Below are 57671 nucleotides of genomic sequence, written 5' to 3'. Positions count from 1 at the left end.
CAGGGCGGGCACCCTGCCGAATCTTGTGGAAGACCGAGTTGAAACCATCGACGAAAAACCGTTCTGCCCCGGCCCTGCCGTCATGGCGGTACGGGTTGGCGACCAGCTCTTCGGCCTTGGGGGTGAGCATGGTACCCACCACCTGCGGGTGAACATCACGCAGGCTACGCCGCAACCAGACATAGAAGAAATCGGACAGGTCCGAATAGCCGATGTTGTCGTAATACGGCGGGTCTGTGGAAATCACCAGATCGCCGTAATCGCGCTCCGATGCGCTGCCCTGATCGGCAGTTCCTTCAGCGCTGGTGGGCGTGCGTTCCAGTACCTTGACAACCCACTCAACCTGGCCCAAAAAATTGCCTGAAGAATCCGAGAACGGATTGACCTCTGCATAGTCCCACACCATGGGGATTGCCTGACGAGAAAATATATTTCGCATTTTCTCGCCCGTATTATGCCAACTGCACATGGCGTTGCTGTAGTCAACAGTTCGACTCACCCCCAAGGCCAAATAGGTGGCCACCGCATCGGCATAGGCTCGGGCACCCGAGCCGCCGTCTTCCAGTCGATCACCTTTGGGCAGGCCAGTGGCCAGGGCATCGGCCAGCACCCGCTCGCGGGCCTCGGTGACCAGATCACTGAGAGTGGTCATAGCGACGAGTTGCCGGTTCGTGAATAGGTTCGAGAACTTGGTCATGCCGTATGCGGGTGGTGAGAACCAGCGGGGATTAGTGGCGATATCCCCGTCTTCATCCACTTCGAGCCTGGGAATCTGCGCCGCGTTGACATGTTCGAGAGAAGGCGACAAATACAGTCTTCCACGTTGGTTCTCCGCTACGATCCCGATGAGATGCGAGCCGGTTCTGCCGTTGATACCCTCTTCCCGAATGTAGTCGTAGTCGAAGGGAGTGCTGTCGCCCACCGCCTTGGCGCCTTTGCCGTGTTTAATGGTCCACTCGTCATCACCTGTTGGCCCGTTCGCGTCATGCACTACCTCGTAGTGCACCTGCCCGCCTTGGATTGTGGTTTTCACCCAGGCCTCCTTGCCCTTCTTCTTGCTCAGCCACCACGAGTTGACCAAGGGCACCTCGATGGGGTTGGCGGGGTTGGGGCTCTTCACCGTGCGAGCCCATTTCCATGCGATGACGGTGTGTTCCGTACCGTCGGGTGCGGTGGCTTTGGGATACAGATGCCCGATGCGACGTTCCGCCTCGTCGCGCAGCCACTGACCGTAGTAGCGAACGTCCTCAGCCAAACCCTCTGCGCGCTGGTAGGTGGCTTGGTCATTACCACCGGGATGCACCGGCGTGCGTCCGGCGAACCTGGGCGGGATCTCGATGAGCGCCTTGTTGATGAGTACTGCCAGCGGGTTGAGGTCACTAGCATGGGCCTCCAACCCCAAGCGCTGGGCCTCCAGCGGGATGGAGCCACCGCCTGCGAAGGGGTCGAGCACTGCTGGCAGCTTGCCGCTGTTGCTCTTGCGGATCTCGTCGCGGGCCTGGCCCAGCAGGTTCTCGTCGAGGCTGTTCTCCCATACGACGAGCTTCCCCATCAACGCATGCAGCCGGGCGCGTTCGGCGTCCTGGGCCTCGACGGTCGGGAACTCGTCGGGCCGGGAGGCCGGGTCGTCGACGAGTTGGGCGAAGAGCACAGCCCGGGCGGTGGCCAATGGTTTGCGCGACCAGTACAGGTGCAGGGTGGACGGGTGCCCGTGCCGGATGGACTTCTCCCGGACGGAGGCGGCATTGATGACCTCGAGCGGCAGGGACGTCTCGATGAGTTTCTTCTTGGTCACTGGGCTGCTTTCATCGATGCGGGTAATGAAGGGATGCTGCTCATCGGGGTGGTACTCCCCGGTTCCAGTAGTCGCCCCAGTCCTCGTTGTAGGAGCGGGTGGTAACCGACGGGTCGAGGTGGGCGAAGGCGTCGCTGACGTAGCGCAGCCGGTCATTGTCAGGCTCGTCGGATGAGACCTCGACCAACGCCAAGCGGTGGCGCATGCCCTGGGTCTGGGCGAAGGTGACCTCGTTCGTCGTGGCGGTGAACGTCTCGGCGCCGGCGATGCGCCCCTTGACCTCGACGTAGCGGATGAACCCGTCCCGGCCGGTGGAGCGGATGTCGTAGCCGGGGTTGTTGCGGGGCATCTCCTCCGGCACCCGGCCGAGTGCCCGCTCTGCGGCCAGAACGGCCTCCACGGCCCGGCGCTCCACCAGCTCGGTGTCACGGCCGTAGGTGCCGGCACCCTCCGGGGTCAAGGAGTTCGAGGGCACGACCAGCGCCGTGCCGCGCAGCAGCGGCGGCACGGCGACCAGCCGGGTGGCCTGGTCGAGCTCCCGCAGGCGGTGCGCCAGGCGTTCCTCGAGCTGGCCTGCCCTGGCCCTGGCCGTCTCGGCCTTGACCCTACCGAACGTGCCGGAACGCTCCAGGGCGTCCAGCCGGGTGTACTCGGCCTCCCAGTGGTTGATCTCGGCCAGCAGACGCTGGGACACCTGGGCCCTGGTGCGCTCGGTCTCGGCGCCCAGCCGGGCCTGCACCTCGTCCAGCCGCGGCTGGAGGCCGTCGCGGTAGGCGCGGACGCGAACAGTCTTGTCGTGGCGTTGACGCACCCACTGGTCGGCTGCGATCCGTTCGACGGCCTCGCGTTCGGCGGGCAGCGGGCGGTCGTAGTCCAGGTAGGGCGGGACAGGCGAGACGGTGACCGTACCGTCCGGGGCGAGCAGCGGGTAGTCGAAGTGGTGCGAGACGGTGTCGGCGTGCTCGGTGACGTTATGAATGCGCTGCTCGACGGTGTAGAGGAGCATCGGCGTGCCCGCCTGGGTGTCACGGCGGTCGACAAGCACTGTGCCGCTGGCCAGCGTGTCACCGAGGTCGGCGATGGTCGCCTCGATCACTGCATTCAGCAGCGGGTGCCCCGGCGCGATGAGCGTCGCTGGTGCGAGACCGTCGGGGCGGGTGCGGTCGAGGTGGAAGGTGACCCGCTCGTAGGCGTCGGCGACCGGCGCCCAGCGGTTGGCCCGCCTGGCCGCCTCGACGAGGCGGTCGGGGACCCTGGTGATCTCCCAGCGGCCGGCCTCGCGGCGGCGGATACGGCCGCCGAGGCGTTCAAAGGCGGGCAGGAGGAAGGCGGCGATGTAGCCGGGCTGAAGGCGCCGCTCGCGGGCCAGCTCAATGCGGGAACGCACCGCCTCCAGGTCGAGGGAGTTGAACATCTCCGGGTGCAGGGCCCGCTCGTGCATCATCTCGCTCAGCCCGGTCGAGACCCCGGCGTCGATGATGCGGTCGAGCTTGGTCTTGACCTGAGGCTGGTCGCCGTAGCGGATGGCCTCGATGAGCAAGTCGCGCAGGGAGCGCTCCTGAAAGGCGTTCGAGTCGCCGAGCACGTTGAACAGGTTGCCGTTGTAGGCCACCGACATCTGGTCGATCTTGGACAGCAGCCGGGTGAAAACGTCGCCTTCGCGGGTACCGGAGGCCACCAAGTTCCACAGGTGGCAAACCTCGCGCTGGCCGATGCGATGAATACGGCCGAAACGCTGCTCGATGCGGTTCGGATTCCACGGAAGGTCGTAGTCGACCATGAGGTGAGCGCGGTGCAGGTTCAGACCCTCGCCAGCGGCGTCGGTTGCCAGCAGCACCACGGCGTTGGGATCGTGGGAGAATTGCTCGCAGGCAGCCTTGCGGTCCTCGCGGCGAGTACCGCCGTGAATGGTGACGACGGCGTCAGCACGGCCGAGCTGGGTGGTGATCCGGGCGCGCAGGTATTCGAGGGTGTCGCGGTGCTCGGTGAAGATGATGATCTTGCGCGGCACCCCACCGCGGGCGAGCAACTGCTCGTCGAGAATGGTGCGCAATTCGGCCCACTTCTTGTCGTCGTCGAGGAGCCGGACCCTGCGTGCGGTCGCGATGAGGTCCTCGAGGATGACGATCTCTGCCCACAGTTCGTCGATAGTCTGGGCCGCGGTAGCCAGGTCGACGACCTCGTCGACGCGCGCCTCGAAGGCGGCCCGCTCCTCCCAGGTGGTCTCCTCGTCGGCGTCCTCGAAGTCCTCGGCCGACAGCTCGGGCAGGGAGGTTTCGAACGGGCTGACCAGGTAGGTGTCATCGGCGGCGCGCCGGACTTCCCGCAGCCTGGCCTCCAGCCGGGCCTGGCGGCGTTCCAGGGACCGCAGGATGGCCTCGGGGCTGGAGGCGAGGCGACGTTGCAGCACGGTGAGGGCGAACCCGACGTTGTTGCCTCGTTTGCGGTCGCCGGCCTGCGATATGCGTTCGGCCCGGCCCATCTCGGTGCGAACGTAGTCGGTGACCTGCTCGTAGAGGTCACGTTCGGCAGGGCTCAGCTCGTAGGTGATGGTGTAGGCGCGGCGCTCCGGGAACAACGGCTTGCCCTCGAAGGTCAGCAAGTCCTCCTTGATCATGCGGCGCATGAGGCCGGTCGTGTCGGTTCGGTGGACGCCCTCGCGGAACTTCCCCTCGAACCGGTCACGGTCCAGCAGCGACATGAACAGCTGGAAGTCCTCCTCCTTGCCGGCGTGCGGGGTCGCGGTCATGAGCAGGTAGTTGTGGGCTGTCTCCGACAGCAGGCGGCCCAACTGGAAACGCTTCGTCTCGGTCACCTCGCCCGCCCACGACGAGTAGTGAGCGCTCATCCGGTGGGCCTCGTCAACGACGGCGACCTCCCAGGTGACGTCGCCGAGCTGCTCCATGAGTTCCTCGCTGCGGGAGACCTGGTCCATCCGGACGATGAGGTAATCGTGCTCGGCGAAGACGTTGCGGCCCTGGGCGTCGTCGACCATCTGCCTGTTGAACACCTCGAACCGCAGGTCGAACTTGGTAGCCAGCTCCTCCCGCCACTGCTCGACCAGGCCGCCCGGGGCGACGACGACGGCCCGCTCGCAGTCCGAGCGCAGGACGAGCTCCTTGATGTAGAGCCCGGCCATGATCGTCTTCCCGGCGCCCGGGTCGTCGGCGAGCAGGAAACGCAGTGGGATGCGCGGCAGCATCTCCTCGTAGACCGCCCTGATCTGGTGCGGCAGCGGATCGACGTCGGAACTGTTGACAGCAGCCATCGGGTCGTAGAGGGCGGCGTACTTGATGCGCAACGCCTCAGCGGCCAGCTTGAAATCGTCCGGGTCGGCGTCGAAGGCAGGTGCAGCGTCTTCGTCGGAGACCTCGACCAAACCGGCTACGTCGGCGTCGCTCACCAAGCGGGAGCCGCTGTGGCCTACCTCGTCGCGGTAGAACACCTCGACCAGTCCGGTCTCGATGGGATCGACGGCGACCACAGTGGCCGCCTGGCCGGGCACCAGCCCCCGCAGGTGCTGCCCGGCCCGTAGCACGGCAAGTGTCAGCTGTGGTGCTGCCATGAGCCGCCTCCTCCCGCTGTCCAGGTGAACAGACCAGAGTATGTGTGGGCACTGACATTTTCGTCCTGCGGCACTGCGGAAACAGCGGCGGCACTAGCCTGCCTGGCGTTGGCGCAGTACCACTGAACTGCCGCGTTCCGGGGTAGCCGTAGCGTGCAATGAATGTGCTGGCGGGGCTCCCGGCGCAGTCCCAGGAGGTGGCGGTCCGGCCGACGAACAAGCAGTGGGTTCGGCACCAGGGGCCTCCCGTCGCTCGTCAGTGTCCGTGCAAGTTTTTACTTTATTGCTCGGCAACGGGTCCGACGTGCTGTCGTCGCCGAGGACGGCCGTGAGCGCCACGACCGAGCGGGACGCCGACCCCTCGGCCCGCGTGAGCGACCACTGCCCCGTCGTCGTCGAGTACGACGTCGACTCCCTGCCCCGGCCCTGACCCGGCGGGCCGGGCGGCCTCAGCGGCCCGGATCGGCCCTCCGCACCACGAGGTGCGCCGCGGTCTCGGGCAGGTGGCTGGGCACCCTCACCGAGGAGATGTGCGACCACGTCATGAAGAGGAAGGCGATGACGGCGGCGATCGAGATCGCCAGGCCGTTGTTGCGCAGGCTCATGTCGACGGCGTCGTAGCCGAGCAGGGCGAAGTTCACCCAGATCGCGATCGAGACCTGACGCGAGCTGGGGCGCGCCAGCGGCAGTGTCAGCCCTCCCCAGAGCATGTACCAGGAGTGCAGGGCGGGGCTGGTCATGGCGGCGATGAGATAGCCCCACGAGACGAAGGTGGCGGGTCTGCGTCGGGCCACCGTGAGAGCGGCGACGGCCAGCAGCACGATGCCGAGGCCCACGAAGACGGTGTGGCTGACGTCGACCGCGGTGCGTCCGGTCGTCACGCCGACCAGGCGCAGGCCGAGCCGGACGAGCTCGCCGACGATCGTCGAGGGGGCGGGCGAGTTCGAGCTGCCGGGCACGCTCACCGCGTTGTACCAGCCGAAGTCGAGGCCGGTCAGGAGGCTGATGCCGGCGAAGACGCCGATCGCGACGAGCATCGAGACGAGGATGCGCGAGACCGCGACGAGGCCCTCGCGCAGGCCCCGCCCCGACCAGCGGCGGGCCAGCATCGGCACGACGTAGGCGGCCAGGAGGGCCGGCTGCTTGATGGCGGCGCCGACGCCGCAGGCCGCCGCGCCGAGCAGCCACCACCAGCCGCCGTCGGCCCAGCCGCGACGCCTGGTCTGCGGTGTGCGCCGGCGCGGCGGCACGGTGGCGAGCCACAGGCCGAGGACGACCAGGCCCATCATGAGCGCGTCGTTGTGGCCCCCGCCCACGAAGTCGATGATGAACAGCGGGTTGAGGGTGCCGAACCAGGCGGTGAAGGCCGGGTCGATGTGCAGCCGCAGCGAGATGCGCGGCAGGCAGACGCAGATGAGGACGACGCCGACGAGGGCCGGGACGCGCTGGGCGACGGCCGACCAGTACGGGTCGAACCCGAAGACGTGCAGCAGCAGGTGCGAGAGCTGCATCGACAGCGGCCCGTACGGGCTCGGGGTGTCGCGCCAGACCCACGAGACCTGGTCGGCGAAGGCGCCGGGCAGGACCCCGGGCCCCGAGTAGTACGGGTTGATGCCGTTGTGCACGAGCCAGCCCTGCGCCGCGTACGAGTAGGCGTCGTGGCTGAAGATGGGCGGGGCGAGCAGGAACGGGAACGACCAGATGGCGAGCACGGCCCAGTGCTTGACGTGCCGGTAGACCTGCGGGCCGCGGCGGGTTCGGGCCTGGGCCGAGCGCAGCGGCCGCAGCGAGAACCAGGCGCTCATCACCAGCAGGAGGCCCGCCATCGTCACGACGGTGCCGACGAGCTTCGACAGCGAGCCCTCCAGGCGCAGGGACGCGAGCATCCGCCACCACGGCGAACTGCGCGGCAGGTAGGCCGGGCTCAGCGCCCCGACGGCGATGAGCGCGGTGCCGTAGAAGCCGCGTCGGACGGGGCCCGCGCGGGCGGCCGCGGCGAGATCGGCGCCGAGGCGCCGCGCTGGGGCGAACGCGCCCGGGGCCGCGGAAGACATGCCCTCAGCGTAGCGTTCCGCCCCGTCGGGGCACGGGGGCGAACCGTCCGACGCCCCTACCGCGGAAAGTGCGTCGCCACTACCGTGGAAGATGCGCGGCAGGCCGTCGTCCCCGCGGAGAAGGCCACGGACGACGACGCGCCGGGGCAGTGAGGACCAGACATGAGCACCGATCGCACGAGCGCCCCGACCCGGCGGGTCGACCGCGTCGTCATCCGCTTCGCGGGCGACTCGGGCGACGGCGTGCAACTGACCGGCGGGCGCTTCGGCACGGACTCGGCGGAACTGGGCAACGACATCGCGACCCTGCCCAGCTACCCGGCCGAGATCCGCGCCCCGCAGGGCACGGTCGCCGGCGTCAGCAGCTTCCAGATCCAGTTCGCGGACCGCGAAGTCACGTCCCCGGGCGAGCACCTCGACGCGCTCGTCGCCATGAATGCCGCAGCGCTGCGGGCCAACGTCGCCGACGTGAGGCGCGACGGACTCGTCATCGTGGACGACCACGGTTTCGGCGCCCGCGACCTGCGCCGGGCCGGTTACCGGGACGGCCCCCTCGAAGACGGCTCACTGGACGCCCTCCGGGTCATCCGCGTGGACATGACCGCGCTGACCATCGCAGCCGTCGAGCCCCTCGGCCTGGGCCGCAAGGACGCCCGGCGCTGCCGCGCCATGTTCGCGCTGGGCCTCGTCAGCTGGTTGTACTCGCGTCCGGTCGACGAGACCGTCTCCTGGCTCGACCGTCGATTCGCGGACAGACCCGCCCTCCGTGACGCCGACATCGCGGCCCTGCGCGCCGGTGCGAACTACGGCGAGACCGCCGAGCTGTTCGCGGTGCGCTACGAGGTGGCGCCGGCGCCGCTGCGGAGCGGGCGCTACCGTCAGATCACAGGGAACACCGCCACCGCCTACGGACTCATGGTCGGGGCCCACCGCGCGGGGCTGCGGCTGTTCGTCGGCTCGTACCCGATCACCCCGGCCTCCGAGCTGCTGCACGAGTTGAGCCGGCAGGCCTCGCACGGGGTCATCACCTTCCAGGCCGAGGATGAGATCGCCGGCGTCGGCGCGGCCCTCGGCGCGAGTTTCGGCGGTTCGCTGGGCGTCACCACCACCTCGGGCCCGGGCTTCGCGCTGAAGCAGGAGATGATCAACCTCGCCGTCATGATCGAGCTGCCGCTCGTCATCGTCGACGTCCAGCGGGCCGGCCCGTCGACCGGCATGCCCACCAAGACCGAGCAGGGCGACCTGCTGCAGGCCATGTGGGGCCGCAACGGCGAGTCGCCGCTGCCGGTCGTGGCCGCCGCCTCGCCCTCGGACTGCTTCGACGTGGCCGTGACGGCCTGCCGCATGGCGGTCGAGTACCGCACGCCCGTCGTCATGCTGTCCGACGCCCTCCTCGCCAACGGCGCCGAGCCGTGGCTCCTGCCCGACCTGTCGGAGATCCCGCCGATCGACTCCCACTTGGCCACCGGGCCCAACGGCACCGACGACAGGGGCGAGCCGGTCCACCTGCCGTACCGGCGCGATCCGCGGACGCTGGTCCGCGACTGGGCGGTGCCCGGCACGCCGGGCGCCGAGCACCGGCTGGGAGGGCTCGAGAAGTCGATCGAGGCCGGCACCGTCACCTACTCCCCCCTCAACCACGAGCAGATGGTCCGCACGAGGGCGCGGCGCATCGCCGGCATCCCGGTGCCCGACGTCGAGGTGGACGACCCGAGCGGCGGTGCCAGGGTGCTCGTCGTCGGCTGGGGCTCGGCGTGGGGCTCGATCACCGCCGCCGTGCAGCGGCTGCGCGCGGCGGGCGCGGACATCGCCCGGGTGCAGGTGCGCACGCTGAACCCGCTGCCCGCCAACCTCGGCCGGGTGCTGCGCGGCTACGAGCGGGTCGTCGTCCCCGAGGCGAACCTCGGCCAGTTCGCGACGATCCTGCGCGCCCGATACCTCGTCGACGCGCGCAGTGTCACGCAGGTGCGCGGGCAGCCGCTCGGCCTGGACGAGCTGACCGACCGCCTGGCCCGGCAGATCGACGGGCTCGACGACCCGGCGGGGGCCGTCGACGGGGAGAGCACCGAGGAGGACCATCGATGAGCGGCGCCGCACGGCAGCGGACCACGACGAGACCGGCGGGCGCGCGCCCGGGCCCCGACGGCCTGGCGGGGGTGCCGCGGGCCGTCGAACCGACCAGTCGCACCGATTTCGCCTCCGACGAGGAGGTGCGCTGGTGCCCCGGGTGCGGCGACCACGCGATCCTGTCGACCCTCCAGTCGGTGCTGCCGCGGCTCGGGGTCAGACGCGAGAACACGGTCGTCATCTCAGGCATCGGCTGCTCCAGCCGCCTGCCCTACTACATGAACTGCTACGGCATGCACACGATCCACGGACGCGCCCCCACGCTGGCCACGGGTCTGGCCATCACGCGCGAGGACCTGGCTGTCTTCGTCGTGACCGGCGACGGAGACGCCCTGTCGATCGGTGCGAATCATCTCGTGCACGCGCTGCGCCGCAACGTGAACCTCACGATCCTGCTCCTCAACAACCGTATCTACGGGCTGACGAAGGGCCAGTACTCCCCCACCTCGCCGGTCGGCACGGTGACGAAGTCGAGCCCGGACGGCTCGCCCGATGCCCCGCTCAACCCGGTGAGCCTGGCGCTCGGGGCCGGGGCCACCTTCGTGGCGCGGACCATGGACTGCGACCGGTCGACCCTGGCGGCGGTGCTCGAGTCGGCGGCGCGGCACCGCGGGGCGTCCCTCGTGGAGATCTACCAGAACTGCGTGGTCTTCAACGACGGGGCTCATGCGGCGCTGCGCGGACCGGGGAGCGTCGAGGCGCTCATCCCGTTGCGGCCCGGTGAGCCGATCCGCTTCGGCCACGACGACCACTTGGGGGTCGTCGCCGACGGGAACGGCGGGGTCCGGGTCGCGGAGGTCGCCGAGACGGGCCCCGGCGCCGTGCTCGTCCACGACCCGACCCTCGACGACCCGAGCCGGGCCTTCGCGCTGAGCCGTCTCACGACGTCCGGGGCGACGGGACGAACGGCGATGGGGATCTTCCGCGACGTGGCGCGCCCCGCCCACGACGACCGGGTCCGCGAGCGGATCCGTCGAGCCCGGGCGACCCGCGCCGGCGAGCCGGACGACGACGAGGCCCTCGCCCGGCTCATCGCCGGCACTGACAGCTGGCTGCTGTGAGGGACGGGCCGTCGACGGGTACCCTTGCTCCCCGTGACTGAACCGGCATTCCACTTCGAGGACTTCGACCGGGACGTGCCCGCCGTCCAGAACCTGTTCCGCCATGTCAACGGAACCTGGCTGGCCACCGCCGAGATCCCCGCCGACCGCGGCTCCTGGGGCGCCTTCGACAAGCTCCGGGAGGACTCCGAGAGGGCCGTCCGCGAGATCATCGAGGCCCAGCCGGCCGACGCCGACCCCGCGAGCGACGAGGGCCGCATCGCCAGCCTCTACGCGTCGTTCATGGACGAGGACGCCGTCGAGGCCGCCGGCACCGCCCCCCTGGCCCCCATCCTCGAACGCATCGACGCCATCGACTCCGTCGAGGACCTGGCCCGGTTCTGGGGCTGGAGCGCGCGCCACGGCATCGACGTGCCGCTCGACCTCGACAACGACTCCGACCCGGGCGACCCCGACCGCTACCTCATGTTCGTCGGCCAGTCCGGCATCGGCCTGCCCGACGAGGAGTACTACCGCCTCGACGAGCACGCCGCACTGCGCGAGGCCTACCGCGCGCACATCGCCACCAGCCTCGCCCTGGCCGGCGTCGCGGAGCCCGAGGCGCAGGCCGAGGCGGCCTACGGGCTCGAGCGCGAGATCGCCGCCTGCCACTGGGACAAGGTCCGCACCCGCGACATGGTCGAGATGTACCACCTCCAGACCTGGGAGCAGTTCTGCTCCGAGAGCCCGGCCCTGTGCTGGGACGCCTTCCTCGAGGGCGCCCGGCTGCCCGCCTCCTCGGTCGCCGAGGTCGTGAACTGCAACCGCACCGTCCCGACCGCCATCGCCGCGCTGGCCGTGCCCGAACGCCTCGACGACTGGCGCAGCTGGGCCCGCTGGCAGGTCGTCAACGCCCTCACCCCCTACCTCACGCGCGAACTGGTGACCGCCGGCTTCGACTTCTACTCGAGGACCCTGCGCGGCGTTCCCACCCAGCGGCCGCGCTGGAAGCGCGGCGTCGCGCTCACCGAGGGCGTCCTCGGCGAGGCCCTCGGCCGCCGCTACGTCACCGAGCACTTCCCTCCCGAGACGAAGACCGCCGCCGACCGTCTCGTCGCCAACCTCCTCGAGGCCTACCGCGTCTCGATCGGCGAACTCGACTGGATGACCGAGGCCACCCGGACCGAGGCCCTCGACAAGTTGAGCCGCTTCCGCGCCAAGATCGGCTACCCGTCCCGCTGGCGCGACTACTCGGCGCTCGAGATCCGCCCCGACGATCTCGTCGGCAATGTGCTGCGCGCCTGGTCCTTCGGGTTCGACCACACCATCGAGCAGCTCTCCGGCCCGGTCGACCGCGAGGAGTGGCTCATGTACCCGCAGACGGTCAACGCCTACTACCACCCGCTGCGCAACGAGATCGTCTTCCCGGCCGCCATCCTCCAGCCGCCCTTCTTCAACCCGGCGGCCGACGACGCGGTGAACTACGGCGGCATCGGCGCGGTGATCGGCCACGAGATCGGGCACGGCTTCGACGACCAGGGCTCCACCTGCGATGGCGAGGGCCGCCTGCGCGACTGGTGGACGGACGAGGACCGCGAGGCCTTCCGGGCCCGCACCGGCGCGCTCGTCGCCCAGTACGACGCGCTGTCGCCCGCGGGCGTCGACGACGTCCACGTCAACGGCGAGCTGACGCTCGGCGAGAACATCGGCGATCTCGGCGGCCTGACCATCGCCCACCGGGCCTGGCTCCTCTCCACCGGCGACGTCGAGCCCGAGCCGATCGACGGTCTCACCGGCGCCCAGCGGTTCTTCCTCGGTTGGGCCCAGGTGTGGCAGGACCTCTCGCGCCCCGAGCAGCTGCGCCAGCGACTGGCCACCGACCCGCACGCGCCCGACGAGATCCGCTGCAACCAGGTGGCACGCAACGTCGACGCCTTCCACGAGGCCTTCGGCACGACTCCCGGGGACGGCATGTGGCTCGACCCCGAGGAGCGTGTCCGCATCTGGTGAGGGCCGGGGGCACGATCTGGACACCCGTGGACCTGGCCCCGCCCTCCGTGCCATACTGTCGGGTCAGCCCTCACGACGGACAGGAGAGTCCATGAGTTTCACCGAATCGGTCACGATCTGTTTGACCAAGAAGTACGCGGACTTCAACGGACGCGCCAGCCGCAGCGAGTACTGGTGGTTCTTCGCCTTCTACATGGGCATCCTCACCATCCTCTTCACCCTCGCCTGGGTCACCTTCAGCGCCAGCGTCGCGGCGAGCCGCTACGGCGAGCCCTCCGGGTTCTCCGCCCTGCTCTTCGTGCTCTTTTTCATCGTCTTCCTGGCGGGCATCGTCCCGTTCCTGGCCGCGGGGGCCCGCCGCCTGCACGACACCGGCAAGCCGGCCACCTACCTGCTCTTCTACCTGCTCGGCGGCCTCGCCGGCATCGGCGGCATCGTCCTGATCATCCTGTGCGCCATGGAGCCCAACCGCGGCCCGAACGTCTACGGCCCCGACCCGCTCGGCCCCGCCGGTCAGGCCGCCGGACTGCCCAATCCGTACGCACAGCCCTACGGCTCCACCCAGCCCTACGCGCAGCCCCAGACCCAGCAGTTCGGGGGCGCCCCGACGGCCCAGCCCGCCGGCAACCCGTACGCCCAGCCCTACGGCTACGGCTCCGCCCCGACGGGCGCCCAGCCCACGAGCAACCCGTACGCCCAGCCCTACGGCTCCGCCCCGGCGGACGCCCAGCCCACGAGCGGCCCCTACACGGCCCCGGCCTCGAACCAGCCCCCGGCCCAGCCGACCGGCAACCCCTACGCCGCCCCGGCCCAGCCCTACGGCTCCGCCCCGGCGGACGCCCAGCCCACGGGCAACCCCTACGCCGCCCCGGAGAGCCAGCCGTCCCCGGCCGCGACCGATCAGCCCTGTCAGGACCAGACCGGCTCCACCGCCCCCGAGGGCGATGGGAACGGCAATGGCGCCACTGGCAACGGCACCGTCTGACCGCACGACCGGCATCGCACGCGGTGGGCCCGGCGCATGCGCCGGGCCCACCGCGTGCACTCGGGCGCCTACACCGCGACCGCGGTCTCGGCTGCTGCGCGCCTGCGCACGGCCTCGCGCCGCTGCGGTCCCCAGGTCTCGCGGGTGGCGAGGGCCGAGACGAGACCGATGACGCCGTAGATGACGATGAGCAGGGCCGGGCCCCTCCAGTCGAGGGCCTCGAAGAGGGCGGTGCAGAAGAAGGGCGTGAAGCCCGACACGACGGCCGAGAACTGGTAGGCCAGCGAGACGCCGGCCGAACGCCGCTCCGGCGGATAGAGCTCGGAGAACCAGGCGCCCTGGATGCCGGCCATGCCGTTCTGGCAGACGCAGTAGCTGACGACCATGCAGCCGAACAGGACGGCGAAGGAGCTCACCTGCACGAGGCGGAACAGCGGGAAGCCCCAGGCGATGACAATGACCGACAGCATGATGTAGAGGCCGCGCCGCCCGACCCGGTCGGACAGGGCGCCCCAGCCCACCGTGGCGAACAGGCCGATGGCCGCCGCGATGAGCAGGGCCGGCAGGGTGCGGCCCGCGTTCTGGGGCGCGTGCATCTTCACGTAGGACAGCACATAGGTGATCGACACGGCGTAGGTGGCGGTCTCGGCGATCCGCAGACCCATGGCCTTGAGGAAGTTCCGCCAGTCGTTGCGCAGCGAGGCGTCGATGGGGTTCTTCTCGATGTGCCCCTCCTGCTTGACCTCCTCGAACTCGGGGGACTCGGAGACGTGGGTGCGGATGACGATGCCGACGACGATGAGGATCGCGCTGAGCAGGAAGGGGACGCGCCAGGCCCAGGTGCCGGGCAGCCTCGTGGAGGCCTGGAAGGCGATCGTCGACAGCAGCAGGCCGAACGGGAAGCCCGCCTGCGTGATGCCGGTCAGGAGGCCCTTGCGGCACCACGGGGCGTGCTCGTAGGTCATGAGGATGGCGCCGCCCCACTCCCCTCCGAAGGCCAGGCCCTGGATGATGCGCACGACGAGCAGGAGGATCGGGGCGAGGATGCCCACGCTGTGGTAGGTCGGCAGGCAGCCGATGGCGACCGTCGCGCCGCCCATGAGGAGCAGCGAGGCGATGAGGATCGGCTTGCGTCCGATGCGGTCGCCGAGGTGACCGGCGATGATGCCGCCGATGGGGCGCACGGCGAAGCCGATGCCCAGGGTGGCGAAGGAGGCCAACAGGCCGATGACGGGGCTGACCGCCGGGAAGAAGGCCTCGTTGAGGTACAGCGACGCCGCCGTGCCGAAACCGATGAAGTCATAGGTCTCGACGGTGGCCCCGACGCTCGACCCGATGGCGACCTTGTACTTCTCCGGCGTCCCGTGGACGGGCGTGCCGTGCCCGGCGAGCTCGGCGAGCTCATCCTGGACCGCAGAGGTCGGTTCCTGTGCAGTGCTCATGGTGCTCCAGAAGAGCCTGAGAGGGCGCGCGGCGCCCTCTCGGTGATTGATCGGCGGGACGCATCCGGTGCGTTCCGCTGCCCGCCGGACCGGATCGCCCTCGATCCGGTCGTGCGGGACGACGGCGGGGGTCTTCATCGCTCCCCCACCGCCGCTGGCGGTACCAGCGAACCCGCCGCACCGCCGCCGGCGGGGCGGGGAAGACCTCCGGGGTCCTCCCCGCACCGGGCCCCGACGGGGCGCTCGGCTCAGGCCAGCAGACCCTTGACGCGCTCGACGATCTTCGCCGTGCTCACGCCGTACCGGTCGTACAGGGTGGGCAGGGCGCCGGCGTCGAGGAATTCGTCGGGCAGGGCCACCGGGTGGATCCGCTTCGTGACGCCCCTCGTCGCCATGGCCTCGGCCACGGCGCCGAAGAGACCGCCGATGACGGTGTGGTTCTCGGCCGTGAGCACGAGCCGGTCCTCGGCGATCTCGGCGAGGACGGTCTCGGTGTCGAACGGCTTGAGGGTCGGGCAGTGCAGCACGGAGACGTCGATGCCGTCACCGGCGAGCTCCTTGGCCGCGTCGAGCGCGCGCTCGGTCATGAGGCCGGTCGACACGATGAGCACCTCGTTTCCGGGGCGGACGACCTTGGCCCTGCCCAGCTCGAAGGCGTAGTCGTACTCGTCGAGGACGACCGGCACCCTGCCGCGCAGCACCCGCATGTAGGTCGGGCCGTCGTACGCGGCCAGCTGCGGGGTGGCCTGGACGATGTCGATCGCGTCGCAGGGGTCGACGATCGTCATGTTCGGCATGCCGCGCAGGATCGCGATGTCCTCGGTGGCCTGGTGGGACGGGCCGTAACCGGTGGTCAGACCGGGCAGGGCGCACACCATGTTGACGTTCAGGCTGCGCTCGGCGACGTCGAGGCAGATGAAGTCGTAGGCGCGGCGGGTGGCGAACACCGAGTAGGTCGAGGCGAAGGGGATGAAGCCCTCCTGGGCGAGGCCGGTCGCCGCGCCGACCAGGGCCATCTCGGCCATGCCGACCTGGTAGAAGCGGTCGGGCATCGCGTCGCGGAAGACGTGCAGGTCGGTGTACTTGGCCAGGTCGGCGGACAGTCCGACGAGACGCTCGTCGGACTCGGCGACCTCGAGCAGGGCGTGGCCGAGCGGGGCGGCCGTGGTGCGCTGACCCTCGCGGTCGATGTCGGCGCTCATCGCGCCGGAGACGAGTTTCTTGGGGCTCATAGTCCGTATGCCTCCTTGAGATGCTGCTGTGCGACGGCCCACTCCTGCGGAGCGACCCTCATGAAGTGGAGCTTCTCGCGGGTCTCGAGGAAGTCCACGCCCTTCGCGAGCCTGGTGTCGACGACGAGGCAGCGCGGCCTGTCGCTGTCGACGCCGTGGCGGAGCTCCTCGAGGAGCTCGACGACCCTGCCCAGGTCATTGCCGTCGCATCGACGGGTCTCCCAGCCGAAGGCCCGGAAGCGCCCGTCGATGGACTCGGTGCCCATGATCTCCTGGCTCCTGCCGTCGGCCTGCTGGTTGTTGAAGTCGACGATCGCGATGAGGTTGTCGAGCCTGAAGTGGGCCGCGGTCTGCGCGGCCTCCCAGGTGGAGCCCTCGTCGAGCTCGCCGTCGGACAGGACGTTGTAGCAGACGTTCCCGGTGTTGCCCTTGCGCTTGAGACCGAGGGCGATGCCGTTGGCGATGACCAGGCCGTGGCCGAGGGAGCCGCCGGAGATCTCGACACCGGGGGTGTACGAGGCCATGGCCGACATCGGCAGGCGGGAGTCGTCGGTGGCGTAGGTGTCCAGCTCGTCCTCGGGGATCATGCCGATCTCGACGAGCGCGGCGTAGATCGCCAGACCGTAGTGACCCATCGAGACGAGCACGCGGTCGCGGTCCTCCCACTCGGGGTTCCTCGGGTCGATCCTGGCCTGGTCGACGTACAGCGCGGCAAGCACGTCCGACAGGCCGAGGGCCTGGCCGATGTAGCCCTCGCCCTGCACCTCGGCCTCGCGCAGTGCGTTGCGGCGGATGCGGTAGGCCGCCATGCGGAGCGTCTCGAGGCGCTCCGGCGTGATCGGTTCGCGGTTGGTTGTCATTGTCACTCCTCCTCGGACGCGTCAGGCGATGTAGGCGCCGCCGTTGATCGACTGGGTCGTTCCCGTGACGTAGCCGGCGTCCTCGCTGGACAGCCAGACGTACATGTTGGCGATGTCGCGGCCGGTGCCCTGGCGCCTCATCGGGATGGTCGCGGTGAGCCTCTCCTCGTCCTCGGCGCTGTTGCCGGCGCGGATGTCGGTGGCGACGACGGCCGGGCAGATGGCGTTGACGGTGATGCCCTGCGGGGCCATCTCGCGGGCCAGCGAGCGGGTCAGGCCGAGCACGCCGGCCTTGGCCGCCGAGTACGGGGTCTTGCTGAAGACGCCGCCGCCCTGCTGGGCGGAGACGGAGCTCATGTTGACGATGCGGCCGTAGCCGCCGTCGATCATGGCGGGCAGGAAGGCCTGGCAGGTGTTGAAGACGCCGGTCAGGTTGACGGCGATGACCCTGTCCCACAGCTGCGGGGTGACCTCGAGGAAGGGCACCGGGGAGGGGATGCCGGCAACGTTGGCCAGGGCCCCCACCGGAGGAAGATCGGATGCCGCGATCCGCTTGGCGGTGTCGAAGACCTGCTCGCGGTTCGTGACGTCCACCGCGTAGGCGGCGACCTGGGCGCCGGTGTCCTCCGCGATGGTCTCGGCCGCGCTCGTGACGCCCTCCCCGTTCATGTCGAGGACGACGACCGCCCAGCCCTCCTCTGCGTAGCGCTGGGCGGTCGCATGGCCGATGCCGTGGGGCGAGGCGGCGCCCGTCACCACCGCCGTTCGAGGGCCAACACCAGTTCCGAGTCCCATGTCTGGATCTCCTCACGTCGTTGTGATATCCGACAATCAACTGTTTTCTGTCGACTGTTGACATAAACGATAAGGCGGTCCCTCCCCCACCGTCAAGCACTCCGGGGCACGAAGAAGGGGGATCCGCACGAGGCGGCCGAGGCTGCGTCGGACGGGATGGCTGCGCGGGCGGGCCCGATGCGGGCGTCTGCGGCGATGTCGGCGGTGGCGGGGAATCCGCGGGCGCGCGGGCGGACCTGACCTGGTCGGCTCGCTGACGGTCGTCTGCTCGAGGGAATCAGCGGGCGGGCCAAGTGGGTCTTGTGCGCGGTGGCCCGGGGGAGCCCGCGGGCGCGCGGGCGGGCCCGGCAGCCGGCCCGGCCCGAGGGCCCAGAGAGTCCCGGAGAAGCGGAATCCGCGGGCGGGCCAGACACCGCAGCAGCCCTGGGAATCGTCATGAAGGAGAAATCCGCGGGCGGGCGCCCGGCCATCGACCGGCACCGGACGGCAGCCGGGGGAACCGGCGGGCGGGGCGCGACGCCCCACCGGCCCTGGCGCCCCCACCCGCGCGACGGGAGGCGGGCCCAGCGACGGGCCCGGGGCTCAGGCGCCCATGCGGGAGACCCAGAAGGAGCCGGCCCTGCTCATGTGGTCGGCGAAGGCCCTGATGATCCCGTCCTCGCCGCCGGAGCGCAGCATCCTCACGAGCGGCTCGTGATGGGCGCGGGTGACGATGACGGGGATGTTGGCGCCCTCGTTCATGGCGCCGGCGACGATGACGATGCGCATCTGGTCCTGGAGCTCGAGCCACTTGGCGAGCAGGAGCCCGTTGCCGGACAGCTCGCACAGCCTGCGGTGGAAGGCCAAGTCCTGCTCGACGGCCTCGGACAGGTCACTCGGGTCCTCCGCGGGAAGGGCCTCGGCGAGCGCATCGGCCTTCGCCTCGCGGTCCGTGCTGCGCGCCAGACGCACGGCGGCGCCGCACTCGAGGAAGGAGCGCACCTCGTACAGCTCGGTGACCTCGGTGGCGTCGAACGAGCGGACGACGAGGCGCCCGTGCGAGGCCGACTCGGCCAGCCCGGCCTGCTCGAGGGCGCGCAGCGCCTCCCGGACCGTGCCGCGGCTGACGGAGAACTGCGACGCCAGCTCGGTCTCGTTGAGGTGCTCCCCCACCGTCAGCTGACCGTCGAGGATCGCCTCGCGCAACTGGTCGAGCACCTGCGTCCGCAGGTTCACGCGTCGCACGGCAGTGATGCTCATGACACACCCTTCGGTTGCTCGGTGCGGGGCGGCGCCCCGTCTGCTGGATCAGGGGCCGAGTGTACGCCGGGGACGACCTTGTCCCCCGCATTCCGGGCCTCGGCCCTGCTCAGACGGAGCGGCTCACGACCTCGTCGCACAGCCGGTCGAGGGCGCGGCGCGCCGGTCCGGCCGGCAGGACGGACAGCTCGGCGCGGGCGAGCTCGGCGCGGCGCTCGATCTCCGCCCGGGCCTCGCCGATGACGTGGCTGGCCCGCAGTGCGGCGAGGGCGCGGGCGAGCTCGGCGTCGTCGCCCAGCCCCGTGCGGATGAGGGCCGTGAGCTCGGCGTCGGCCGGGTCGTCGCTGGCGGCGAGCATGAGGGTGGGCAGCGTCAGGACGCCCTCCCGCAGGTCCGTGCCGGGCGTCTTGCCGGTCTCGTCGCTCGTGATGTCGATGAGGTCGTCGGCCAGCTGGAAGACCACGCCGATCCGCATGCCGTAGCGCCCGATCGCGTCGACGACCCTCCGGTCGGCGCCGGAGACCATGGCGCCGAACAGCGCCGAGGTGCGGATGAGGGCGCCGGTCTTGCCCTCGATGACGCGCAGGTAGTGCTCCATCGGGTCGACGCCGGGCCGGGGGCCCTTCATCTCGCCGATCTGGCCGGCGACGAGCTCGGCGAAGGTCTCGGCCTGGAGCCGCACGTAGTCGGTGCCGAGATGGGTGACCTCGGTGGACGCCCGGGCGAAGAGCCAGTCGCCGACCATGATGGCCGTCGAGTTGCCGAAGGCCGCGTTGGCGCTGGGCACCCCGCGGCGCAGGTCCGCCTCGTCCATGACGTCGTCGTGGTAGAGCGAGGCGACGTGGGTCAGCTCGATGACGACGGCCGCGCGCACCACGTCGGCGAGCTCGGCCCGGGGGCCCAGGTGGCTGGCGACCGCCACGAGCATCGGGCGGAAGCGCTTGCCGCCGGCCCGGATCACATGATCCGCGGCCTCAGCCAGGAAAGGATTGTCGGCCCCGAGAGCCACCTGTCCGAGCCGGTGCTCGATGGCGGCGAGCTGCTCGTCGATGGCCCCGGCGAAGGCGTCGTCCTCGGCCTGGCTCACGGTCGTCTCCTATCAGCGCAGGAATCCTGCTGCGCTCGTGAAAAGGTCGAGCACGAAACCGGGTGCAAGACCAAGGACAAGCGTACCGACGGCACCAACAGCGATCACCGTCCAGGTCGGCGTCCCGGCCTTGACGACGTCGACGGACCCGTCGGGCTCGTCGAAGTACATGACCTTGACCAGCCGGAAGTAGAAGGCCGCGGTGACCAGCGACATGACGACCGCCACCACGACGAGCCACGCGTAGCCGCCCTGCCAACCGGCGCTGAAGGCCACCAGTTTGCCGACGAAGCCGCCGGTCATCGGGATGCCGGCCATCGACAGCAGGAAGAGCGTCATGATGGCGCCGAGCACGGGCTCGCGGCGTCCCAGGCCCGCCCAGGCCTCGAAGCCGGTGGCCTCGCCGCCGCTGCGGCGGACCATCGTGAGGACCGCGAAGGCGCCCATCGTCGCCAGGCCGTAGCCGGCCAGGTAGAACATGACGCCCGAGACCGAGCCGGAGCGCCCCTGCGCCAGTGCGGGACCGGCCATGGCGCCGACGACGGCGACGAGGATGAAGCCGGCGTGGGCGATCGAGGAGTAGGCCAGCAGGCGCTTGACGTCGGTCTGGGCCAGACCGACGAAACCGCCGAAGATCATCGTGCAGACGGCGATGACGGCGATGACGAGCTGCCAGTCCCAGCGCGCGCCGCCGAGGGCGACGAACAGCAGGCGCAGCAGGCCGCCGAAGGCCGCCAGCTTGGTGCACACGGCCATGAAGGCGGTGACCGGGGTGGGGGCTCCGGTGTAGACGTCGGGCACCCACGAGTGGAAGGGCACGGCGCCGATCTTGAACAGGACCCCCGCCGTCGTGAGCGCCAGACCGGCCATGAGCAGGGTCTGGGACTCGATGCCGAGCGTGACGCCCGCGTCGATGTCGGCGAAGGTGAAGGATCCGCAGAAGCCGTACAGCAGGGCCGCGCCGAACAGGAAGAGCGCGCTGGACATGGCCCCCAGCAGGAAGTACTTGAGGGCCGCCTCCTGCGAGAGCAGGCGCCGGCGCCGGGCCAGGCCGCACATGACGTACAGCGGCAGCGAGAGGATCTCGAGGGCGACGAACATCGTGAGGAGGTCGTTGGCGGCCGGGAAGACGAGCATGCCGAACAGCGACAGCTCGAGCAGGGCGAAGACCTCGGTGTTCTCCTGGCGGGCGGCGATGGCCTCGTGCTCGGCGCGGGAGCCGGGCACCGTGTGCGCCTGGGCGGCGAAGGAGCTCGTCCCCCCGCAGACGCGCCGCTCGCCGTACAGGAGCGTCGCGCCGAGCCCGAAGACGAGCATCATCGCCCACACGACGCGGGTGGGGCCGTCGACGCTCAGGCTGCCCTCCACGGCCGCACCGGGGACGTCCGACCAGCCGGCGCAGACGAGGGCGAGGGCGACGAGCTGGGCCAGCAGGGCCAGGCCGAACTGCGTGTCGAAGCGCCGGGTGCGGGGCACGAGGGCCTCGACGAGCACGGCGCACAGCACCCCGCACAGCATGACGAGCAGCGGGGCGATGAGCCCGTACTCGATCGTGGGACTTGTCATGACTCACTTACCCCCGTTCGAGACGCTCGGCGCCGGATCGGACGCCGAGACGTGCACCATTGCCTGCTGCGCGGCCGGGGCGACCAGGTCGAGCGCCGGCTTGGGCACCAGGCCGAAGAACAGCATGAGGACGATGAGCGGCGCGATGACGGCCCGCTCGCGGCCGTTCAGGTCCCGCGTCATGTGCTTCTCGCTCGCCTCGGTCACCGGGCCCGTGAAGACCCGCTGGTAGGCCAGCATGACGTAGACCGCGGCGAGGACGGTGGCGACGACGGCCACCGCGACGAAGACCAGGTGCCGGCTCCAGGCGCCGGACATGATGAGGTACTCGCCGGCGAAGTTCGCCAGGCCGGGCAGGCCGAGCGTCGCCAGGCCGGAGACGAGGAAGACGCCCGCCAGCACCGGGACGAGCTTCTGGGCCCCGCCGAAGTCGGCGACGAGGGCGGAGCCGCGCCGGTCGGCGAGGAAGCCGACGACGAGGAACATGGCGGCCGCACTGAAGCCGTGGCCGAGCATGTAGAAGATCGAGCCGGTCAGTGAGGCGGTGGTGAACGAGAAGATGCCCAGCACCATGAAGCCGAAGTGACTCACCGAGGTCCAGGCCACCAGACGCAGCAGGTTCTTCGCTCCGATCGCCATGAACGCCCCGTAGAAGATCGAGATGACCGCCAGGGTCAGCACGAAGGGCGTCGCCCACGTGCTCGCGCCCGGGAAGAAGGCCAGGCAGAAGCGGATCATGCCGAAGGTGCCGATCTTGTCGAGCGTGGCCACCAGGAGCGAGGAGGCGCCGGGCCGGGCCTGTTCGGCAGTGTCGGGCAGCCAGGTGTGCACCGGAACCATCGGGGCCTTGATCGCGAAGGCGATGAAGAAGGCCGCGAAGAGCCAGCGCTCGGTGCCGGTGCCCATCGGCAGGCCGGTCAGGTCGGAGGTGAGCAGGCTCGGGGCGCCCCGCCCGGCGGACAGCGCGTACATGCCGATGACGCCGGCCAACAGGACGAGGCCGCCGAGGAGGCTGTAGAGCAGGAACTTCAACGCGGCGCCCGTGCGGCCCGGCCCGCCCCAGCCGGCGACGAGGAAGTACATCGGGATGAGGGTGGCCTCGAAGAAGATGTAGAAGAGCAGCAGGTCAGAGGCCATGAAGACGTAGAGGGTGAAGCCCTCCAGCATCAGGGCCAGGGCCATGAAGGCCTCGGTGCTCCAGCGCGGCGGCAGCACGCCGTCGGCCTCGACCGGCCTGCCCGCCCTCCTCCTCGGGACGCGTCCGTCGCCGACGCGCCACTCGGCGAGCAGGACGATCGGCACGAGGATGACGGTGAGCAGGACGAGCAGCTTGGTCATGCCATCGGCGTCCAGGGCGTACCAGGCGCCGATGGCGCCGATCCAGCTGTGCCTCTCGGCGAGGGAGTCCATCGGCCAGATGGCGACGCCGAGGACGAGATCGGCCAGGGCGACGCACAGGGCGACGGCCTTGCCTCCGCGGCCTCCCAGGACGAGGACGAGGAGCGAGCCCGCGATCGGCAGCAGCCCCACGAGGGTGAGCCAGGGGAATGTCATTTCTCCTCCTCCTCAGGCCAGTCGGCCCAGGATCATCACGACGCCGATGATGACCGCGCCGAAGGTCATCAGGGCGCCGTAGCTGCGGACATATCCGTTCTCGAGCAGGCGCAGCACGCCGGACGCCCCCTTGGCGGCGGCGGCGCTGCCGGTGACGGCGCCGTCCACGACGTAGCGGTCGGTCAGCTCCAGACCGCCGCACAGCCGCTGGCCGGGGCGCATGAACACGGCCTCGTTGAACGAGTCGGCGTAGAGCTCGTTGCGCCCGGCGTTGACGAAGAAGTTCCGGCTCACGGGGGTCCGCTGGGCGATCGGGCGGCGGTAGAGCACGACGCCGAGCACGACGCCGCACACCACGACGGCCAGGGTGACCCACGCGATGGCGCCCGTCTCCACGACGTGGACCGGCTCGACCTCGGCGCCGACGGCGTCCGAGAGCCAGCCCTGGATCCAGCCGTTGAGGACCAGACCGCCGACGACCGATCCGATGGCCAGGACGACCAGCGGGAGGACCATGACCGGGCCCGGGCGGTGCGGGTGCACGCCCGGCAGGTGGCGGGACGGGCCGAAGAAGGTCATCATCATGAGGCGCGTCATGTAGAAGGCGGTGATCGCCGCACCGGCGACGGCGAGCCAGCCGAACAGCTGGCCCTTGCCGAAGGCCGCGTTGATGATGTGGTCCTTCGAGTAGTAGCCGGCGAAGAACGGGCAGCCGATGATCGCGAGGTAGCCCATCGCGAAGGTGCCGAAGACCCAGGGCATGCCCTTGGCGAGCGCGCCGAAGTGGCGCATGTCGGTGTCGTCGTCCATGCCGTGCATGACGGCGCCCGCCCCGAGGAACATGTTCGCCTTGAACATGCCGTGCGTGAGCAGGTGGAAGATCGCGAAGGCCACACCCGCCGGGCCGAGACCCGCGGCGAGCATCATGTAGCCGATCTGGCTCATCGTCGAGCCGGCCAGCACCTTCTTGATGTCGTCCTTGGCGCAGCCGATCCAGGCGCCGGCGAAGATCGAGCACAGGCCGACGATGGCGACGGCCAGGGCGGCCTCGTCGCTCAGCGTGAAGATCGCCTGCGAGCGGACGACGAGGTAGACGCCGGCGGTGACCATCGTCGCCGCGTGGATGAGCGCCGACACCGGCGTGGGGCCCTCCATGGCGTCGAGCAGCCACACCTGCAGCGGCACCTGGGCGGACTTGCCGCAGGCGGCCAGCAGGAGGAGCAGGCCCAGCGCCGTGGCCCAGCCGTGCGACAGCCCCGGCGCCCCGGCGTTGACGTCGGCGAAGGAGACCGAGCCGAACAGGGCGAACATCGCGAAGCTGGCGCACAGCAGTCCGAGGTCGCCGACCTTGTTGGTGAGGAAGGCCTTCTTGGCCGCCAGCGCCGCGGAGTTGCGGTCCTGCCAGAAGCCGATGAGCAGGTAGGAGGCCAGCCCGACGCCCTCCCAGCCGATGAACAGCATGATGTAGTTGTCGGCCAGCACGAGCGTCAGCATGGCGCCCAGGAAGAAGTTGAGGAAGGCGAAGAAGCGGCGGCGCTTCGGGTCGTCGGCCATGTAGCCGATCGAGTAGATGAAGATGAGCGAGCCGACGCCGGTGACGAGCAGGGCGAAGAGGATCGACAGCGGGTCGACGAGCAGCGAGATCCGGACCGAGCGGCCGCCCGCCTCGATCCACGTGTAGAGGGGCACCGAGACCGCGCGGTCGGCGGCGGGGGCCCCGAGCATCTGGACGAACTCGACCAGCGCGATGACGAAGGCGGCGATCGGGGACACGGTGCCGAGCAGATGACCCCATGAGTCTCCGACGCGCCCGACGACGAGCAGGATGCCCGACACGGCGAGCGGGATCGCGATGAGCAGCCAGGCGGCGCCGAACGCGCCGGTGGCCGCCACCGGAGTGAGTGTTTCGAGAAGAGTCACCGCAGCCCCCTCAGTGCTTCAGCAGGTTCTCGTCGTCGACCGAGGCCGACCGGCGGGTACGGAAGATGGTGATGATGATGGCCAGTCCGACAACGACCTCCGCGGCCGCGACGACCATGACGAAGAAGGCCGCGATCTGCCCGTCCAGGCCGCCGTGGACGCTCGAGAAGGTCACCATCGCCAGGTTGGCGGCGTTGAGCATGAGCTCCACCGACATGAAGGCGATGAGCGCGTTGCGGCGGATCATGAAGCCGAGCAGCCCGATGCAGAACAGGATGGCCGCCAGGATGATGTAGGCGTTCGGATTCATCACTCGTCCTCCTCGCGACGATGCGCCCCGGTGGACGCCGGCTCGGCGTCGGGCCCGGCAGCCGGCTCGGCGCCGGTCAGCTCGGAGGCGGGCCCCGGGCTCGGCAGCTCGTGCTCTCCCGGCAGCAGGCCGTGCTGGTCGTCCCGCACGGCGCGGACGGCACGGTCGGCGGCGATGTTCGGTGCGACGAGACGGCCCCTGTCGACGACCACGACGCCGCGGGCGGCGAGCGTCGGGACCACCGATCCCTCGGCCGTCGAGCCGTCGGGCAGCAGGGCCGGGTGGTCGGCCGAGTTGTGGCGGGCGTAGACGCCGGGGCTGGGCAGCGGGGCCGGGTCGACGCCGTGCTCCGCGTACTCGCGGACCCGACGGGCGGCGCGCGCCTGCTGACGCTCCTTGCGGTGGAGTCGCTCGCCGTGGGCCAGCACCATGGCGGCCAGGGCCGCCGTGATGAGCAGGGCCGCGGTGGCCTCGAACGCGAAGACATAGCGTCCGAAGACGAGGTAGGCCAGCGAGCGGACGTTGCCCTGGTCGCCGACCGCCGCGCCGAGGCCCTTCGAGTCGGTGAGGACGCCGTGGCCGACGGCCAGCAGGAGCAGCACGAGCAGCCCGAGGGCGCCGATGACGGCCGCGACGCGCTGGCCCCTGATCGTCTCGACCATCGCGTCGACCGAGTCGACGCCGATGATCATCATCGTGAAGACGAAGAGCATCATGACGGCGCCCGTGTAGACGATGATCTGGGCGACGAACAGGAAGGGCGCGTCGAGGCTGGCGTACAGGCAGGCCAGGCAGATCATGACGGCCGCCAGGCACAGCGCCGAGTGCACCGGCTTGCGGCTGAGGACGAGCCCCAGCGCCGCCACCGCGGCCAGCACCGCGAACACCCAGAAGGCGACTGCCTGGGCCGTGAGCAGGGGGATCATCATGCGGCTCCCGTCTCGTGCGGAACTGGGTTCGTGCCGGCGGCCCGGGCGGGCGCGCGCACGCCGACCGCGTCGGCCGCGCCCCGCTCGTCGAGCTGGCCGGTGGGCGGCAGGCCGAGGAAGTAGTCCTTCTCGTCGTCGCCCAGACGACGGGCGTGCGGCGGGGCCTCCATGCCGGGCAGCAGCGGCGCCAGGAGGCGCTGCTTGTCGTAGATGAGGCTCTCGCGGCTGCGGTCGGCCAGCTTGAAGTCGTTGGTCATCGTCAGCGCGCGCGTCGGGCAGGCCTCGATGCACATGCCGCACAGGATGCAGCGCAGATAGTTGATCTGGTACACCTTGCCGTAGCGCTCGCCGGGGCTGAAGCGCTGCTCGTCGGTGTTCTCGCCGGCCTCCACGTAGATGGCGTCGGCCGGGCAGGCCCACGCGCACAGCTCGCAGCCGACGCACTTCTCGAGCCCGTCGGGCCAGCGATTCAGCTGGTGACGGCCGTGGAAGCGCGGCGCGACGACGCGCTCGGCGCCCTTCTGCGGGTACTTCTGCGTGAAGGACTTGCGGAACATCGTTCGGAAGGTGATTCCGAAGCCGGACCAGGCTCCCATGTCAGTGCTCCTCCCCCGTCGTCGACGGCCCGTCCGGGGCGGCCCCGGACGGTCCCCCCGGTTCTCCGGGCGGTCCGGACTCGGCGACGATGCCGGCGAACTGGCGGGCCTGACGGCCCGGCATCGGCGGCACCGGGTAGCCGCCGGCGAAGGCGTCGAACTCGGCCTCCGGGGCCTCCTCCTCGGCCTCGGGCGGCCGGGACGGCCACAGCGCCCAGACCAGGAGGGCGACGATGAGCACCCCGACGAGGACGGCGACCACCGGCGAGGCGAACCAGCCGTTGACCATGCCGCCGCGCAGGACCGAGAAGACCAGGATCCACACGAGCGAGATCGGGATGAGCCACTTCCAGCCCAGGTTCATGAACTGGTCGTAGCGGAAGCGCGGGAGCGCCGCCCGGACCCACACGAAGAAGAAGACGACCAGCTGGGCCTTGAGGAAGAACCACAGCATTCCCCACCAGCCGTGGTTGACCGCGTCAACCATGCTGAGCGGCCAGGGCGCGCCGTAGCCGCCGAGGAAGAGCGTCGTGCACACACCGGAGACGGTGGCGACGTTGATGTACTCGGCGAGGAAGAACATGGCGTAGCGGAAGCCCGAGTAGTCGGTGATGTGGCCCGAGACGATCTCGGACTCGCACTCGGCCAGGTCGAAGGGCAGGCGGTTCGTCTCGCCGAAGATCGACACGATGTAGATGCAGAAGCTCGGCAGCAGCGGCAGCCAGTAGTGCGCCGGGAAGAAGGTCTCCAGCCCGAAGAGGCTCAGGTGCTGCATCTGGGCCTCGACGATCTGGCTGGTGCTCATCGAGCCGGCGAACATGAAGACCGTCACGAGCGACAGGCCCATGCACACCTCGTAGCTGATGAGCTGCGCCGTGGCGCGCATCGAGCCGAGGAAGGAGTAGGTGCCGTTGGAGGCCCAGCCCGCCAGGACGACGCCGTAGATGCCGACCGAGGCGATGGCCAGGACGAGCAGCACCGAGACCGGCAGGTCGGAGACCTGCAGCCTGGTGACGTGCCCGAACATCGACACCTCGCCACCGAGCGGGATGACCGCCCAGGAGCTGAAGGCCGCGATGGCGATGAGCATCGGGGCCAGCGAGAAGACGACCCGGTCCGTGCGGGCCGGACGGAAGTCCTCCTTGAGGAGCAGCTTCACACCGTCGCCCAGGGCCTGCGGCAGGCCGAGCGGGCCGTTCATGATCGGGCCCTTGCGGTTCTGCATGCGGCCGAGGACCCGGCGCTCGAACCACACGTTGAAGATGGTCCACACCAGCAGGACGACGAAGACGCCGACGACCTTGATGAGGACCAACCACCAGGGATCTGGGCCGAAGACGGCGCTCTCGAGCGGGTTCATGCTGCACCTCCCTGATCGACGGTCTGCGGGGGCGGGGCGACGCGCGCCGCCTCGACCCTGACGCGGGAACCGGGCCGGACGCCGAGCACGGCGGCCAGCGGCCCCGCGGAGTTGAGGGGGGCCCAGACGACGCCGGGCACCATGTCGGCCTCGACGCGGACCGGCAGGCTCAGCGAGCCGGCCGGGCCGTGCAGGCTCGCCCGCGCCCCCGGCGCCAGGCCCAGGGCCTCGGCGTCGGCCGGGGCCAGGGCGATCGTCGGCGGCGCGGCGGCGGCCCGGGCGAAGTCGGCGCCGTCGAGGGCGGCCGAGTCGTCCATGAGCAGCCGCCAACCGGCCAGGAGCATGCCCTCGCCCTCGGGCGCGGGCCCGGCCGAACGGGGCTCGAATCCGGCGCGGGCGCCGGACCAGGGCCCCAGCTCGGCGAGGTCCTCGCCGGCCCGGGCCGGGCCGCGCACGCCGAGGTCGGAGCCGAGGGCGTCGGCCAGGGCGGCCAGCACGCGCACGTCGGTCATCGGGGCCCGGTTCGCGGCGTTGATGAGCGCGACCGGGCGCGGGCGGTGCTCCCAGTCGAGAAGGGTGCCGGCCTGCTCCTCGAGCAGGGCGACCGGGAGGACGACGTCCGCGTGCTCGGTGACGTCGCTGGGGCGCTGCTCGAGGCTCAGCACGAAGTCCGCCGCATCGAGGGCCCGGGCGAAGGCCGCCGGGTCGGCCGTGTCGGCGGCCTGGATGCCGCCGGTGACGAGGGCCTTCAGCTGCCCGTCGAGGGCCGCCCCGATGATGCGCGTCACGTCCCGGCCGCCCCCGGCCGGCAGCGACGGGACGCCCCAGGCGGCGGCGACGTCGACGCGGGCGCTCGGATCGGCGCTCGTCCGCCCGCCGGGCAACAGCCCGGGCAGGGCGCCGGCCTCGAGGGCGGCGAGCTCGCCGGCGCGCCGCGGGATCCACGCGAAGCGGGCGCCGTGGGCCCGCGCCTGGGCGACGACCTCGCTCAACGCGCCGGGGCTCGTCGCCGCGCGCTCGCCGACGAGGATGATCGTCCGCTCGTCGATGCCGCCCTCCCGGGCCAGCTCGGCGAGCCGGGCGGCCTCCTGGCCGGGGGCGGTGGCCCACAGGCGGGCGCCCGTCCTGCGGGAGCCGCGGCTGCTGAACGGGGCCAGCGCGACGACCTCGAGACCGCGCTTGCGCCAGGCCTTGCGCAGGCGCAGGAAGACGATCGGGCACTCGTCCTCGGGCTCGAGGGCCACGAGGACGACGCGTCCGGCGCTCTCCAGGTCGGCGTAGTGGACCGACTCGTCGAACGAGCGGCCCGCGACATGGGCCATGAGGAAGGAGGTCTCCTCGTCGCTGACCGGGCGGGCCCGGAAGTCGATGTCGTCGGTGTCGAGCACGGCGCGGGCGAAGCGGGACCAGCCGTAGGCGTTCTCGAGCGTCAGCCGCCCGCCGGGCAGCACCCCGACCGCCCCGGCGGCCCTCAGCCCGGCGGCCGCGGCGTCGATGGCCTCGTGCCAGCCGGCGGGCACCAGCTCGCCGTCGCGGCGCACGAGCGGGCTCGTGAGCCGGCGCCCGTCCTGGGCCGAGCGGTAGCCGAAGCGGCCCTTGTCGCAGTTCCACTCCTCGTTCACGGCCGGGTCGTCACCGGCCAGCCGGCGGCGCACCGAGTAGTGCCGGTGGTCGACCCGCAGCTCGCAGCCGGCCGCGCAGTTCTCGCAGCTGGTCGTCGTGCTGACCAGGTCGAACGGGCGGGACTGGAAGCGGTAGTCGGCGCTGGTCAGGGCGCCGACCGGGCAGATCTGGACGATGTTGCCGGCGAAGTACGAGAAGTACGGCTGCTCCTCGTAGCCGCTGATCTGGCTCATCGCGCCGCGCTCGGCGAGACTGATGAAGTCGTCACCGCTGATCTGGTTGCTGAAGCGGGTGCAGCGCTGGCACAGCACGCAGCGGTCCCGGTCGAGGAGGATCTCGGCGCTGATGCGGATGGGCTTGGCGTAGGTGCGCTTGGCCCCCTCGTAGCGGGACTCGCCCGGGCCGTGGCTCATCGTCTGGTTCTGCAGCGGGCACTCGCCGCCCTTGTCGCAGATCGGGCAGTCGAGCGGGTGGTTGATGAGGAGGAACTCGAGCATCCCCCGCTGGTGCTTGGCCACCGTCTCGTTGGACTCACCGGTCTCGACCCGCATGCCGGGCATCGCGGCGAGCGCGCAGGCCGGCTGGGGCTTCATCGGACGGCCGTTGCCGGCGTCGGGCACCTCGACCAGGCAGGCGCGGCAGGCCGCGACCGGGTCGAGCAGCGGGTGGTCGCAGAACCGCGGGATCTCGAGGCCGATCATCTCGGCGGCCCGGATGACGAGCGTGCCCTTGGGCACCTCGACCTCGGTGCCGTCGATGGTGAAGGTGACCGTGTCCGGCTTCGCGGCGACGTCGGCGCTCATGCCGCACCCCCTTCGTTCGTGGACTGGACGGTGAGGCGTTCGCGGGGCGGCGCGAAGAGCGCGCTGGCCTCGTACGGGAGGAGCTCCCAGGCGGGCGTGCCCCGGCAGCCGGCCTCGAACTCGCTGCGGAAGTTCCTGACGGCGCTCCTGATGCAGGCGACGAAGCCGTCGGCGAGGGTGCAGAAGCTCTTCATCGACACGTTGTCGCAGATGTCGAGCAGCTTGTCGACGTCGCCCGGGGCGCCCCGACCGGCCTCGATGTTGCGCAGCGTCTGGACGAGCCACCAACTGCCCTCGCGGCACGGGGTGCACTTGCCGCAGCTCTCGTGCTTGTAGAACTCGGTCCAGCGCAGCGTCGTGCGGACCACCGAGACGGTGTCGTCGAAGCACTGGAGGGCCTTCGTGCCGAGGATCGAGCCGGCCGCGGAGACCGCCTCGTAGTCGAGCGGCACGTCGAGCTGCTCCGTCGTGAAGATCGGGGTGGACGAGCCGCCCGGCGTGAAGAACTTCAGCTCGTGGCCCTCGCGGACGCCGCCCGCCATCTCGAGGAGCTCGCGCATCGTGATGCCGAGCGGGGCCTCGAACTGGCCGGGGCGCTTCACGTGCCCGCTCACCGAGTAGATCGTCGCGCCCCTGGAGCGCTCGGTGCCCATCTGCCGGTACCAGGCGGCACCGTGGACGACGATCGCGGGCACCGAGGCGATGGACTCGGCGTTGTTGACCACCGTCGGGCAGGCGTACAGGCCCTCGACGGCCGGGAACGGCGGGCGCAGCCGGGGCTGGCCGCGCCGGCCCGACAGCGAGTCGAGCAGGGCCGTCTCCTCGCCGCAGATGTAGGCGCCCGCGCCGGCGTGGACGACGACGTCGAGATCGTATCCGGTGCCGAACAGGTTCGCGCCGAGGTAGCCGGCCGCGTAGGCGTCGGCGACGGCCTTGCGCAGGCGGCGGATCACGTGGAGCACCTCGCCGCGCACGTAGACGAAGGCGTGGTGGGCGTTGACCGCGTAGCAGGCGATGATGATGCCCTCGAGGAGCGTGTGCGGGGTGGCCATGAGCATCGGCACGTCCTTGCACGTGCCGGGCTCGGACTCGTCGCAGTTGACCACGAGGTACTTCGGGTTCGGGTTGTCCTGGGGGATGAAGGACCACTTCATGCCCGTCGGGAAGCCCGCGCCGCCGCGGCCGCGCAGGCCGGCGTCCTTGACGAGGGCGATGACCTCCGCCGAGCTCATCGTCGTGAGCGCGGTGCGGGCGGCGCCGTAGCCGCCGTGGCCCACGTGGTTCTCGAGCCGCCAGGAGCCATCCTCGCCCCAGTGGGCCGAGAGGATGGGGGTCAGCTTGTCGGTCATCACGCCTCCCGGTCCTCGGACGACGGCTCGGCCGGGGCCGTCCAGCCGTGCTCCCGCGCGTACTCCACTCCGCGCAGGCTGGGTTCGCCCGCGCTGGGCCCCTCGTCGGCCCGGCCGTCGTCGAAGCCGGCGAGGACCCGCTCGGCCTGCCGCCAGCTCGTGATCGTCGCGCCGCGGCTGGAGCGGACCGTCCTGCCCTCCGCCAGGTCGTCCAGCAGACGGTCGGCCTTCTCGGGGGTCATGTTGTCCATGAACTCCCAGTTGACCATCATGACCGGCGCGAAGTCGCAGGCGGCGTTGCACTCGAGGCGCTCGAGGCTGAACCTGCCGTCCGGCGTCGTCTCGCCCTCGCCGATGCCGAGCCTGCGCTCGACGTGGTCGAGCAGGATGTCGCCGCCGAGCACCGCGCACAGGGAGGTGGTGCACACGCCGATGTGCTGCTCGCCGCCGGGGCGGCGCTTGTACATCGTGTAGAAGGTGGCCACGCCGTTGACCTGGGCGGTGCTGATGCCCAGGATCTGCGCGCAGGCCCGCACGCCGGCGTCGGAGACGCGCCCGTCGACCGACTGCACGAGGTGCAGCATCGGCATGAGCGCCGAGCGGGGGTCGGGATAGCGCCCGGCCAGTTCGCGCATCTCGGCGAGCGTCGTCTCGTCGATCTCCGTGGCCGTCCCCCCGGCGTCGATGCGCACGGAGTCGTCGAAGTGGGACACGAACTCGTGATCGCTCATGACACGTCGCTCCTTCTCGTCACCGGTTCGGCTGTCCTGGTCCGCTGGGCGCTCATCGGTCGACACCGCCCATCACGGGGTCGAGCGAGGCGATGCCCATGATCGAGTCCGAGAGCATGCCGCCCTCGGCCATGATCGGGATCGACTGCACATGGTTGAAGCCGGGGTCGCGCAGGTGCGCCCGGTACGGCCGGGTGCCGCCGTCGGAGACGAGGTGCCAGCCCAGCTCGCCGGCCGGCGCCTCGATCGGCACGTAGACCTCGCCGGCCGGCACGTGGAAGCCCTGCGAGACGACCTTGAAGTGGTGGATGAGCCCCTCCATGGACTCGCCCATGATGTGCCTCACGTGCTCGTTCGAGTTGCCCTGCCCGTCGGCCGCCACCGTCAGCTCGGACGGCCAGCGCAGCTCGGGGTCCTCGATGCGGTAGGGCTCGCCCTTGGTCGAGGCGAGCGCGTCGCGCACCTGCTCGAGGATGCGCACCGACTGGTCCATCTCGTCGAGGCGGATCACCCAGCGCCCGTAGGCGTCCATGCTCGAGGCCGTGCAGACGTCGAACTCGTAGTTCTCGTAGCCGCAGTACGGCTCGGTCCTGCGCAGGTCCCAGGGGTAGCCGGTCGAGCGCAGCACCGGGCCCGAAGCGTTGAGCATCATGCACTGGCTCAGGTCCATGCGCGCGACGTTCTGCAGGCGGTTCTTGAAGATCGGGTTCTGGAGGGTGAACTGGCCGATCTCGGGCAGGTTCCTCCTCAGCTGGCGCAGCAGCTCGTCGAGCAGGTCCAGGCCGTCGTCGGGCAGGTCGTTCTCGACGCCGCCGGGGCGGACGTACGCGTTGTTCATGCGCAGGCCGGTGACGGCCTCGGTGAAGTCCAGGACGCGCTCGCGCTCGCGCAGGCAGACCTCCTGGACGCTCGTGGCGCCCAGCTCGAGGCCGCCGGCGCCGACGCCGGTGAGGTGCGAGGCGATGCGATTGACCTCCATCATGAGGACCCGCAGCTGGCCGGCGCGCGGCGGCATGTCGTCGGTGACGCCCAGCAGCCGCTCGACGGCCAGCGAGTAGGCGGCCTCGTTGAAGATGCCCGCCACGTAGTTGCACCGGGTGGCGAAGGCCGAGCCCTGCGTCCAGGAGCGGTACTCCATGTTCTTCTCGATGCCGGTGTGCAGGAAGCCGATGCTCGGGCGCACGGACACGACCGTCTCGCCGTCCAGCTCCATCACCAGGCGCATGACGCCGTGGGTGCTGGGGTGCTGGGGACCCACGTTGATGACGATCGTCTCGTCGGTGCTCTCGCGCTGGGCCTCGACGATCTGGTCCCAGTCGGCGCCGTTGGCCAGGTAGGCCGCGTCGACGCACTCGTCGTCGGGGCCGGCGAAGAGGTCCTCGGCACCGGTGCGGTTCTCTGTCTGGCTCATTGGTTGTAGCTCCTGCGCTCGCTGGGGGGCGCCACGACGGCTCCCTTGAACTCGACCGGAATGCCCCCCAGGGGGTAGTCCTTGCGCTGGGGGTGGCCCACCCAGTCGTCGGGCATGAGGATGCGCGTGAGGCCCGGGTGGCCGTCGAAGACGATGCCGAACATGTCCCAGGTCTCGCGCTCGTGGTAGTTGGCGTGCGGGTAGACCGGCACGACCGAGGGCGCGTGCGGGTCCGCGTCGGGCAGCTCCACCTCGAGGCGGATGCGGCGGTTGTAGGTGTACGAGAGCAGGTGGTAGACGACGTGCAGCTCGCGTCCGGCCTGCTCCGGGTAGTGCACGCCGGAGACCGCCGGGCAGACCTCGAAGCGCAGCTCCTCGTCGTCGCGCAGCGCCCGGCACAGCTCGACGAGCCGCTCGGGCAGGACGAAGAAGGTGATCTCCCCGCGGTGCACCATGACGTGGGTGGCGAAGCCCGGGACGAGCTCGGCCATGCGGTCGGCGAGCTGGTCGAACCAGCCGCCGAAGGGCGGGGCCGTGATGCCGGCCAGGGCGGTGGTGCGCTCCATCCCGTTGAAGCCGGAAGTGTCGCCCGGGCCGGAGCCCGAGCCCCACATGCCCTTCCGCCGGGCGACGACCTGGTCGTCGACGGCCGGGGCGGCCCCGGGGGCGAACAGCTGCGCCAGATGCGGGAACTCGGCGAGCCCGGAGTCGGTTCCGGGGCGTGCCGGAGTGGCGTCGTTCTCGCTCATCGCATGAGCCCCTTCTGCTCGATGGTGGCCGGCGCCTCGAGCGCGGCCCTCTCCTTCTCGGCGACCTCGGCGACGCGGTCGGCGCCGATCCGGGCGTGCATGACCTCGCGGGCGCGCAGCTTGAAGACCGCGTCGATGAGCATGTCGGGACGCGGCGGGCAGCCGGGGATGTACATGTCGACGGGGACGATGTGGTCGGCGCCCTGCACGACCGCGTAGTTGTTGAAGATGCCGCCGCTGGAGGCGCAGGCCCCCATGGCGATGCACCACTTCGGATTCGGCATCTGGTCCCACAGCTGCCGGACGACCGGGGCCATCTTCTGGCTCACCCGGCCCGAGACGATCATGAGATCGGCCTGGCGCGGGCTGGCGCGGAAGACCTCCTGGCCCCACCGGCCGGCGTCGGCGCGCGGGCCGCCGTAGCTGATCATCTCGATGGCGCAGCAGGCCAGGCCCATCGTCAGCGGCCAGAAGGAGGTCTTGCGCGTCCAGCCGGCGATGGCCTCGAGCGTGGTGAGGAAGATGCCCGAGGGGATCTTCTCCTCGATACCCATGTGTGATCACCTGGCCTTTCAGTCCCAGTCGAGCCCGCCGCGGCGCAGCACGTAGGCGTAGGCGACGAAGACGACGACGATGAACAGGAGCATCTCGACGACACCGAACGCCCCGAGACGGTCGAAGGCGACCGCCCACGGGTAGAGGAAGACGATCTCGATGTCGAAGACGATGAAGAGCATCGCGGTGACGTAGTACTTGACCGCGAAGCGCCCGCCGCCGGTGACGGTCTGCGGGGTGGGCTGGATGCCGCACTCGAAGGAGTCGTACTTGGTGCGGTTGTAGCGGTGCGGGCCGATGAGGGGGGACAGCCAGATCGCCGCCACCCACACGAAGACGGCGGCCAGTACGACCAGCCCGAGGATCGGGATGTATGCGCTCATGTCCGTTCCTTCCTGCTCTCCGTTTCGACTGCCCTGGTCCGCCGCACTACGCGGAGGGGGCGATCCTGGTCAGCGTGTTGATGATGCGGTCGAAGGCGTCGCCGTCGTTCTCGTCCGTGAGATTGGCGAGCAGCTTGTTCACGAAGCGCATCAGCGTCGGCCGCGGGAGGCCGTAGGTGGTGCACAGGTGCATGATCCGGGGGTTCCCGATGAGACGGGAGAAGATCATGCCCAAGCGATGATAGCCGCCGAAGTCCCGCCGCACGTGGTTCTCGTAGCCGAGCAGCGCCCGTTCGGCCGCCGCGGCGCCGACGCCGCGGGAGTGGGCCTCGGCGATCGCGTCGGCGGCCAGCTCGGCGGCCTCGAGCGAGTAGTCGATGCCCTCGCCGTTGAAGGGGCTGACCATGCCGCCGGCGTCGCCGACGAGCAGCAGGCCGTTGGCGTAGAGGGGCTTGCGGTTGAGCGCCATCGGCAGGGCCGCGCCGCGGATCCGGTCGATCATGTGAGCGTCGTCGAAGCACCACTGCGGCGGGGTCGTGGCCAGCCAGGCGCGCATCAGCCTGCGGTAGTCGGTGCGGCCGAAGGCCGGGGACGAGTTGAGCATGCCCAGGCCGACGTTGCAGCGGCCGTCGCCCATCGGGAAGACCCAGGCGTAGCCGGGCAGCTGGGTCGAGGCGCCGCGCTCGCCGTCCCACAGCTCGAGCCAGCTCTCCATCCACGGATCGTCGTGACGAGGGCTCTCGAAGTAGGCGCGCACGGCCACGCCCATGGGCCGCCGCTCGTCGCGCCGGCGCCCCATCGCCACGCCGAGGCGGCTGGAGTTGCCGTCGGCCGCGACGACGACCGGCGCGCGGACGGTGCGCCCGTCGCGGGTGCGCACACCGGTGATGCGATCGCCCACCAGGACGGGCTCGGTGACGTTGGCTCCGCAGATCAGGTGCGCCCCCAGCTGCACGGCCCGGCCGGCGAGCAGGTCGTCGAGGCGGCGGCGCGGGCAGGTGGTGCCGTAGTCGGGGAAGTCGGACAGCTGCGGCCAGGGCAGCTCGAAGGGCGCCGTGCGGCCCCCGTAGACGCGCAGCCCCCTCGTGTGCAGGAATCCGGCCGACTCGGAGGTGTCGATGCCCAGACGCGTGAGCATGCGCACGGCGCGCGGGGTGAGTCCGTCGCCGCAGACCTTGTCGCGGGGGAACTCGGCCTTCTCGAGGAGGAGGACGTCGAGGCCGCGCTGGGCGCAGAGGGCGGCGGTCGCGGAGCCCCCGGGGCCGGCGCCGACGACGATGACGTCGGCCTCGTTCCGGTCGACCGGCGGAGCCGACGAGAGCAGCTCGGACGCGAGGGCATTGGTCACGCCCGGCACCTCCCTGCTCGTCATCGCCTCACCCGATTCCAAATCCTCGTCCGGTGCTCCGCCGGGCCCCGCTCCACAGCCGATCCGGAGCGGGGCCGGGCCGTCCGGAGCCCGGGAACCGGGGCTGCGGAGCCGTCCCGACTCTGCCGACGGCCCTGTCGGAACCCCATGTGCCCACAAGACTAGGCGCATGCTCCGGCCACGTCATCGGCGGGGTCACGAAGCGGACCGGAACCGACCCGAATCGCTTTCGGCTACTCTGCACGGGTGATCATCAATCCCGGCTCCACGCGGATGAGGGCCAGCACGGCCGCCATCGCGGACCCCGGCCGACTGACCGATTTCCTGGACGACTCCGGGGCCGCCTTCCTCAAGGGCCGCGACGGCTTCATCGCGCTCGGCGAGATGGCCCGCCTCGACGACGTGACGATGGCGACGGCCGACCAGTGGTGGCGGGAGTTCTCGGCCCGGATCGAGAACGAGACCGAGATGCCCGAGGCCTTCGGCACCGGCCCCATCGCCTACGGCTCCTTCGTCTACGACCCGGCGCGCTCCGGCCAGTGCTCCTGCCTCGTCGTCCCCGAGGTCGTCGTCGGGCGCCGGGAGGGCCGCTGCTGGGTCACCCGGCTCGGCTACGACAGCGTCGACCCCGTCCTGCCCGAGCGCCGGACCGCTCCCCCTCCCCCGCTGGGGCTCTCGTTCGGGCCGGGCGAGGAAACCGGGCACGAGGAGACGAGCCAGGAGTGGATCGACCGCTTCAACCGCATCAGAGGGCTCATCGACGAGGGACGCGCCGACCGCATCGTCCTGCTGCGCCAGCTCACCGCCCGCGCCGAGGGCCGGCTCGACCCGCGTTGGGTGCTGCGCCAGTGGCGAATGAACTACGGCGGCTCGTGGACCTACCTGGTGGGCGGCCTCGTCGGCGCGACCCCCGAGGTCATGGTGCGCCGCAGCGGCGGTCTGAACGTCTCGCGGATCCTCGCCGGCTCGGTGCAGCCCCTCGGCGGCCCGGACGAGGCCGCCCGGATCGCCCGGCTGCTGTCCGACGGCGACCGCCTGCGCCAGCACCGCCGCGCCGTCGACGCGGCCGCCGAGGGGCTGCGCCCCTTCATGCGGGGCATGCACGTGCCCGAGCAGCCGTTCGCCCTCGCGCTGCCCGACGGGCTCAACCTCGCCACCGACATCTGCGGGGCGGCCTCGCCGGGGCACTCCGCCCTGGCGCTCGCCGCCGCCCTGCACCCGCTGGCCTCGGTCACCGGCTCGCCCGTCGAGGCGGCCCGCGAGATCATCCGCACGGAGGGCACGACGGACCGCGGGCGCTTCGGCGCCCCGGTCGGCTGGATCGACGCCCAGGGCGACGGCGAGTGGTTCGCCGCGCTGCGCCCCTGCCAGATCGAGGACGACGGCGTCGTCCGCCTCTACGCCTCGGCGACCGCCTCGGCGAGCACGAGCGCTCATGACAAGCTCGTCTCCACGCAGGTCAAGCTCGACCAGATGCGCGGGCTGCTCACCGGGCGCTGAGCCGCAGGGCGGTGGGCCGTCGAGGGCCCGGACCGGACGCCCGGGGCCCTCGACGGGAGCGACTCAGTCGCCGTACGGCAGACCGACGGGGCCGGAGCCGAGGCTGACGAGGATGTTCTTCGTCTGCTGGTAGGCGTCGAGGATCATCGTGCGGGTCTCGCGCCCGATGCCGCTGTCCTTGCAGCCGCCGAATGGGGCGCCCGCGGGGAAGGCGTTGCACTGGTTGACCCAGCGGCTGGTACGCGCGCGGGTGGCCACGCGCAGGGCGCGGTTGAGGTCCGAGCTGAACACGCCTCCGCCCAGGCCGTGGTCGGAGTCGTCGGCCATGGCGATGACCTCGTCCTCGTCCTCGAAGGGGGTGATGACGCCGGCCGGCCCGAAGATCTCCTCGCGGGCGACGCGCATGTCGTTGCGGCCGAGCACCAGGGTCGACTTCATGAAGGCGCCCCTGGCGAGCGGACCGCTCCCGTACCGGGAACCACCGGTGACGATCTCGGCGCCCTCCGAGCGACCGGTCTCGACGTAGACGAGGATCTTCGCCAGCCGCTTCTCGTTGATCCGGGCTCTCATCTGGATCTGGGTGGCCGGGTCGAGCAGGTCGCCGACCCGCACGGCCGAGAACGCGGCTCCCAGGACCTCCACGAAGCGGTCCGGACCGCTGGGCCCGGACGAGGATCCGCGACCCGGCCGAGCAGACCTGGCCCTGGTTGAACAGGATGCCCATCTGGACGCCGTCGACCGCCCGGTCCGGGTCGTCGTCGAAGAAGATGTTGGCGCTCTTGCCCCCGGCTCCAGGGTGACCGGGATGATCCTCTGCGCCGCGGCCAGACCGATGCCGCGGCCGACCTCGGTGGGCCCGGTGAAGGCGAGCTCGTCGACGTCGACGGTCTTGAGGTACTCGCCGGAACGGTCGCCCGAACCGTTGATGACGTCGAGCACGCCGGCGGGCAGGAGGCCCGCCTCGTCGATGAGCCGGGTCAGCTCGAGCACCGACAGCGAGGCGGCGCTGGAGGGCTTGAAGACGACGGTGCTGCCGGCGACCAGCGCCGGGGCGAGCTTCCAGGCCGCCATGAGGAAGGGGGTTCCACGGCACGATCCGGCCGACGAGGCCCAGCGGCTCGCACAGGATGATGTCCAACGCGCCGGTGTCGAGCATGGTCGCCGAGCCCTCGTCGGCGCGCATGCAGCCGGCGAAGCAACGGAAGTGGTCGACACTCAACGGCAGATCGGCGCCGCTCGTCTCGCGGATCGGCTCGCCGTTGTCGAGCGGCTCGACGCGGGCCGGGTGGTCGAGGTTCGCCTCGATGAGATCGGCGATGGCCAGCAGTGTCCCTGAGCGCTCGGCGACGGAACTGCGCGACCAGGCCCCGAAGGCCGTGCGGGCGGCGGAGACCGCCGCGTCCACGTCCTGCCGCGTCGCGTCGGCGATGATGGCCAGGCGCTCCGTCATGGCGGGATCGTGGGACTCGAGCGTCGCCCAGTCCGAGGCGGGACGCCACTGCCCGTCGATGTACGACCCGTAGCCGTCCCGGATGCCGTAACCGTCCCGGATGCTGATCCTGTCGTTCATCCGGATCTTCTCCCCGGGATCGTCGGGCGGACCGTCATCGGTGACGAGCCGCCGTGCACACCCGTCCACCGGCCATGGCCCGTGCCGGGGCACCGGGTGCCGACACCCTCCAGGGCATGCGCGCGACCGATGCGCCCCGCCCCGTTCCCGTCAGCCCACGGGGACGATCCCGGATCACGTGCGCAGCGGCGGGCGCGAGCGCCCGGCCGAGCCCGACAGCGGCGGGCGGGTGCGGCCGGTCGGGGTCGAGCGCGAGACGACCCGCTTCGTACGCGGCGCCTGACCGCCGCGCGCCTGCCCGCGGGCCTGTTCGAGCTCGCGGCGGGACTCGGCCTGGGCCTCCATGAGCTCCTCCTGGTTGAGGGAGGCGCCCGAGCGCAGAATCACCCAGACGACGACGGCGATGACCGCCGAGACGATCGGCGACCAGTTCATGACGAGCGGGAAGGTGACGAGCACCACCATGTCGAGGCCGCGCACCATGTTGAACATGAGACTCGGCGGCACGGCTCCGGCGCCGGTGGCGACCATGGGGGCGCTGTAGTCGGCCGACTTCGCGCTGACCCAGCGCATGGCCCCCAGGACGGCACCCATGGCCGCGATGAGGCCGTACCACAGCGCCCGGTGCGGATCGGGCCGCGAGCCCCCCAGCCCCAGGACGAAGGCCGGCGTCACGGCGACGGCCCACACGAGGGCCAGCGCACCGGGGACCACGAGGACCGCGTCGCGCAGCTCCGAGTCGCTCATCGGGAACAGGCGGACCAGGCCCTTCGTCCGGCTGAGCACGCGCATCGAGTCGAAGAAGGGCACGATGACGATGAGCAGGACGAGGGAGGAGACGAACGGGGCGAGCGCGACGACGCCCAGCGAGCTGAGCGCGTACGGCACGACGGCGGCGATCGCCAGGCCGACGAGGGGGGCCGGGTTGCGGCGCAGCCGGTGGACGTCGCGCCAGACGAGGGCACGAGTCCCCTTCCCGCGGCCGCGAATGACCCGCACGTGGCCCCTCAGCCGGCAGCGGCGCTCGATGAGGATGTCGCGCATGAGCGCGAAGTCGAGGGCGAACGCGGCGCCCTGCATGCCCGAGACGAGCTCACCTCCGCTCACGAGCCGGCTCCGGCCGACGGCGCCCAGCCGGCGGCGCGCGAGCACCGAGGCCAGGACGCACAGCACGAGCCCGAAGGCTGCGATGAGGAGGGCGATGCGCCGCGACAGCACGGTGGCGACGTCGACGCGGAACCAGCCGGCGGCGGTGGCGATGACGAGGACGAGGACGGCCACGGCGAGCGCCCCGACGAGCATCTGGGCCAGCCGGACGGGACGGTCCCCCTCGGCGCCCTGCTGGGCGGCGGCGAAGGCCATCCACCCGGCGGTCGTCAGGCCGGTGGCAACGGTCCAGGCGAGGACCGAGGGGCCCGGCAGACCGGTGAGCGCCGCGACGAGCGCGCCGAGCGCCGCGCCGACGAGGCCGGCGCCGACGATCATGAGCCACAGGCGCCGGGCGAGGATCGCCGAGCGGCGCAGCGGCGCGTCGAGCAGCCAGAAACCCTCCGCCGCGGAGGCGATGACCGGCCCGAAGACGCGGCTGACGGCCAGGACGGCGACCCAGCAGGCCGCGACGACGAGCCACGGGATGAGTTCGCGCGCGGTGCCGCAGCCCTCCGAGGTGCAGCCGGCCGCCTGCTTCTGGGCGCTGCGGATCGCGCTGATGACCATCGCGGCGATGATGCCGATGCTGAAGACGGCGACGTAGCCGTCGGTGAACACCGACCAGATCGACCGCGTGGCCCGGCCCCTGCGCCAGTCCTTGAGCAGCAGCATGAGCTGGCGCTCGATGACCTGGCCCTGCTCGTGGTCGTCGACGTCCGCGAACGGGTAGTCGGGGTCGAAGGCGACCGCCGGCCCCCCGGACTCGAGGGCCTGCGCGGCGGCCTGCTGCGACTGCTCGGCCTGCGGCCCCCTGTCGGAGGACTGCCTGTTCCTGCGCCTGTTCCTCGACCTGCTCATACGAGCTGCTCCGGCTCGGCGAGGGACTGGCTCGCGGACCCGGCGGCGCCCACGCGCACGATGCGCGCGCCGACCGCCTCGACGAGCGAGGGCTCGTGGCTGGCCATGATGATGGCCAGGCCGTTGTCGTCCCTCTCGTGACGCAGGCGCTTGCCCAGCCAGTCGATGCCTTCGACGTCCAGGCGCTGCTCGGGCTCGTCGAGCACGAGGAGCCTCTTGGGGCGCACGAAGGCGGTGGCCAGGGCGAGGCGGCGGCGCTGACCGCTGGACAGGGTGCCTGGCAGCTGACCCGACTGCGGGACGAGCTGGACCTCCTCGAGGACGGCGTCGACGAGCTCGTCGGTGTCGTCCAGGCCGTGGGCGCGGGCGAGCAGGTCGAGGTGCTCCACGACGGACAGGTCGGGGAAGAAGTCGAGGTCGTCGATGACGGTGGCGACGTTGCGCCGGAACTGCGGATCGGTGTCCTTGGCCTTGACGCCGAGCACCTCGACCGCCCCCTCGGTGGGCCGGTCGGAGCCGACGATGCACCGCAGGATCGTCGACTTGCCCGAGCCGTTGCGGCCGGTCAGGGCGACGGCCTCGCCCTCGTGGACGTCGAGGCTGAAGCGGGAGACGATCGTGCGGTCCCCGTACTTCTTCGCGAGGTTGCTGATTCTCAGGACTGTGGAGCGCCGTGCCATGGGGTCCATTGTGCTGCACGCGCAAGCCCGCGCCGGCCCGTGACGGTGGTCACCGCCCGCATGCCGGTGCCCGGCTGCCGCGCCCCGGGGCGCGGGCGGGCGTCCGGGGCGCGCACCGCCGCGGCCTGCCACAATGGGGTCGTGGCACGCAGAGCGGATCTTGACAGGCATCGCGACGAGGTCGCCGGCATGTTCGACGAGACGGCCCCCAAGTACGACCTCATGAACGACGTGATGAGCCTGGGGCGGGACCGCTCCTGGCGCCGCGAGGTCGTGCGGGCCCTCGCGATCCGCCCCGGCGAGCGGGTCCTCGACCTGGCCGCCGGAACGGGCACCTCGTCCGCGCCGCTCGCCGCCGCCGGCGCGGCGGTCTACCCCACCGACCTGTCGATGGGCATGCTGCGCACCGGCAAGCGCCGCCGCCCCGAGCTCGCATTCGTCCGCGGCGACGCCACGCGACTGCCCTACCGCGACGGGGTCTTCGACGCCGCGACGATCAGCTTCGGCCTGCGCAACGTCGAGGACGCCCTCGGCGCCCTGCGCGAGCTGCGCCGCGTCACCCGCCCCGGCGGACGGCTCGTCATCTGCGAGTTCAGCCGCCCCACCCGGCCGCCCTTCCGCTGGGCCTACCAGAGGGTCTATCTGCCGCATGTCATGCCGCGCATGGGCCGGGCGAGCGCCAACCCGATGTCCTACGACTACCTGGCCGAGACGATCCTCGCCTGGCACGACCAGCCGCACCTGGCCGCGCTCATGGAACGGGCCGGATGGGACCGCGTCGAATGGCGCGACCTCACCGGCGGCATCGTCGCCCTGCACCGCGGACGGGCGAGCTGACCGATGGGCGGATCGGCCCGCCTCCACGCGCGGCGCGCGCGGACGGCCCCGGCACCGCCCCGCGACATCGAGACCCCCGCCGTGCCCGACGTCACGGGCCTGGTCCTGCTCGACGCCGACGCCGCGGTGAGCTGCCCGGTGCGGACCCACAACCGCTTCGACCCGGCCGTCCCCGATCCCGGGCCCGGCGCCGCCGGCCAGGACGGGCGGCCGGCCGACGAACCGACCGCGGCGCGCCGGGCCACCGAGGCCTTCCGCGGGCGCGTCCTCGACGCGCTGGCCGCCATGCCCCGGGCCGTCGACCTGCGCGGGCTCGAGCACGACTGGCCCGGCCGCTTCCAGGCGACCGCGCGGGCCGTGGCGGCCGGGAGGCGCGTCATCATCGGCCCCGCCCTGCCACCCGACGCGGCCGGCGGGCGGATCGGGGAGCCCGACGCGCTCGTCCTCGGCGAGCCCGCCGCCGGCGGCGGCCACGGCTACGACCCCGTCCTCGTCGTCCGTCACCAAGTGCTCGAACCGGCCTCGTCGGCACGAGATCAGCGCGCGAGCTCCCTGGCCCGCGGCCTGCGCCTGGTCCGGGTGCGCGGCACGGCCGTGCGCCCGAGCCGCGAGCACGACCTGCTGCGCCTGGCTCACCACAGGCGCGTCCTCGAGTCCGCCGGCTGGGCCGGCGGCGGGGCCGCGTACGGCGGCCTCATCGGCACCGACCGCATCGGCTACGAGCGAGGCGTCGCCACGGTGCGCCGCTCCCCCCGACGGCAGGCGCCCCCGAACCGCCAGCTCGTCCTCGTCTGGGCCGACCTCGAGGCGAAGCGCCTGCGTGCCGAGGCCCGCACGGCCGGCCGCGGCTGGCGCGCCCACTCGGCGCTGGAACGCTACGACCACGAGTTCGGCTTCCGACGCCGGATCGCCGTCGAGGCCGCCGCCCGCACGCCGTCCCCGCGCGTACGGCCCATCGTCACGGCCGAGTGCCAGGGGTGCCCGTGGTGGTCGTGCTGCCGCCCGCAGCTGGCCGACGACGACCTGAGCCTGTGCATCGACAAGGCCCGCCCCAGCGCCAGGGAGATCGGTCTCCTGCGCGCCATGGGCGTGTGGACGGTCGGCGACCTGGCCGGGCGCGACGTCGACGAGCTCCTCGCGGCACTAACCCCTCAGGTGGCTCGCCCCGACGAGACGGCCCGGCGGGTGCGGCTGGCCGCGCGCCGGGCCCGCATGCTCAGGGACGGGCGCACGGTGGAGCGCACGACGAGCGGCCCGCTGCGGCTGCCGCCGCCCGGCTACGCGATCGATCTCGACATCGAGACGAGCGCCGACGACACGGTCTACCTGTGGGGATTCCTCGTGGACGATCCCGACGAGCCCGCCGGGCCCCGCTACGTCCCCTTCGCCCGGTTCGCCGAGCTGGACCGCACCGGCGAGCGGGAACTCGCGCGCGAGGCGCTCTGCTGGCTCGACGAGCGGCTCGCGGCCCACCCCGGGGCGAGGGTCTACCACTACTCCGACTACGAGGTCATCCACATCCGGCGCATCGCCAGAACGAGCGACGACCCGCTCCTGACCGGGTTCGCGCGCTCCCGGTGCCGGTCGAACTTCTCCGACCTGTTCGGCGTCGTGCGCGCCAACTTCTTCGGCGTGCACGGACTGGGCCTCAAGTGCATCGCCCACGACGGCGCCGGGTTCAGCTGGCGCGACGGGCAGGCGGGCGGCCTCAACTCGCAGAGCTGGTTCGACGAGGCCGTCCACGCCGACGAGCCGGAGCGCCGCCGTGCGGCGGCCCGACGCGTCCTGGAGTACAACGAGGACGACGTGCGCGCCACCCGCGCCCTGCGCGCCTGGCTGCGCGCCCTCGAGTGAGGGCGCGGCGGTACGGGAACGCGGCGGGGCAGCGCCGTTCAGGCCGTCAGCCGCGCGACGGCCACGCCGGCCAGCAGGCCGAGCGAGAGGACGAGCTCGCCCATGCTCGTCGAGCGCAGGGTGGACACGAGGCGCAGCCCGACGGCTCCGCCCAGGATCGTGCGGGCCGCCGGCACGAGCAGCGCCACCCCGAGCAGGCCCAGCAGTGCCCACCACGTGCTCAGCGCGGCGACGAGGACGCAGCAGACGGCGACGGCGACGACCAGCCCCGCGTAGAGCAGGCGACTGGCCCGGTCGCCCAGGCGCGTCTCGAGGGTGCGCTTCCCGGCGGCGGTGTCGCTGGCGATGTCGCGCAGGTTGTTCGTCACGAGCACCCCGTCCGCGGTCAGGCCCATGGCCACCGCCGCGACCCAGCCGGCGGCGCTCACGCGCCCGCAGAGCAGGTAATCGGTCCCGGCCGTGGCGACGAGACCGAAGAAGATGAGGACGAAGACCTCCCCCAGGCCCAAGTAGCCGTAGGGGTGCCGGCCGCCGGTGTAGAACCAGGCGGCGAGGACGCAGGCGACGCCGACGGCCAGCAGCCACCAGTGCCCTGTTGCGGCGACGGCGGCCAGGCCCGCCAGCCCCGAGACGCCGAAGCAGCAGAAGGCGGCGGCGCGCACCCGGCCGGGGGCGGCGGCCCCTGAGCCGACGAGGCGCTGCGGTCCGACGCGGTGGTCGTCGGTGCCGCGGACGCCGTCCGAGTAGTCGTTGGCGAAGTTGACGCCGATGACCAGCCCGAGCGCGACGACCAGGCACAGGCCGACGACGAGGAGGGGCGCCCGCCCCTGCCACCAGCCGATCGCCGTCCCGGCCAGGACCGGTGAGATCGCGGTGGGCAGGGTGCGCATGCGCGCCCCCTCGATCCATTCTGCAGCGCTGGCCATTGGGTCCCCTCGTCGATCGGGGCGCCGCCGGGCCCGCCGTCGCGGCGGGGACGCCCACCGCCCGATCCTGCCACGCGATCCCGCCGCCCCGGCGCCCCGTCCGGCGGCCGTGCCGCCGCGGCGGCACGGCCGTAGACTGGAGCCATGGCACGACTCCTGCCGGCGCTGGTCCTGCTGGCGCTGACCATCTACGCGATCGTCGACCTGGCCCAGAGCCGGGACGAGGACGTGCCGTTCATGCCCAAGTGGCTGTGGCTGTTCGTGGTGATCTTCATCCCCGCGGTCGGCCCCCTGCTGTGGATCATCGTCGGCTACGGCGTCCGCCGCGCCAGGCCGCCCCGCGAGGTGCCGCCGGACGACAACGAGGACTGGCTGCGCCGCCACTGAGGGCGCCCGTGACGGCCCGGTACCCGGAGGAATCACTGATACGGGTCCCCGAGGACGCATCCGGCATGACATCGGCGCCCGCGGTGGCATAGCGTGAGCGGGTCACTGGCGCAGACCGCCTCGGCGGAAAGGAGGCTCATGACGGACGACAACTACGACGACCTGTACAACTCGGACGTCGTCGACCGCGATGGGAGGAGGATCGGCGGCGTCGGGCAGGTCTACCTGGACGACCGGACCGGCCGGCCCACCTGGGTGACCGTCAAGACCGGCCTGTTCGGGACGAAGGAGAACTTCGTGCCGCTGTTCCGGGCCGAGGTGGACGACGGCCAGATCCAGGTGCCCTACGCCGAGGCCACCGTCAAGAACGCCCCGACCGTCGACCCCGACCGCCACCTCGACTCCGACGAGGAGGCCGACCTGTACAAGTACTACGGCATCTCCGCCGTGCGCCCGTCCGGGACGGACGAGAACGACTCCTCCGACGACGCGGACGCCGGGCAGGACCAGGACGGCTGATCCGCCCCTCCGCCGGTCGCCCGAACCGCCCGGGTCCCGCGGACGACCTCCACGCGGAGACGACCTCGTGAGAGGGGACCCGCTCGTGGAGGGGCCGCCGGAGCGGGAGGCCCCGACCGCGCCTCGCGGCCGCACGGGCGCGGAGGAGGTCCACGGCCGTGCGGCAGACGGCCGGCCCCTCCCCGCGACCGGGCGGCGGCGCCTCAGCCGAAGTCGACGAGCCCGTCCTCATCCATCGAGCCGGTGGGCCACACGGCCCGCACGATGCCGGCCGCGGCGAGCGCCTTGCGGCAACCCGGGCACGGCTGGTCGGTGACGTAGGCCGTGGCGCCCTTCGTGTCGCGCGTGCTGAACAGCAGCGCGTTGACCTCGGCATGGATGGCGATGCAGAAGCCGGGCGCCCCGGGCCGGTCGTAGTCGCCCAGACCGGGCACCTCGTCGTATCCGAGACGCCCGCGCGGGCACGCGCCCTCGAGGCAGTCGGGGCGCCCGGGCGCGGCGCCGTTGTAGCCGGTGGCGATGATCCGGTGGTCGGGGCCCACGAGCACGGCGCCGACCCGCCGGCGCGTGCACTTGGCGCGCGCCGAGACGGCCTCGGCGATGCCCAGGAAGTAGTCGTCCCAGCCCGGAACGGGAATCGTCCGCCCACCCCTCGTCGTCGCCATGCCCACCAGCGTACGGCCCCTCAGATCTCGATGTCCTCGTAGGACCGCGCGTCGTGCAGCGGCTCCGTGTGCACGGTGACGCGCAGGTCCGGCTCGATCTCGCGCAGCTCATCGACGATGTCCTCGGCGAGGTCGTGACCGGCCTTGACGCTCCACTCGTCGGGCACGAGCAGGTGGAACTCCATGAAGCGCCGGTTCCCACTCTCGCGGGTGCGCACCGCGTGGAAGTCGACCTCCTCGCCGCGGTGGGTCTCGAGCACGCCCATGAGACGGGCCTCGAGCTCGGCGGGCAGGGCGATGTCCATGAGACCGTCGACCGAGCTGCGCACCAGCCCGATGCCGATGCGCACGATGTTCGCGCCGGCGACGATCGCGACGATCGGGTCGAGAAGGGGCCGGCCGGTGAGCGCGACGAGACCCACCCCCGCGAGCACGGCCACCGAGGTGACGACGTCGGTCATGAGGTGCCTCCCGTCGGCGGACAGGGTCGCCGAGCGCATCTGCGCACCGCGGCGGATGAGCAGCAGGCCGACGGCGCCGTTGACCAGGGCGGCGACGGCGCTGATGGCCAGGCCGATGCCGAGCTGCTCGGGCATCCGCGGGTGGACCAGCCGCCCGACCGCCTCCCAGATGATGAGGATCGCGGCGACCAGCACCATGGCGCCCTCGACGGCGGCCGAGAAGTACTCCGCCTTGGAATGCCCGAAGCGGTGGTTGTCGTCCGGCGGTCGGATCGAGATCTTCAGCATGACGAGGGCGAGGACGGCAGCCACCAGGTTGACGACCGACTCGAGGGCGTCGGACAGCAGCGAGACCGAACCGGTGAGCGCAGCGGCCCCGCCCTTGAGCACGATGGTCACCGCCGCAGCGGCGATGGAGAGCCAGGCGTAACGGCTCAGATCGACGGGCGGAGAGTAACGCGGTCCGTTCGGCATGGCTCCAGTATGATCGGCCGAATCCGCCCGTGCACCCAAGCAAGTCCTCACTGCCCTCGGGTTCTTCCCCGTCCACAAGGGAGGACGTCTGATGCGCAGGCATTGCGGATCGGCGCCCCCCGGCCGCACGCCGGGCGGGCCCTGCGCACGGGCGCCCCATGCCGGCCCCGGCCCGACGGGCCGCGCGGCCCGTCGGGCCGGGGCCCCGCGACGGTGCCGGTTAGGCTGTCCGCATGCCACGTCCAGCATGGTCCGGTCTGCGGCCCCTCCTCGGCCGCGGGCACTCCCGGGAGGACCCGGAGGAGGTCCAGGGCCTGGTCATGGCGGGCGGAGGGGCCAGGGCGAGCTTCCAGACCGGCGCGCTGCGCCATCCGTACGAGCGAGAGCGCATCGCACCTGCGGTCATCACGGCCGCCTCGTCCGGTTCGATCCTCGGCGCGCTGCTCGCCCAGTTCGAGGATCCGGCCGAGCAGGAGGCCGCGCTGCGCCGCGTCGAGGACCTGTGGCCGTCGATGCGGACGAACGCCGACATGTTCACCGAGCGCTCGTGGTTCTCGCGCCCGCTCGCCCACCAGCACGTCCTCGAGACCCTGCGCGAGGCCGAGGAGCGCACGGTCGAGCGCACCCGCCGGTCCCACACCCGGCGCCGGGCCTCCTGGCGCACCGACGACGCCGAGGACGAGGACGCCCCGGCCGCCGGAGACGAGCGCCCGGCCCCGCAGGAGCGCACCCCGGCGCTCGCCATGGCCGAGGCCCCCGTCGAGCCGCTGGAGTTCAACGCCGACCTCGTCCACCAGCTCATGGTCGGGCTGCCCCGCTTCGGGCGCATCGGCTCGGACCCGACCGCCGCGTTCCGCGGCCTGGAGAGCAACCGCTCGCTGTACCGCCCCGGGCCCCTGCTGGAGCGCCTGCTGAGCCGCGACTTCTTCCACTCGGAGCCGGTGGGCTCCTCCGGCGTCGCCCCCCGCTGCGCCTTCGTCGGCCTCGACAGCGGAGAGCCGCGCTCCATGCGCGAGGACGGCCGGATCGTCGACCGCGACGATCGGCCCCTGGACGGTCCGGGGTTCGACGTGGCGATGGGCACGCCGGCGTCCTGCTCGGTCCCGGGCGTCTTCGAGCCGGTCGAGATGAACGGCGAGTGGTACGTCGACGGCGGCATCCGCGAGAACGTCCCGGTCGAGGCGGCGATCAAGAACCTCGGCGTCACGAGGCCCTGTGCGATCATCTCGTCCCCGCCCGGCGCGGCCCCGAACCCGGGCGCCGGCAGGGGCGGCGTCCTGTCGATCCTGTTCCGCGTCGAGTCGATCCGCGCGGACGAGTCCGAGCGCGACGAGATCGCCTACGCCCGGGCGGCGGGCGCCACCGTCATCGAGCCGGAGATCCTCGTCCACGACGCCATGACGATCGATCCGGGCCTGCTGTCCATCAACCGCGACTACGGCCGGATCCGGGCCGCCGAGGCGGTCGGGGAGGCCCCCTGCGAGGTGCAGGGCGTCCACCGCGAGATGATCCGCACCCGGCTGAGGGCCTGGCGCCTCGGGAAGGCCCTCCTGGAGACCGATCCGCACGCCCTCGACGCGGGCCCCGACGCGACCCGCGGGCTGCCGGACGAGCTGATCGGGACGAAGCGGGCGCTGCGCGCCATGGTCGAGCGCGACGACGGGGGCTGCCTGCCGGCCGGGCACGACGACTGGTGGTCGCGCTTCGAGCGCCACCGGCGCCCCGGGGGCGCGCATGTCTGAGCAGCAGCACCGGGCCGACGGGCCGGCCCCCGAGCACGCCCTGGTCGGCGCGCGGGTCATGGACTCCACCGGCAGGCTCCTCGGCCACGCCCTGCGGATCCTGCGCGACGCCCGCACCGACTCCCTGGCCTTCGTGAGCGTGCGCGACGGCGTGCTGAGCGGGCGCCGCCACCTCATTCCGCTGGCCGCCGCCGAGATCGGCTACGAGCGCATCGACGTGCCCTACCCCCGCTCCCTCGTGATGAGCTCGCCGCGCCTCGAGACGGGACACCGCGTCCTGCCCGAGGACGAGGCCGCTGTCTGCGCCCACTACGGCCTGCCGGGCCCGACGCCCTGGATCGCTTGATGGGCCAGCCCGGGCTCCTCGATTGCGACGCGGCGGGCCCCGCGCCGGCGCGTGCCGAGCCGTGGCGTCCCCGCGCACGGCACCGGCGGTCGAGGCCGATGAGCCGTCCCGGCAGGATCGGCCCCGGCCGGCGACCCCGCCGAGCAGCGGACCCCGCCGGCCCCGGCCGCGTACGCTTCCCCGAGCAGAGCATCCACCGCCCGCGCCCCCGGGGGCGCGGGCGGGAGCGGCAGCGGATCAGTCGTCCCCGGGTCGGGGAGTCTCGGCCCGGGCCTGCTCGTAGACCTCGCCGGCGGCGCGCAGGTTGATCGCGCCCGCGGCGACGCCGATGACGACGTCGGGCCAGATCGAGGGTCGGGCCGCCGTCACCAGGCCCGCGACGAGGATGAGCGCATCGGCCAGCACGTCGTTGCGCGCCGCGAGCCAGGCGCCGCGCACGAGGGACCCGCCCTCGGTGCGCCGGGCGACGAGCAGCAGCGCGCAGAGCAGGTTGAGGGCGAGCGCGGCACCGGCCGTGAGCGACAGTCGAAAGGGCTCGGGGGGCTCGCCCGAGACGAGCTTCCACGCGGCCGTCGTGAGGGCCGCGACGGCGGGGATGAGGATGAGACCGGCGAGCCAGACGCTCGCCCGGCGACGCCCTCGCACGGACCAGCCCAGCGCCGCGACGACGAGCCCGTTGATGAGGAAGTCCTCGCAGAAGTCGGCCGCATCGGCGAACAGCGCGACCGAACCGGCCAGGACCGCCATGATGATCTCGCCGATCATCCCCAGCAGGTTGAGGAGCGCGACGACCGCCACGACCCGCCGCAGCGCCGTGCCGGGCCCGTCGTCGCCGTGGAGGTCCTCGTGATCGTCACCGGTGGCCACGGCACCCCATCATGCCGCGGGGCACCGGTCCCCGGCCCGCCGTCCGCGCCCCGGACGGGGCCCGGGGGCACGGCTCACCAGCAGCGCCAGGACCAGTAGCCGGGGTGCCAGCCCCACCAGTCGTAGTAGGGCTGGTTGACCCAGACCCAACCGCAGTTCCCACCGCCGTACGGCCAGTTCCGGTGGGAGTCCTCCTCGTCGTCGTCGTCATCATCGTCGTCGTCGGACTCATGGTGCGAGCCGTGGGAGCCGGAGCCGTCCGAGGTGGTGGGTCCGCCGCCCGAGCCCGGATTGTCCAGCTTCGAGCCGCCCCCACCGTTGTCGGCGGCCCCGCCGAAGTTGGAGCCCCCGGAGCCGCCGGTGGGGTTCCCGGGGTTGTTCTCCTCGGGTGCGGGCGTGCCGCCGGTGGGCTGATCGGGCTTGGACTCCTGGGTCTGCGCCTGCTGCTCGGCGGCCTGCTCCGAGGCGATGCCGGCGGCCTTGGCCGTGTCGTCCTTCTTGGTGCTCAGCTCGATCCTCTTGGCCCCCATCGCCTTCGTCGACTCGTCGACGGGCGCCGGATCATTGCTGCCGGCGGCCTGCTCGCGGGCGTCGGCAGCCGCGTCGAGCAGGGCGGTGGCCTCGTCGATCTCGGTCCGCAGCTCACTGCGCACCCCGTCGTCGGGCAGCTGCCCGGCAGAGCCGTCGTAGACGCTCTGGGCGGCCTGGATCACGGCCGAGAGCTCGTCCGCCGCCTTCGCATTGTTGTACGACGAGATCGACACCGTGAGATGGAGGGTGTCGGTGACCAGGGCGTCCCTCTTCGTGCCCAGCTCGGCCGTGGCGTTTCTGAGGGCCTCGAGCTGGCCCCGGTCGGTGCAGGTGAGGTCCATGCGCACCTGACGATCGGCGCCGGCGACCGCGTCGACGAGCGCGGAGGCGCCCTCGCTGTCCTTGTAGCCGGACGTGTCGTCGGCGCTGCGCAGGACCGGCTCGGTGGCGGTGACCGCGCTCACGTAGTCGTCGACGGCCTGGTCGGCCGAGCTCACCGCCGCCGCGCAGTCGTTCCGCAGCTCGGTGTTGTGGCGGTGCACACCGAAGACGGTGCCGAAGGCCGCCAGCAGGAGCGCGCAGACGGCAGTGCCGACGATGGCACGCCGGGGGTGCCTCGTCCTCTCTGCCCTGCCTGTCATATGGCTCTTTCGTTCGCCTTCACCGGATCGTCGGCCGGACGGCGGCCGCCGTCCGGCCCCGACTCGTGCAAGCACTGTGCTGGGGTGCGCGGACCGTGTGATGTCCTCAGGCTCAGAGCCCGTTATGGGACGGGCCCGAGCAATCACACAGCTCCCGCGGGAAACCTGAAACGTGAGCCCGCGACGGTCCGAGCGATGCGCGCAGCACCGTCGGGGCCCGGGGTCCTGCGTCTCCAGGTGTCCCGCAGCTGCAGCCACGGGACGAGAACCTCGGGGGTGCCCGCCTTGGAACAGACCGCAGCCGCTTCAGTTTATCGCGCGATGTGACACCCTGTCCAAGATCCGCGTTCGGGATCCGGACGCCAGACCCCTCCGGCTTCGTCCGATCGGTGCCCCCACGGGGGCTCGAACCCCGGACCCAAGGATTAAAAGTCCCTTGCTCTGCCAGCTGAGCTATGGAGGCGGCACCATCTTAGCCGCTCGGACCCCGTCGGCACCGCGCCCGGCGACGGGTCGGGGACGGGCCGCGGAACGGGCGCGAAGACTCAACCTCAACCTCGGCTTGAGCCTGTGCGTCGGCGGCGGCCCCGTGCTCCCCCGGCCTGCCCGCAGCCGCCCCACTGGCCCCTGCCGGCACCCTGGATCACCTAGCCAGTGGCGGCTCCACGGGCCTCGTGAAACCCAGACGGTACGCCGCGCCCGCCCGGGGGCCGGCCGGCCCGGAAGTCTCAACCGGTGCTTCAGCCGTCTTGTGGGCCGGGACGGGGCCCGCCTAAGTTCCTTCCAGCCCTGGGGCTCCGGCGTGGCGGCACGCGTCGCCGGGGAAGACGCCACGCCCCGGGGCACGGACCATCGAACATCATGCGGCTCGGGAAGGCCGCGGGAAGGACCAGCAGTGAACAACCCCTTCGCGAAAACGGCGCGCATCGCCGTGACCTCGTCGCTGGTGGCTGCCAGTCTGGCCACCGCCGGGCTCGTCCTGAGCCCGCAGGCGCAGGCCGACTACTCAGACCTGTCCGCGACGACCGACGTGAACGTGCGCACCTCTCCGGACACGAACGGCGAGGTCGTGGCGGTGCTCTCCGCCGGCGACACCGTCACCCAGCGCGGCGCCGAGCAGGACGGCTGGCTGCCGATCATCTACAACGGCACGAACGCCTGGGTCCAGGCCCAGTACGTGTCGAGCACGACCGTCATCACGAGCGGCACCGCCGTCGGCACCGCCACAACGACCGCCGACGCCTACGTCCGCTCCGACGCCGACCCGACGAGCTGGATCATGGGCACTCTGACCCAGGGCACCACCGTCTCGATCACCGGCGACCCGAACGGCGACTGGACGCCGGTCAACTACTACGGCAGGGCGGGCTGGGTCGCCACGACCCTCCTGTCGGACGCCGGCGACGACTCGACCGCCACGATCACCAGCGCCGTCTCGCAGGACTACCTGTGGGTGCGTACCGGCACGAGCACCGCCTTCACCTCGATCGGCATGCTCTACCCGGGCGACGAGGTCGCCGTGACCGGCGCCCCGTTCGCCGGCTGGGTGCCCGTGAGCTTCAACGGCCAGGACGCCTGGGTGGCGGCGAACTACTCGCGCTACGTCTCCGATCCCGCGACCATCGCGCTCGTCGCCAGCACGACCTCCACCGAGAACGCCGAGGAGCCGGCCCGGACCCCCGAGACCGAGCCCGCCCCCGAGGCCGAGCAGACCGCGCAGGCCCCGGCCGAGGAGCCGGCCCGGACCCCCGAGACCGAGCCCGCCCCCGAGGCCGAGCAGACCGCGCAGCCCCAGGCCGAGGAGCCGGCCCGGACCCCCGAGACCGAGCAGACCGCGCAGCCCCAGGAGGCCGCGGACGACTCCCAGGAGGAGGCCCCCGCGACGACGACGAAGTGGGTCTCCGACGACGTCAACGTCCGCACCGGGCCCGGCACCGACTACGAGGTCGTCGACATTCTGGACCAGGGGGACACCATCGAGGCCACCGGCGTCACCAACGGCGACTGGACCGAGATCATCCTCGACGGCGTTTCCCGCTGGGTGAACAGCGCCTTCGTCTCCGACACCGAGGTCGCCCCCGGTGACGAGGAGGAGGCCGACGACGAGGACGGCGGGAACTCCCCGCAGCCGGTGACCGTCGCCTACGACAGCGCCACGGCGGCCCGGACCGCGATCGACTTCGCCTACTCCAAGCTCGGCGGCCCCTACGTGTGGGGCGGCACCGGCCCTGTCGGCTACGACTGCTCGGGGCTCATGCAGGCCGCGTACGCCGCGGCCGGCGTCTCGCTCCCGCGCACGACCTGGGACCAGGTGAACTCCGGTGCACCGGTCTCCTCGACCGATGACCTGCAGCCCGGTGACCTGGTGTTCTACTACGACGACGGCCACGTCGGCATGTACGTCGGCGACGGTCTCGTGCTCAACGCCCAGAACGAGGACACCGGCATCGTCGTCTCGGGCCTGTACGACATGGCCCCGATCTCCGCCATGGTCCGCGTCGTCTGAGCGCGGGCCCCAGCGGCTCGGGCGTTGGCGGACTTCCGTCCCGGACGCCCGAGCCGCTACCATGTTCGTCGCGAGTCCCCATCGTCTAGCGGCCCAGGACCCCACCCTTTCAAGGTGGTAACACGGATTCGAATTCCGTTGGGGATACGCCCGCCGGGGCGGCGCCGACCGGTGCCGCCCCGGCGCACCGCTCCCGTCGGGCCGCTCCGCCCGATCGTCGCGCGGGGTGCACGGGCGGTTTTGCTTTCCCCCGGAAGCACGCTATTGTTGTGGAGCCCGCTCGCGCGGGTGACAAGTGAATCGAGGCCCTGTGGCGCAGTTGGTCAGCGCGCCGCCCTGTCACGGCGGAGGTCGTGGGTTCAAGTCCCATCAGGGTCGCTTCTCCTGATCAAGGCCAGGTAGCTCAGTCGGTAGCAGCGTACGCCTGAAAAGTGTAAGGTCGGCGGTTCGACCCCGCCCCTGGCCACCCCGCGGGGACCGCAGCGGCTCAGCCCCGGCTCCCCGTCCTCCGCCCGTCCCGGTCGGTGCGCAGCGTCTCGCGGTACTCCTCGATGAGGCCGGCCGGGCGCACCCTCGCATCGATCCAGCGGGCCATCTCGTCGAAGACCCGGCGTCGTACCGGCTCGCGCGAGAGCACGAGGTCGTGGACTCCCCCGGCGAACCGGCGGATCGTCACCAGCCGCCCCAGGTGCACCGCAGCCGCGCAGATGCGCTCGACGTCGAGCACGAGGTCAGCCCCGCGCATGCTCTCGTCCCAGGTGCGCGAGAAGTCGCTCCGGGCGCTCGTCATGACGAGGACCGGGGTGTCGATGCCCAGGCCGGCGCCGGCGCGGTCCTGGCCGGCCAGGACCGCCCTGCCCCAGCCCCAGCGGTGGACGAAGGCCCCGGTGTTGGACTTGAGGTCGAGATCCCAGTCCCACTCGCCGTCCTCGTCGGCGCGCAGGCTGCGGCGGTAGAGGCCCGTGTCGACGACGGCGCCGAGCTCGGCCAGCGGGTTGACGACGGAGATGGCCGCGGCGACCGGCGAGAGCACGCGCCACAGCGCCGGCGAGCCCTGCATGTCGAGCCACGGCGAGTTGAGGATGACCCCCGCCAGCAGTCCCGGGCGCCGGGACGCCCACAGCGCGCCGGTGAGTCCCCCGGCGGAATGGCCGAGAAAGGTGAGGGGCACCCCCGGATGGTCCTCGCGGATGCACGCGACGGCGTGGTCCAGCTCGGACTCGTAGTGGCTCAGGTCCGTGATGAAGCCGGCGTACAGGCCCGGGACGAGGTTGCGCCCGTAGCGGCGCAGCTCGACGGCGTAGAAGTCGAAGCCCTGCGCGTCGAACCAGTCGGCCAGGTGGGTCTGGAAGAAGTAGTCGTTCCAGCCGTGCAGGTAGAGCACCGCGCGCTCGTGGCGCGGCGGATTCCTCCGGACGAGAGTCCCGGTGAGGGGGGCGCCGGGTTCGCCCTCGGCCGGCCGCGCGCCGGGGATCGCCCAGCTCAGCGACTCGTAGCCCGCCAGCAGCGGATCGGCGGCCCAGCGGCTCATCTCGCAGTCCCGACGGCTCAGTCGGAGTCGACGTCCCGCTCGTACTCCGCGGCGAGATCCGCGTAGTTGTCGGGGATCCCCTCGCCGGGATCCTCGTCGTCGTGGTGCTGCTTGCTGCGGAGCTCCCGCTCCAACGAGGCGAAGTCGGTCTCGACCGAACGGTACTTCAGATCCCTGGCCACCTTGGT

At 71.6% G+C, this 57671-nt stretch carries 46 protein-coding genes, 4 tRNA genes and 2 pseudogenes (2 of these 52 cut by a window edge); 15 read left to right on the top strand and 37 right to left on the bottom strand.

The genetic code is table 11. From position 1 onward, the window contains the following. The 3 genes from EGX94_RS09440 to mptB form a co-directional block, all read right to left on the bottom strand. Nucleotides 1-1795: the 5' portion of a DUF1156 domain-containing protein gene (locus EGX94_RS09440; RefSeq protein ID WP_021798335.1), read on the bottom strand. Its footprint begins 974 nt before the window's first position; the window shows 1795 of its 2769 coding nt (coding positions 1-1795); its start codon is at nt 1793-1795; its stop codon lies beyond the left edge, outside the window. 40 nt (nt 1796-1835) lie between these two features. Then, entirely contained in the window at nt 1836-5360 is a 3525-nt protein-coding gene (locus EGX94_RS09435; protein ID WP_021798333.1) for a helicase-related protein, read from the bottom strand. A 449-nt stretch (nt 5361-5809) separates the two neighbouring features. Continuing rightward, nucleotides 5810-7414 carry a polyprenol phosphomannose-dependent alpha 1,6 mannosyltransferase MptB gene (gene mptB, locus EGX94_RS09430; RefSeq protein WP_021798339.1) on the bottom strand — a complete coding sequence of 535 codons (1605 nt, stop codon included), beginning with the start codon at nt 7412-7414 and terminating at the stop codon, nt 5810-5812. A 162-nt stretch (nt 7415-7576) separates the two neighbouring features. Here mptB and EGX94_RS09425 point away from each other — a divergent pair, with 162 nt between their 5' ends. The 4 genes from EGX94_RS09425 (at nt 7577) to EGX94_RS09410 (ending at nt 13576) form a co-directional block, all read left to right on the top strand. Beyond that, nucleotides 7577-9499 carry a 2-oxoacid:acceptor oxidoreductase subunit alpha gene (locus EGX94_RS09425; protein WP_021798350.1) on the top strand — a complete coding sequence of 641 codons (1923 nt, stop codon included), beginning with the start codon at nt 7577-7579 and terminating at the stop codon, nt 9497-9499. Then, nucleotides 9496-10602 (top strand): 2-oxoacid:ferredoxin oxidoreductase subunit beta, encoded by a 1107-nt coding sequence (locus EGX94_RS09420; protein ID WP_021798337.1) that lies wholly within the window; start codon nt 9496-9498, stop codon nt 10600-10602. Before EGX94_RS09425 ends, EGX94_RS09420 begins: the two co-directional genes overlap by 4 nt. Nucleotides 10603-10635: 33 nt before the next feature. Continuing rightward, nucleotides 10636-12591, top strand: a complete 1956-nt coding sequence (locus EGX94_RS09415) for a M13 family metallopeptidase (RefSeq protein WP_021798345.1) — start codon at nt 10636-10638, stop codon at nt 12589-12591. Nucleotides 12592-12682: 91 nt separating this feature from the next. Next, a complete protein-coding gene (locus tag EGX94_RS09410) occupies nt 12683-13576 on the top strand; it encodes a DUF805 domain-containing protein (protein ID WP_021798332.1) in 894 nt (297 codons plus the stop codon). Between the two features lie 68 nt (nt 13577-13644). On the opposite strand, the gene EGX94_RS09405 is transcribed toward EGX94_RS09410, so the two are convergent. From EGX94_RS09405 to EGX94_RS09305, 21 genes are all read right to left on the bottom strand, one after another. Then, entirely contained in the window at nt 13645-15018 is a 1374-nt protein-coding gene (locus EGX94_RS09405; protein WP_043122680.1) for an MFS transporter, read from the bottom strand. Between the two features lie 248 nt (nt 15019-15266). Beyond that, the gene (locus EGX94_RS09400; RefSeq protein ID WP_021798347.1) at nt 15267-16250 is read right to left on the bottom strand and encodes a transketolase family protein; all 984 of its coding nucleotides are present in this window, start codon (nt 16248-16250) and stop codon (nt 15267-15269) included. After that, a complete protein-coding gene (locus EGX94_RS09395) occupies nt 16247-17110 on the bottom strand; it encodes a transketolase (RefSeq protein WP_021798331.1) in 864 nt (287 codons plus the stop codon). Before EGX94_RS09395 ends, EGX94_RS09400 begins: the two co-directional genes overlap by 4 nt. A 21-nt stretch (nt 17111-17131) precedes the next feature. Then, nucleotides 17132-17905, bottom strand: coding sequence for an SDR family NAD(P)-dependent oxidoreductase (locus EGX94_RS09390; protein ID WP_021798349.1), 774 nt, complete (start codon nt 17903-17905; stop codon nt 17132-17134). A 582-nt stretch (nt 17906-18487) separates the two neighbouring features. Then, entirely contained in the window at nt 18488-19144 is a 657-nt protein-coding gene (locus tag EGX94_RS09385; protein ID WP_043121383.1) for a GntR family transcriptional regulator, read from the bottom strand. 109 nt (nt 19145-19253) lie between these two features. Then, nucleotides 19254-20231: a polyprenyl synthetase family protein gene (locus tag EGX94_RS09380; protein ID WP_021797411.1), complete on the bottom strand. Its 978-nt coding sequence runs from the start codon at nt 20229-20231 to the stop codon at nt 19254-19256. 12 nt (nt 20232-20243) lie between these two features. Next, a complete protein-coding gene (nuoN, locus tag EGX94_RS09375) occupies nt 20244-21797 on the bottom strand; it encodes an NADH-quinone oxidoreductase subunit NuoN (protein WP_021797413.1) in 1554 nt (517 codons plus the stop codon). A 3-nt stretch (nt 21798-21800) separates the two neighbouring features. After that, the gene (locus tag EGX94_RS09370; protein WP_021797414.1) at nt 21801-23351 is read right to left on the bottom strand and encodes an NADH-quinone oxidoreductase subunit M; all 1551 of its coding nucleotides are present in this window, start codon (nt 23349-23351) and stop codon (nt 21801-21803) included. A gap of 12 nt (nt 23352-23363) precedes the next feature. After that, the gene (gene nuoL / locus EGX94_RS09365; RefSeq protein ID WP_021797410.1) at nt 23364-25271 is read right to left on the bottom strand and encodes an NADH-quinone oxidoreductase subunit L; all 1908 of its coding nucleotides are present in this window, start codon (nt 25269-25271) and stop codon (nt 23364-23366) included. Between the two features lie 10 nt (nt 25272-25281). Then, nucleotides 25282-25581, bottom strand: a complete 300-nt coding sequence (gene nuoK / locus EGX94_RS09360) for an NADH-quinone oxidoreductase subunit NuoK (protein WP_028706233.1) — start codon at nt 25579-25581, stop codon at nt 25282-25284. Further along, the gene (locus EGX94_RS09355; RefSeq protein ID WP_051383786.1) at nt 25581-26507 is read right to left on the bottom strand and encodes an NADH-quinone oxidoreductase subunit J; all 927 of its coding nucleotides are present in this window, start codon (nt 26505-26507) and stop codon (nt 25581-25583) included. Before EGX94_RS09355 ends, nuoK begins: the two co-directional genes overlap by 1 nt. Next, nucleotides 26507-27106, bottom strand: a complete 600-nt coding sequence (nuoI, locus tag EGX94_RS09350; protein WP_021797419.1) for an NADH-quinone oxidoreductase subunit NuoI — start codon at nt 27104-27106, stop codon at nt 26507-26509. The genes EGX94_RS09355 and nuoI overlap by 1 nt, the downstream gene beginning before the upstream one ends. Nucleotide 27107: 1 nt before the next feature. Next, complete coding sequence (nuoH, locus tag EGX94_RS09345; protein ID WP_021797416.1) at nt 27108-28466, bottom strand: NADH-quinone oxidoreductase subunit NuoH; 1359 nt, start codon at nt 28464-28466, stop codon at nt 27108-27110. Beyond that, on the bottom strand, nt 28463-30892 hold the full coding sequence (locus tag EGX94_RS09340; RefSeq protein WP_123826227.1) for an NADH-quinone oxidoreductase subunit G: 2430 nt from the start codon (nt 30890-30892) through the stop codon (nt 28463-28465). Before EGX94_RS09340 ends, nuoH begins: the two co-directional genes overlap by 4 nt. Further along, nucleotides 30889-32241, bottom strand: a complete 1353-nt coding sequence (nuoF, locus tag EGX94_RS09335) for an NADH-quinone oxidoreductase subunit NuoF (protein ID WP_021797952.1) — start codon at nt 32239-32241, stop codon at nt 30889-30891. The genes EGX94_RS09340 and nuoF overlap by 4 nt, the downstream gene beginning before the upstream one ends. Next, on the bottom strand, nt 32241-32972 hold the full coding sequence (gene nuoE / locus EGX94_RS09330; protein ID WP_043122126.1) for an NADH-quinone oxidoreductase subunit NuoE: 732 nt from the start codon (nt 32970-32972) through the stop codon (nt 32241-32243). The genes nuoF and nuoE overlap by 1 nt, the downstream gene beginning before the upstream one ends. A gap of 52 nt (nt 32973-33024) precedes the next feature. Beyond that, nucleotides 33025-34383: an NADH-quinone oxidoreductase subunit D gene (locus tag EGX94_RS09325; RefSeq protein ID WP_021797944.1), complete on the bottom strand. Its 1359-nt coding sequence runs from the start codon at nt 34381-34383 to the stop codon at nt 33025-33027. Next, a complete protein-coding gene (locus EGX94_RS09320; RefSeq protein ID WP_021797953.1) occupies nt 34380-35132 on the bottom strand; it encodes an NADH-quinone oxidoreductase subunit C in 753 nt (250 codons plus the stop codon). Before EGX94_RS09320 ends, EGX94_RS09325 begins: the two co-directional genes overlap by 4 nt. Then, on the bottom strand, nt 35129-35686 hold the full coding sequence (locus EGX94_RS09315) for a NuoB/complex I 20 kDa subunit family protein (protein ID WP_021797951.1): 558 nt from the start codon (nt 35684-35686) through the stop codon (nt 35129-35131). Before EGX94_RS09315 ends, EGX94_RS09320 begins: the two co-directional genes overlap by 4 nt. 18 nt (nt 35687-35704) lie before the next feature. Beyond that, nucleotides 35705-36070: an NADH-quinone oxidoreductase subunit A gene (locus tag EGX94_RS09310; protein WP_021797942.1), complete on the bottom strand. Its 366-nt coding sequence runs from the start codon at nt 36068-36070 to the stop codon at nt 35705-35707. Nucleotides 36071-36116: 46 nt separating this feature from the next. Further along, the gene (locus EGX94_RS09305) at nt 36117-37418 is read right to left on the bottom strand and encodes a geranylgeranyl reductase family protein (protein ID WP_226906021.1); all 1302 of its coding nucleotides are present in this window, start codon (nt 37416-37418) and stop codon (nt 36117-36119) included. 267 nt (nt 37419-37685) lie between these two features. Here EGX94_RS09305 and EGX94_RS09300 point away from each other — a divergent pair, with 267 nt between their 5' ends. Next, nucleotides 37686-38939, top strand: a complete 1254-nt coding sequence (locus tag EGX94_RS09300; protein ID WP_021797948.1) for a chorismate-binding protein — start codon at nt 37686-37688, stop codon at nt 38937-38939. 63 nt (nt 38940-39002) lie between these two features. On the opposite strand, the gene EGX94_RS14400 is transcribed toward EGX94_RS09300, so the two are convergent. The 5 genes and pseudogenes from EGX94_RS14400 to EGX94_RS09285 form a co-directional block, all read right to left on the bottom strand. Next, nucleotides 39003-39551, bottom strand: coding sequence for an aldehyde dehydrogenase family protein (locus EGX94_RS14400; protein WP_404825152.1), 549 nt, complete (start codon nt 39549-39551; stop codon nt 39003-39005). A 106-nt stretch (nt 39552-39657) separates the two neighbouring features. Beyond that, nucleotides 39658-40010 (bottom strand): annotated as a pseudogene (locus tag EGX94_RS14395) (aldehyde dehydrogenase family protein); the annotation flags it as partial. Nucleotides 40011-40080: 70 nt separating this feature from the next. Continuing rightward, nucleotides 40081-40389: pseudogene (locus tag EGX94_RS14390) on the bottom strand (aldehyde dehydrogenase family protein); the annotation flags it as partial. A 294-nt stretch (nt 40390-40683) separates the two neighbouring features. Continuing rightward, nucleotides 40684-42516, bottom strand: a complete 1833-nt coding sequence (locus tag EGX94_RS09290; RefSeq protein ID WP_021797946.1) for a DUF6297 family protein — start codon at nt 42514-42516, stop codon at nt 40684-40686. Next, nucleotides 42513-43205 carry an ABC transporter ATP-binding protein gene (locus tag EGX94_RS09285; protein ID WP_192962644.1) on the bottom strand — a complete coding sequence of 231 codons (693 nt, stop codon included), beginning with the start codon at nt 43203-43205 and terminating at the stop codon, nt 42513-42515. Before EGX94_RS09285 ends, EGX94_RS09290 begins: the two co-directional genes overlap by 4 nt. 51 nt (nt 43206-43256) lie before the next feature. Between EGX94_RS09285 and EGX94_RS09280 the strand changes: the two genes are divergently transcribed. Further along, entirely contained in the window at nt 43257-44033 is a 777-nt protein-coding gene (locus EGX94_RS09280; protein WP_081707424.1) for a demethylmenaquinone methyltransferase, read from the top strand. 81 nt (nt 44034-44114) lie between these two features. Then, nucleotides 44115-45887: a TM0106 family RecB-like putative nuclease gene (locus EGX94_RS09275; RefSeq protein WP_123826225.1), complete on the top strand. Its 1773-nt coding sequence runs from the start codon at nt 44115-44117 to the stop codon at nt 45885-45887. Nucleotides 45888-45925: 38 nt separating this feature from the next. On the opposite strand, the gene EGX94_RS09270 is transcribed toward EGX94_RS09275, so the two are convergent. Beyond that, nucleotides 45926-46813, bottom strand: coding sequence for a 1,4-dihydroxy-2-naphthoate polyprenyltransferase (locus tag EGX94_RS09270; RefSeq protein WP_021797500.1), 888 nt, complete (start codon nt 46811-46813; stop codon nt 45926-45928). Between the two features lie 144 nt (nt 46814-46957). Between EGX94_RS09270 and EGX94_RS09265 the strand changes: the two genes are divergently transcribed. Together EGX94_RS09265 and EGX94_RS09260 are read left to right on the top strand one after the other, a co-directional pair. Beyond that, nucleotides 46958-47200 carry a PLD nuclease N-terminal domain-containing protein gene (locus EGX94_RS09265; protein WP_021797495.1) on the top strand — a complete coding sequence of 81 codons (243 nt, stop codon included), beginning with the start codon at nt 46958-46960 and terminating at the stop codon, nt 47198-47200. Between the two features lie 138 nt (nt 47201-47338). Then, a complete protein-coding gene (locus tag EGX94_RS09260) occupies nt 47339-47719 on the top strand; it encodes a PRC-barrel domain-containing protein (RefSeq protein WP_021797496.1) in 381 nt (126 codons plus the stop codon). A gap of 203 nt (nt 47720-47922) precedes the next feature. On the opposite strand, the gene EGX94_RS09255 is transcribed toward EGX94_RS09260, so the two are convergent. Beyond that, nucleotides 47923-48384 carry a deoxycytidylate deaminase gene (locus EGX94_RS09255; protein ID WP_028706222.1) on the bottom strand — a complete coding sequence of 154 codons (462 nt, stop codon included), beginning with the start codon at nt 48382-48384 and terminating at the stop codon, nt 47923-47925. A 20-nt stretch (nt 48385-48404) separates the two neighbouring features. After that, a complete protein-coding gene (locus EGX94_RS09250) occupies nt 48405-49319 on the bottom strand; it encodes a cation diffusion facilitator family transporter (RefSeq protein ID WP_021797499.1) in 915 nt (304 codons plus the stop codon). Nucleotides 49320-49552: 233 nt separating this feature from the next. Between EGX94_RS09250 and EGX94_RS09245 the strand changes: the two genes are divergently transcribed. Continuing rightward, nucleotides 49553-51061: a patatin-like phospholipase family protein gene (locus EGX94_RS09245; RefSeq protein ID WP_021797289.1), complete on the top strand. Its 1509-nt coding sequence runs from the start codon at nt 49553-49555 to the stop codon at nt 51059-51061. Then, on the top strand, nt 51054-51407 hold the full coding sequence (locus EGX94_RS09240; protein ID WP_021797290.1) for a hypothetical protein: 354 nt from the start codon (nt 51054-51056) through the stop codon (nt 51405-51407). Before EGX94_RS09245 ends, EGX94_RS09240 begins: the two co-directional genes overlap by 8 nt. A gap of 237 nt (nt 51408-51644) precedes the next feature. Here EGX94_RS09240 and EGX94_RS09230 read toward each other — a convergent pair whose 3' ends face one another. The 3 genes from EGX94_RS09230 to EGX94_RS09220 form a co-directional block, all read right to left on the bottom strand. Then, nucleotides 51645-52274: a cation transporter gene (locus EGX94_RS09230; RefSeq protein WP_021797293.1), complete on the bottom strand. Its 630-nt coding sequence runs from the start codon at nt 52272-52274 to the stop codon at nt 51645-51647. A gap of 74 nt (nt 52275-52348) precedes the next feature. Further along, nucleotides 52349-53446, bottom strand: coding sequence for a hypothetical protein (locus EGX94_RS09225; protein ID WP_021797285.1), 1098 nt, complete (start codon nt 53444-53446; stop codon nt 52349-52351). A gap of 390 nt (nt 53447-53836) precedes the next feature. Continuing rightward, a tRNA-Lys gene (locus tag EGX94_RS09220) sits at nt 53837-53909 on the bottom strand. Between the two features lie 432 nt (nt 53910-54341). Here EGX94_RS09220 and EGX94_RS13480 point away from each other — a divergent pair. From EGX94_RS13480 to EGX94_RS09190, 4 genes are all read left to right on the top strand, one after another. Further along, nucleotides 54342-55952, top strand: a complete 1611-nt coding sequence (locus EGX94_RS13480) for an SH3 domain-containing protein (RefSeq protein WP_021797291.1) — start codon at nt 54342-54344, stop codon at nt 55950-55952. A gap of 74 nt (nt 55953-56026) precedes the next feature. Then, nucleotides 56027-56099, top strand: a tRNA-Glu gene (locus EGX94_RS13220). Between the two features lie 157 nt (nt 56100-56256). After that, nucleotides 56257-56330, top strand: a tRNA-Asp gene (locus EGX94_RS09195). Nucleotides 56331-56344: 14 nt separating this feature from the next. Next, nucleotides 56345-56418: transfer RNA gene (locus EGX94_RS09190), tRNA-Phe, on the top strand. Nucleotides 56419-56439: 21 nt separating this feature from the next. On the opposite strand, the gene EGX94_RS09185 is transcribed toward EGX94_RS09190, so the two are convergent. Together EGX94_RS09185 and EGX94_RS09180 are read right to left on the bottom strand one after the other, a co-directional pair. Then, entirely contained in the window at nt 56440-57483 is a 1044-nt protein-coding gene (locus tag EGX94_RS09185) for an alpha/beta hydrolase (RefSeq protein WP_021797295.1), read from the bottom strand. Between the two features lie 17 nt (nt 57484-57500). After that, on the bottom strand, nt 57501-57671 hold the 3' portion of the coding sequence (locus tag EGX94_RS09180) for a DUF3073 domain-containing protein (protein ID WP_028706226.1). 30 nt of this gene lie beyond the right edge of the window; only the last 171 of its 201 coding nucleotides appear in the window; the start codon falls outside the window, past its right edge — the gene reads right to left on this strand; its stop codon occupies nt 57501-57503.

Source organism: Propionibacterium acidifaciens (assembly GCF_003798325.1).
In the GTDB taxonomy this organism is placed as follows: Bacteria; Actinomycetota; Actinomycetes; order Propionibacteriales; family Propionibacteriaceae; genus Propionibacterium; species Propionibacterium acidifaciens.
Note: the sequence above shows the minus strand (reverse complement) of the source record. Positions and strands in the feature narration are given on the sequence as shown.

Bases quoted from the DNA above. Each gene is read 5' to 3' on its own strand.
- EGX94_RS09390 (WP_021798349.1), bottom strand. From the start codon at position 17,905: ATGGGACTCGGAACTGGTGTTGGCCCTCGAACGGCGGTGGTGACGGGC.
- EGX94_RS09240 (WP_021797290.1), top strand. From the start codon at position 51,054: ATGTCTGAGCAGCAGCACCGGGCCGACGGGCCGGCCCCCGAGCACGCC.
- EGX94_RS09395 (WP_021798331.1), bottom strand. From the start codon at position 17,110: ATGACAACCAACCGCGAACCGATCACGCCGGAGCGCCTCGAGACGCTC.
- nuoI (WP_021797419.1), bottom strand. From the start codon at position 27,106: ATGGGAGCCTGGTCCGGCTTCGGAATCACCTTCCGAACGATGTTCCGC.
- EGX94_RS09225 (WP_021797285.1), bottom strand. From the start codon at position 53,446: ATGACAGGCAGGGCAGAGAGGACGAGGCACCCCCGGCGTGCCATCGTC.
- EGX94_RS09270 (WP_021797500.1), bottom strand. From the start codon at position 46,813: ATGGCCAGCGCTGCAGAATGGATCGAGGGGGCGCGCATGCGCACCCTG.
- nuoH (WP_021797416.1), bottom strand. From the start codon at position 28,466: ATGAACCCGCTCGAGAGCGCCGTCTTCGGCCCAGATCCCTGGTGGTTG.
- EGX94_RS09385 (WP_043121383.1), bottom strand. From the start codon at position 19,144: ATGAGCATCACTGCCGTGCGACGCGTGAACCTGCGGACGCAGGTGCTC.
- EGX94_RS09250 (WP_021797499.1), bottom strand. From the start codon at position 49,319: ATGCCGAACGGACCGCGTTACTCTCCGCCCGTCGATCTGAGCCGTTAC.
- EGX94_RS09185 (WP_021797295.1), bottom strand. From the start codon at position 57,483: ATGAGCCGCTGGGCCGCCGATCCGCTGCTGGCGGGCTACGAGTCGCTG.
- EGX94_RS09355 (WP_051383786.1), bottom strand. From the start codon at position 26,507: ATGATCCCCCTGCTCACGGCCCAGGCAGTCGCCTTCTGGGTGTTCGCG.
- EGX94_RS09340 (WP_123826227.1), bottom strand. From the start codon at position 30,892: ATGAGCGCCGACGTCGCCGCGAAGCCGGACACGGTCACCTTCACCATC.
- EGX94_RS09405 (WP_043122680.1), bottom strand. From the start codon at position 15,018: ATGAGCACTGCACAGGAACCGACCTCTGCGGTCCAGGATGAGCTCGCC.
- EGX94_RS09320 (WP_021797953.1), bottom strand. From the start codon at position 35,132: ATGAGCGAGAACGACGCCACTCCGGCACGCCCCGGAACCGACTCCGGG.
- nuoE (WP_043122126.1), bottom strand. From the start codon at position 32,972: ATGAGCGATCACGAGTTCGTGTCCCACTTCGACGACTCCGTGCGCATC.
- EGX94_RS09290 (WP_021797946.1), bottom strand. From the start codon at position 42,516: ATGAGCAGGTCGAGGAACAGGCGCAGGAACAGGCAGTCCTCCGACAGG.
- EGX94_RS09425 (WP_021798350.1), top strand. From the start codon at position 7,577: ATGAGCACCGATCGCACGAGCGCCCCGACCCGGCGGGTCGACCGCGTC.
- EGX94_RS09420 (WP_021798337.1), top strand. From the start codon at position 9,496: ATGAGCGGCGCCGCACGGCAGCGGACCACGACGAGACCGGCGGGCGCG.
- EGX94_RS09280 (WP_081707424.1), top strand. From the start codon at position 43,257: ATGCCGGTGCCCGGCTGCCGCGCCCCGGGGCGCGGGCGGGCGTCCGGG.
- EGX94_RS09435 (WP_021798333.1), bottom strand. From the start codon at position 5,360: ATGGCAGCACCACAGCTGACACTTGCCGTGCTACGGGCCGGGCAGCAC.
- EGX94_RS09315 (WP_021797951.1), bottom strand. From the start codon at position 35,686: ATGGGTATCGAGGAGAAGATCCCCTCGGGCATCTTCCTCACCACGCTC.
- EGX94_RS09260 (WP_021797496.1), top strand. From the start codon at position 47,339: ATGACGGACGACAACTACGACGACCTGTACAACTCGGACGTCGTCGAC.
- EGX94_RS09400 (WP_021798347.1), bottom strand. From the start codon at position 16,250: ATGAGCCCCAAGAAACTCGTCTCCGGCGCGATGAGCGCCGACATCGAC.
- EGX94_RS09370 (WP_021797414.1), bottom strand. From the start codon at position 23,351: ATGACATTCCCCTGGCTCACCCTCGTGGGGCTGCTGCCGATCGCGGGC.
- nuoF (WP_021797952.1), bottom strand. From the start codon at position 32,241: ATGACCGACAAGCTGACCCCCATCCTCTCGGCCCACTGGGGCGAGGAT.
- EGX94_RS09285 (WP_192962644.1), bottom strand. From the start codon at position 43,205: ATGGACCCCATGGCACGGCGCTCCACAGTCCTGAGAATCAGCAACCTC.
- EGX94_RS09310 (WP_021797942.1), bottom strand. From the start codon at position 36,070: ATGAGCGCATACATCCCGATCCTCGGGCTGGTCGTACTGGCCGCCGTC.
- EGX94_RS09245 (WP_021797289.1), top strand. From the start codon at position 49,553: ATGCCACGTCCAGCATGGTCCGGTCTGCGGCCCCTCCTCGGCCGCGGG.
- EGX94_RS09410 (WP_021798332.1), top strand. From the start codon at position 12,683: ATGAGTTTCACCGAATCGGTCACGATCTGTTTGACCAAGAAGTACGCG.
- EGX94_RS09265 (WP_021797495.1), top strand. From the start codon at position 46,958: ATGGCACGACTCCTGCCGGCGCTGGTCCTGCTGGCGCTGACCATCTAC.
- EGX94_RS09325 (WP_021797944.1), bottom strand. From the start codon at position 34,383: ATGAGCCAGACAGAGAACCGCACCGGTGCCGAGGACCTCTTCGCCGGC.
- nuoN (WP_021797413.1), bottom strand. From the start codon at position 21,797: ATGACAAGTCCCACGATCGAGTACGGGCTCATCGCCCCGCTGCTCGTC.
- EGX94_RS09255 (WP_028706222.1), bottom strand. From the start codon at position 48,384: ATGGCGACGACGAGGGGTGGGCGGACGATTCCCGTTCCGGGCTGGGAC.
- nuoK (WP_028706233.1), bottom strand. From the start codon at position 25,581: ATGAATCCGAACGCCTACATCATCCTGGCGGCCATCCTGTTCTGCATC.
- mptB (WP_021798339.1), bottom strand. From the start codon at position 7,414: ATGTCTTCCGCGGCCCCGGGCGCGTTCGCCCCAGCGCGGCGCCTCGGC.